Genomic DNA, 56,937 nt, shown 5'->3' with positions numbered 1-56,937 from the left:
GGTCGAGGTCAGGCGGCACGGGCGACTTCTTCCACGAGATCAGCGACTCTCTGCGCAGCATCAGGGCGCGCGAGCGATCGCGCGGCCGACGACATCGCAGCGAGCTGTCCCTGGTCGACGAGCAGCTCGTCGACCGCTGCCGCGAGGCGAACACCGTCGAGCTCGCCGTCGGGCACCAGCACCGCGGCCCCTGCCGCGACCAGGGTCTCGGCATTTCGCGTCTGATGGTCGTGGGGCGCGCCGGGCAACGGCACCAGCAGCGCCGGCGTGCCGGTGGCTGCCAGCTCCGCGACCGTGACCGCACCGGCCCGACTCACGACCAATGCCGAGCGTGCGTACACGCCCTCCATGTGCTCTTCGTACGCCACGACCTGGAAGGGCAGGCGGTCCTCCGGGCCACGGACCGCGCGGAGCCGCGCCGAGGACCGCTCATGATCGCGCCGCCCTGTGACGAGCAGCACCTCGATGTCATCGCGGTCACGCCAGAGGGCAGCGAGGGCCACGGCCGAGTCGTTGAGCCGCTGCGCGCCGAGGCTGCCGCCGAACACCGCGACCAGCGGTGGCGCAGCCAGCGCTCGGGTGACGGCGGAGATCTCCGGTCGAATCGGATTGCCGGTGACGACCGCTCCCCGCAAGCGCGTCCCCGGAATCGAAACCGCAGGGCGCGCGCCGAGACGAACGCCGATCCTGTTCGCGAGGCCGGGTGCTGCGTTCTGCTCGTGCACCACCGCCGGGACCCGTCGCAATCGCGCCGCGACCACACAGGGCAGGGATGCGAAGCCGCCGACGCCGAAGACGACCCGCGGTCGTACCCGACCCACGAGCCGGAACGCCTTCGTGAACGCCCGGCACGCGCCGAAGAGGGCACTCACGTTGTCCCGCAGCGCAGCAGGACGCAGGCTGCGTCGGATGCCGCGACCGGGGAGAAGATCGATCGTGAAGCCGGCGGCAGGCACCGCGGTGGCCTCCAGGCCCCGTTGCGCGCCGACGAAGTAGACGCTCTCTTTCGGGTGGCCGCGCCGAACAAGCTCCTGCGCCACCGCGATCGCCGGGTACACGTGACCACCGGTGCCACCGCCGGTCACGAGCGCGAACACGGGTGCATCCTTCGTGGTCATCGCGATTGCCGAGCCACGTTGGCCAGGATCCCCGCGCCCACCATCGTCACGACGAGCGCCGAACCACCGAAGGACACGAAGGGCAGCGGCACGCTCGATGCGGGCATCAAGCCGACGACCCCGCCCATGTTCACCGCGGCTTGCGCGCCGATCCACACCGTGATCCCTGCGGCAAGGAGCGTCCCGAACCGATCGGGCGCCCGCATCGCAGTGATTGTTCCGAGCATGACGAAGGCGATGAACAGCACGAGCACGATGAAGGTGCCAATCAACCCCAGCTCTTCACCGATGACGGCAAAGATGAAGTCGGTGTGCGCGTTGGGAAGGAAGAGCCACTTGGCGCGCCCGGCCCCGAGCCCCACCCCGCTGATTCCCCCGCTGCCCAGTGCGATGAAGCTCTGGGTGGCCTGGTACCCGGTGTTGGCCGCGTCGGCCGCGGGGTTCAGGAAGGTGAGGAGGCGGTCGCGTCGGTAACCGGTCGACAGCGTGAAGACCGCCGCGGCAGCGGCGCCGGTGCCGCCCACCGCAGCCAGGTGCGCGATTCGGACGCCACCCACCATCAGAACGGTCCCCACGATGAGGGCGATGAGGAGCGCCGAGTCCAGGTCGGGCTCCATGCATACCAGCACGGCGAAGCCGCCGAGCACGAACAGCACCGGTCGGAGCACTCGCCGCCACTCGAGCACCTCGTGCTCGCGACGCGTGAGGATTTCGGCCGCGAACAGCACGAGGGCGAGCTTGGCGAGCTCGCTGGGCTGCACGCTCCACCCCGCGACACCCAACCAGCGGCGCGCGCCGGCCACCTCGAGACCGAACGGCGGCACGAGGACCAGTACGAGCATTACGCCCGTGACGACGAGCAGCGGCTCGACCACCCGACGCCAGCGCCGGTAGTCGATCCGCAGAGTGACGGCGAAGCCGATCACGCCCAGCAACGTCCACGCGACCTGGCGCGTGAACGTGTACCAGGCCGAGCCATGGCTCTCGAGCGAGAACACGGAGGACGCGGACAGCACCATGACGACGCCGACGACGTTCAGGACGGCGATCGTCGCCACGAGCATCACGTACGTGCCCGGACGGGCGGCGGTGCGGGGAGCCGTCATCCGTCCACCTCCACGAGGCCTCGCACCTCACGGGCGAAGTCGTCGCCGCGAGCCGAGTACGAGGAATACCAGTCGAACGACGCGCACGCAGGAGAGAGCAACACCGTGTCCCCCGACTCGGCCAGGTCACGCGCGGCCCGCACGGCATCGCGCATCGAGTCCGCCACGACCACCTGCACGGCATCCGCAAACGCTTCTGCCACCTCCGGTGCCGCTTCCCCGATCGCGACCACTGCGCGAAGCCGCGGCGCGAGCGCGCGCAGCTCACCGAGGTCGAGGCCCTTGTTGCGCCCGCCCGCGAGGAGGATGACCCGGTCGAGGTCACGGACGGCGGCGAGCGTCGCGTGAACGTTCGTCGCCTTCGAGTCATCGATGTATCGGACACCCGCATGCTCGGTCACCGGCTGCATGCGGTGTGCGAGGCCGTTGAACGTCGTGAGCGTGCCTCGGACGGCTTCGATCGAGACACCGAGATCGAGCGCGAGCGCGGCGGCGGCGAGTGCGTTGGCCACGTCGGGCAACGAACGCCGAGGAAGCGCTTCGAGCGCGATCAGCTCATCATCTCGATCGGTCACGAGCATCGAGCCGTCCGCGGTGTCAATGACCCGGTAACCGGTCGCGGCTCCGGACGCGACGGAGAACGGCACCCGTCGGCCTCGCGCGCCCGAGGCGAGCCCGGCTACCACCGGGTCATCGGCGTTGAAGACAAGGAGGTCGTCGTCGCCTTGATGCACGAACACGTTGAGCTTGGCGTGCGCATAGGCATCGAACGTGCGGTGCCAGTCGAGGTGATCCGCACCCAGGTTCAGCAAGGTCGCGGCGCGCGGCCGAAAGACCGGCGTGGTGAACGCGAGCTGGAAGGACGACACCTCGGCCACGACCACGTCGACGTCGTCCATGACCGCCTCCAGCAGAGGTCGGCCGATGTTGCCTGCCGCGGCCGCACGCACGCCGGCCGCCGCGAGCATCGATGCCGTCAGCGTCGTGACGGTCGTCTTGCCGTTCGTTCCCGTGACGGCCACGAGATCCGGGCCGCCGCGCCCCGCCGCGACCTCAGCCGCGAGATCGATCTCCGAGCGAACCGCCACGCCGCCACGCCGCGCGCCGACCACCGCGGGATGGCGATCCGGTACCCCAGGGCTCGGCACCACGAGATCGACCGAGGCCGCGAGGGCGCTGGTCCGCGCCGCGCCGGGACGCTCCACGACGTCGGCACCCATGGACCGCGCCTGCTGTACCCGTGCTGCGTACTCCGGTCCCGACCCGGGCGAGTCCTCGATCACGGTGACTTCGTCGCCACGCCCGGTCAGGAAGCGCACGAGCGCATCCCCCGTCACCGCAAGCCCGACAACCACTACCTCGGCCATCCCCTCGGGTCGATTCCGCTCCGGCGTCCCGGCTCGGCCTTGTGGGTCGCTCCACTGCGCCGTCCCGCTCGTCCGAGCACGACTTCGCTCCGTTCCTCGGCTACGCCTGCGCTGCATCTCCATCAGTCGATCGCTCCCGGAATGTTGATGAAGTCGGCGTAGAACAGGCCGAGGGCGAGCGCCACGCACACGCCGGCGAACAACCAAAAGCGCACGATCACGGTGAACTCGGGCCAACCAACGACTTCGAAGTGATGGTGGATCGGTGCCATCCGCAGCACGCGCTTGTGGAAACCGCGGAACGAGATCACCTGGGCGATCACGCTCAGGGTCTCGATCACGTAGAGGCCACCCAGGATCGGCAAGAGCAAGACGACGTTCGACAGCAGAGCGAGACCAGCTATCCCACCGCCGATCGCGAGCGAGCCGGTGTCGCCCATGAAGATGCGCGCCGGCGCGGCGTTCCACCACAGAAAGCCGCCGCACGCACCCGTAAGCGCGGCCGCGACCACCGCGATGTCGATCGTGGACGCGCGCTCGACGTTGTAGATGCCGACGTGGCGGAACTGCCAGAAGCAGATGATCATGAACGCGCCGAACGTGAGCGTCGCGGCGCCGGCTGCCAGTCCGTCGAGTCCGTCGGTCAGGTTCACGGCATTGCACGTGCTGACGATGACGAACACCGCGAAGAAGAACCAAGCGGTCGAGCCCAGGTTGAGATCGATCGGGCGCGTGAACGAGAGGTTCGTGGACGCCATCACCCAGTTGAGAGCGAGCAGCGAGAAGCCGCTGGCGACGAGCAGCTCGCCAGCCGTCTTGCCGCTCTTTCGCAAGCCGAGGTTCCGGCCCCTACGCACGGCGAGGTAGTCGTCGACGAACCCGACGAGCGCGATGCCAACGACCAGACCCATCAGCGTCAGGCCGGTGCGCGCGAACTTCAGCTCCTCGCCACGGATGTGGGCGGCCGCGTAGCCGAACAACGCCCCGACGACGATCGCGATGCCGCCCATCGTGGGGGTGCCGGCCTTGCCCGCGTGCGGATGCGTGAACGGGCCATCGTCACGGATGAGCTGACCGATCCCGCGACTGCGCAGCACTCGGATGAGCATTGGCGTTCCGAACACCGCGGTACCGAACGAGACACCGACTGCGATGAGGAGGGCGATCATCGGACGCGCTCGCCGTGCACGAGGTCGTCGGCGACGCGCTCGAGCCCGATCGCCCGGCTCGCCTTGACGAGCACTGCGTCACCTGCGTGCACCTCGCCTGCCACGAATGCAGACGCTTCGACGGGATCGGCGACGGTCGTCACGATGACCCGACCACCCCGCGCTCCGGCAGCAATCTGCGGGGCCGGGCGGCCGACGGCGACGACCGCATCGATCCCCATCTCGGCGGCAAGCGCGCCGAGGGCCATGTGCTCGTGGTCGGATTCGGTGCCGAGCTCGAGCATCTCGCCGAGCACCGCCACGCGCCGACCGGGCACGTCGAGAGCTGCGAGCGAGCGCACCGCGGCCGCGGCCGACGTCGGACTCGAGTTGTACGCGTCGTTGATGACGAGCACGCCCTGACTCGTGCGCACCAGCTCCATGCGCTGGTTCACCGTCTGCGCTCCGGCGAGCCCCGACACGACGGCTTCCAGGGGCGCTCCGAGCTCGAGCGCGACCGTGGCGGCTTGCGCCGCGTTCTCGACCTGGTGCTCGCCGCGCAGCGCGAGCATCACGTCAGCGGTGCCCCAGCCCGTTTCGAGGGAGAATCGGGGGCGGAGCTCGTCGTCGAGCTGAACCGACGTGATGCGCACATCGCTCGCTGGTGCGCGCCCAACGCGCACGACGCGGGCCTGCGTGCGCCGGGCCAACGCGACGCTGGCATCGCAGTCGGCGTTCAGGACGGCGAAGCCATCGACCGGCAAGGCATCCAACAGCTCGCCTTTGACTTCGGCGATGCCGGCTCTCCCGTCGAGATGCTCGGCGTGTGCCAGTCCGATGTGCGTGATCACGCCGACTTGCGGCTGCGCCATCGCGGCCAGGTGCTCGATGTTGCCGGGGAACCGAGCTCCCATCTCTGTGACCACAACTTCGACGTCCGGCGGTGCACCAAGCAGTGTCAGCGGCACGCCGGCCTCGTTGTTGAACGACGCCGGACTCGCATGGACGCGATGAGAACTAGCGAGCGCTGCGGCGGTGAGATCTTTCGTGGCCGTCTTGCCCGCCGAACCCGTGATTCCGACCACGACCGCGTCGGGGATCCGAGCGCGGGCCGCACCGGCAAGGGCGGTCAAACCGACCATCGTGTCGTCGACCTTGACGACGGTCGCGCCCGCGGACACCCGGACGTCACGATCGACCAGCGCGACGGTCGCACCGCCCGCGAAGGCGGCGTCGAGGAACTCATGGCCGTCGCGCGCGTCTTTGAGTGCGACGAAGAGGGCTCCTGGACTCAATCGGCGCGAGTCGATCGTCACCGACGTCACCGTGGCGTCGGCCGAGCCGGCCACGATCTCGCCGCCGGTTGCCGCCGCGAGCTCGTGCGCGGTCAGGTCCACGACATTGCCTCGAGCTCGTGACGGACCACAGCGCGATCGTCGAACGGCGTCGCCACACCCGCGGCCGTCTGCTCGGCCTCGTGGCCTTTGCCTGCGACCACCACGACGTCGCCGGCCTCGGCGGAGTGAAGCGCGAGGTTGATCGCAACCCCGCGGTCGAGCTCGACACGCACGTCGGCGGGGCCGACTCGGAGACCTTCGAGCACATCGTCAGCGATCGCGGCCGGGTCTTCCCCGCGCGGATTGTCCGACGTGAGCACGGCGAGGTCCGCGCCGGCAGCTGCGACGTGTCCCATGAGCGGCCGCTTGTCGCGGTCCCGGTCGCCGCCGCACCCGAAGACCACAATCACTCGATTGGAGCCGGCAAGCGACCGGCCTGCCGCGAGCGCGGTCGTGAGCGCGTCGGGCGTGTGGGCATAGTCGACCAGCACGCGGAAGGGCTGGCCGACATCCACCTGCTCGAACCGCCCGGGTACGACGATGTCGGTCGAGAGACCCTGGGCAACGCTTGCGAGCTCGAACCCCCCGGCGCGCGCCACTGCCGCGGCCGCGAGGGCGTTGGCGATGTTGAAGCGCGCGAGTAGCGGGAGATCGATCGGCACGGCCTCGTCGGATCGCCGGTCGCGCAGCAGGAATCGAACGCGCGCGCCATCGGGCTCGATTGCCTCGGCAGTGAGGTCGGCATCCGTCGCATCGAGCGCGAACGTGACGACGGGTAGTTCTTCAGCGCGTACGCGCTCCAAGAGATCACGACCGTGCGGGTCGTCCAGGCCGACGGCCGCGGCCGCGGCGTGATCGCGCCGGAACAGGCTGGCCTTGGCTTCGAAGTACGCCTCGAGTGTGCCGTGGTAGTCGAGGTGCTCGTGCGTCAGGTTCGTGAAGCCAACCGCGGCGAACCAAGTGCCGTCGATGCGGTGCTGATCGAGCGCATGCGACGACACCTCCATCGCCACGGTGGTCACGCCCGCATCACGCATCTGACCGAGCAGCTCTTGGAGCTCCGTCGCCTCCGGAGTGGTGTGCGCGAGCGGCACGGACGTGCCATCCACTCGGGCGCCGGTCGTACCGACCAGGCCGACCCGTTCACCGGAGGCACGGGCGATCGCCTCCAGCAGATACGTCGTCGTCGTCTTGCCGTTCGTGCCGGTGACACCCAAGCAGCGCATCGCCTGCGACGGGAACCCGTGCAAGCGCGCCGCGGCAGGACCGAGCGCTCGCCGCACGTTGGGAACCTCGGCCTCAGCGACGCCCAGGTCGAGCTCGCGCTCGACCAGCAAGGCCACCGCGCCGGCTGCGACCGCCGCCGGGGCATGCGCGTGGCCGTCCGTCGTCGCTCCGATCACGCACGCGAAGCATGCGCCGGGGCGAACCTGGCGACTGTCGTGCGTGAGCGAGTGGACGTCCACGCCCGGATCACCTCGCAGCGCGAGCACCTCGACGCCGTCCAGGAGCTCCTTCAGGTGCACGCGCGCGGTCCTTTCCCCCTTGCGTCCGCAACCGAGGTCAGGGTACCGGCCCACCTCTCACGCCCCCCCACGGTCATCAGGCCGACGCCGGCACATGCTCGACCGCGAGCGCGTGCTGCATGATTCGTGCGAACACCGGCGCCGCGACCTGACCACCGCTGTAGTTGTTGCTCGGCTCGTCGAGGACGACGATGGCCGCGAGGTGCGGTGAGTCGGCGGGCGCGAATCCGGCGAACGAAGCGACGTACTTGTACGGCGGTGTGTCATAGGGCGGCTTGCGCGCCGTCCCCGTCTTGCCCGCCACCTTGTATCCGACGATCTGGGCCTTGGTGCCGGTCCCCCCAGCGACGACCGCTTCGAGCAGCACCTGCATGGCCCGTGCGGTCTCCACCGAGACCACGCGGCGGGTGTCACCGAGCTTCGCCTCGTGCCGCTCGCCGTCCGCGTCGATGGCGGCCGCGATCAGGCGCGGGGTGCGCGCCACACCGTCGTTGGCGATCGTCAGGTACACATCGAGCATCTGCATCGCGGTCACGGCGATGCCGCTGCCGATCGGCATCGACGCCAGACTCGTCGCGTTGTATTCGTCGAGCGGCAGCAAGATCCCCGACGCTTCGCCAGGGAACCCGAGACCAGTCGACGAGCCGAAGCCGAAGGACCGCAGCGCGGCGTCGAAGCGCTCCTCGCCGAGGGTGCGTGCGATGAGGATCGTCCCCACGTTCGACGACTCGCGCACGATGTCGGCGACGGTCATCGCGGTCGGATGGCTCTTCACGTCGGCGTACTCCTCGCCATCGACCTCGATCCGAGAAGGCACCTCGAGCACGGTGCTCGGGCTGATCAGCCCGGCTTCGAGCGCCGCGGCGATCGTGACGACCTTGGCCGTCGACCCCGGCTCGAACACGTCGGTGAGCGGACGGTTGTTCGAACCCGCGTACGCGGGATGTGCCGGCACGTCGGTGATCGCACCGTCGACCGATGCCATCGCAAGGATGTCGCCGGTGCGCACGTCTGCGATGACGACCGTGCCACCCTTGGCCCGCGCGAGATCGACCTCTTCGGTGAGCACGCGCTCGGCTTCGAATTGCAACGACTCGTCGATGGTGAGCACGAGGTCGGACCCACGCTCAGCCGGACGTACTCGGCGCTCGCCATCAGGCAGGTTGCGCCCGCGAGCGTCCTGCTCGACCCTCATGTGCCCGGCCTTCCCGGCCAGCACCGACTCGGCTCCGACCTCGAGCCCGCCGAGGCCGTTGTTGTCGATCCCCACCCATCCGAGCAGCGGCGCCGCCAGCGGCGAAGCCGGGTAGTAGCGCTTGGATTCGGGCACGAAGCCGACCCCGGGCAGGTCGAGCGCACGCACCTGACGCTCCACCTCCGGCTCCACTTGACGGGCGATGTACACGAACCCGAGGTTCTTCTGCACAAAGCGCCCCTCGAGGGTCGCGGCGTCCACGCCGACCAACGGGGCGAGCCGCGCCGCGTAGCCCGGCGCGTCGTCGATCATGCGAGGGTCGGCCCAGATGCTCGAGCGAGAGACCGACAGCGCGAGGTCGTTCCCGTTGCGGTCGAAGATGCTGCCTCGCTCCGCCGCCAGCGTCACACTGTGAACACGCTGGTCGAGACCGAGCTGCTGATAGTGCTGGCCGTCGTGCGCCTGGAGGTCCACCAGGCGCACACCGATGAGCGAGAAGATCATCAGCATCGCGACGAACAACCATTGGAGTCGCCGACGCGGCGAAGGCGGTCGCCGCGCGCGTCCGGCACGGTGTCGGGCCCGGCTCTCGCGCGCCGAGTGCGCGCGCGGAGCGGCCGCCGGCGCCGCCGGCGTCCGCCTCGTGGGCACGGGGGGTCGTGCCGGAGGGAGAGTGCGACGATCGGGCAGGAGCGTCGTCAAGGTCCTGGGCTCACCCGTTGGCGCCGAGCGTCGGCTTCACGTCGGTCCAGCCGTTCAGCGTCGTCGTGGGCGCGTCCGGTGCCTCGGGGACCTCTCCCGCGATCAGGACCGGGGTCGGCGGGCCTCCAGGCGACAACATCCCGAGCTCGCGAGCGCGGGCGGTGATCTGTGCCGGAGACGCGGCCTGGGCGTACTTCCATCGTGCGTTCTCGTATCGACGCTCGGCCGCCGCAGTGCGCTCTTCCAAGCGGGCGAGGGCGATCTGGCTCTGCGCGAGCAACGCGTGGAATCCGACGACCGTGAGCAGCGTGAGCACCACCGCCCACGCGCCGACGATCGTGCGCCGACGCCGGCGCGCATGTGTCCGTGCCGGGACGACGTGCAGCTGCGGTCGCGGCGCAGGCGCGCGCCACGGCCCCCACGTCGAAGGGAACGCGACCGCCGTGGCCGCGCGCTGCGATCGGTCGCCGCTGCGGGCGCGGGTGGTCGCCGGACGTGTGAGGACTGCGGTTGCCGTCATGACTCGACCGTCGCGGCGACCTTCTCCGCCGCGCGCAGCCGTGCGCTCTCCGAGCGCGGGTTGGCAGCCACCTCGTCAGGGCCGGGCCGAAGCGGTCGGCGCGTCAACAGCCGCACGAGCGCGTTGCGGGTCGGCTCGACCGGGAACCCGCGAGGCTGCTCGCTCGCACCTGTCCAACGCGCGAAGCGCTCCTTGACCATGCGGTCCTCGAGCGAGTGATACGCCAGCACGAGGATGCGGCCGCCAGGCGCGAGGAGGTGCACCGACTCGTCGAGGCCGGACGCGAGGTTCGGCAGCTCCTGGTTCACCTCCATGCGCAACGCCTGAAATGTGCGACGTGCGGGGTGAGGACCGCGTCGACGCGCCCGCGCCGGGATCCCGTCCTTCACCGCCGCAACGAGGTCGGCAGTGGTCTCGAGCGGCCGCCGCGCCACGATCTGCGCGGCGATTCGGCGGGCGAACTTCTCCTCACCGTACCGCTCGAGCACCGCGACAAGATCCGCCTCGGCGTACTCGTTGACCACCATCGCCGCGGTCAGCTCTTGTGCGGCGTCCATCCTCATGTCCAGGGGCGCCTCGCCCCAGTACGAGAAGCCGCGTTCGGGCCAATCGAGCTGCGGGCTGCTGACACCCAGATCAAACAGGATTCCCATGACCATCCCCTCGCTCGCCTCGCTTGCGATCGTTGCCAGGTTCTCGAAGCCGCCGTGCACCACCCGGGCCCGCTCCCCGAACTCCGCCAGCGCCGCGGTTGCGGCAGTGACGGCATCGAGGTCACGGTCGAGGCCGAGGAGGCGGAGGTCGGGTCGTGCTGTCAGGAGGGCTCGTGCATGTCCGCCGCCCCCGACGGTCGCGTCCACGACCAACCCTGCGGGCACCGGCTCGAGGAGCTCGATCACCTCTCGGGTCATCACCGATGTGTGTGCGAAATGACCCATGACGTGTCCTCTGCCACCGACCGACGCTGCGGGGCTGTCGCCTCGGAACCCGCCAGGTCTGCTACCAGCCCCCCGGACGGACGAGTGCCGTTCGGATTTCTCCCCGAATCGACTTCGGTGGAAGCGGGCGGAGTAGGGGCTTCACCGCGCCGACCAGGGGGCTGGTAGCAGACCCGTACGGGTCGTTGTTGGCTGCGCTCGCTCGCGAGTGCTCCTTTCGGTTGGCTGTCGTTGCTCGTCAGACCAGGATCCCGGGCAGCGTGCTGTCGCTTGCAAGCAGCGCGGATCCCTCTGCGCACTGCTCGCGCCACAGCTCGGCGTCCCAGATCTCGATGTGTGTCGCGTTGCCGATCACGTAGACGTCGCGCTCGAGGCCCGCGTACTCACGAAGCGGGGGCGGAATCAACACGCGCCCCTGCGTGTCGGGGGTGACGCTGCTAGCTCGGGAGAAGATGAATCGGGCGACCTTCATCTTCTCGCCGCCCTCGCGCGCCAGCTCCTTGGTCCGGGTGGCGACGCCTTCCCACTCGCCGTGGGTGTAGACGGCGAGACACTTCGCCTGCCCGGCAGCCAGCATCGCCCCACCCTCCAGGGCAGGACGGAACTTGGCCGGGAGGATCAGCCGTCCCTTGTCGTCGAGAGAGTGTGAGAACTCTCCGAAGAATGCGTCCACGGTCCCCTCGTGGAAGTGGGGCCCCCGCGAGAGGCCTTCCTCCACTTTCCACCATTTCAGGGCACATTAGGACCACTTTCCCCCACGGTCAACCCCCCATCCACCACACGTCCCCCATCCGTTCCCACGAGCCACCCCAGTCCCCCGCGTTCCCCGGGTCTCCCGGCTGCGGGGGTGCGGGAACCCGCGCTCCGCCTCGATGCAGCCGCACGAGCGACGCGGGTTCAGCTGGCGCGCCCGAGCGGTGGCTTTGCCGCCGCTCGACTCCATCCGCACGGAACACTTCGCGTGGGAGGGGCTGACGGGGAGGGCCTGCCCTCCACGTCCCGTTTACGCCGGGACGGCCTGGCGGGGTTCGGGGAGGTAGGCGTGCCAGGCGGGGTCGAGGGAGCCGACGGTGGCGATCAGCCAGAGGGCGGCGTGTGGGGCCTGGGGGGCGCGGCGGAGGCGGAGGCCGGCTTCGTGCACGAAGCGGTCTTCCTTGCGCGCGTTGCAGCCGCGACATGACGCGACGACGTTCTCCCACGAGTGCGTGCCGCCGCGGGACCGAGGCACGACATGGTCGATGTTCTCGGCGCCGCGGTTGCAGTACTGGCAGCGGTGGCTGTCACGGGCGAACACGGCTCGGCGCGAGAGCGGCACCCGGGTGCGGAACGGGACTCGTACGAAGTGGACGAGGCGGATCACCGAAGGCGCCGGCACCACCGCCCGCTCGGAGCGGAACTCCGCGCCGTTGCGCTCGAGGATCTCGGCCTTCTCTTTCAGGACGAGCACGACCGCCCGGCGAGCCGAGACCACACAGAGCGGCTCGAAGCTGGCGTTGAGCAACAGCGCTCTCCCCAACTCGAGGAACCTCCTCTGGAACCCGACTGGCGAGGAGTCTACCGGTGTGCCGCGCGCGCCCTGGAGGTGTTCGCCCGTTCCTCCCCGCGGCACCACTCGAGATACGTCACGAGGTCGCCCGGCGCGGGCGCGCCGTCGCTGCCGTACTGGGTCTCGAACCGAAATCGCAGGTAGGCGCGGTCGGGCTGGGGCAGAAATGGAGGCCGGGTCCACCACCGCGGCCGACTCGCCCGCACCAGCTGCCGGAGGGCCGTCGGCCACAACGGTGGCCGGGCCACGACCGCCGCTACGGCGCGCGCCCACGATCGACGTGACCCCGTGCTGCGCACGTCCCAACGGTACGCCCCGGTACCCTGCGTGCAGCCCACAGCCGAACGCGGACCAGCGGCGAGCGCCCGCTGAGCCGGGGCCGAGCGGCCCGGCGCCGTGGCGCCAAGAGCGGGAACGAGGAGAGTGGACGTGGCGCAACCTGCAACCGCCCGCGGCGTCGACGTCGCGGCGCTGTTCGATGCGCTGCTGCGCAACGTCGAGCAGGTCATCCAGGGCAAGCGAGACCAGATTCGGCTGGCGCTCGTGTGCCTGTTCGCCGAGGGCCACCTCCTCATCGAGGATGTGCCTGGCGTTGGCAAGACGTCCTTGGCCAAGGCACTGGCCCGTTCGATCGCCGCGACTGCCAACCGCATCCAGTTCACGCCCGACCTCCTTCCCTCCGATGTCGTGGGCGTGTCGGTGTGGAACCGCTCGACCAACGAGTTCGAGTTCCGGCCGGGCGCGGTGTTCGCGCACGTGGTGCTCGCCGACGAGATCAACCGGGCGTCGCCGAAGACGCAGTCGGCCCTACTCGAGTCCATGCAGGAGCACCAGGTGACGGTCGACTCCCGCACGTACGCGCTGCCTCGGCCGTTCTTGGTCATCGCCACGCAGAACCCGGTGGAGCTCGAAGGCACCTACCCGCTGCCCGAGGCACAGCTCGACCGCTTCCTCATGCGCTTGCCGATGGGATACCCGAGTCGAGACGCCGAGGTCGCGATCCTCGAGACCCAGGGCGCGGCACGCACGCGGGTTGACCAGCTCGAGCCGGTTGCGTCAGCGGCCGAAGTCGCCGCGGCGGCTGACGCCATCGTCGCCGTGCACGTCGCGACGGCACTCCAGGCGTACATCGTCGATCTCGCAGAGGCGACGCGTCGACACTCCGACCTCGTCCTCGGCGTCTCGCCACGCGGCGCGCTCGCGCTCCAACGCGCGGCGCGGGCGCTCGCTGCGAGCACAGGCCGCGAGTACGTCATCCCCGATGACATCAAGACGCTCGCGCCGGCCGTCCTCGAGCACCGCGTGCTCCTCGGACCCGAGGCCGAGCTGCGTGGCATCACGACCAACGAGGTCGTGCGCGCCGTCCTCGCGTCGGTACCGGTGCCCGGCGCGTCGGGCTGAACCCGATGGCGGCGAACAACCAACCCGCGGAGCCATCCATCAGCCTCACGCGCCGGGGTTGGACGTTCACCGGCACCGCCGGCGGCCTGGTGCTCGGGAGCCGCGTGCTAGGTGCCGGCCCGCTGGCCGGACTCGGGATCGGCGCCGCTCTCCTCATCGGAGTCGCGCTCGTCTGGGTCCGCGTGCGGCGACCGTCGCTGCGCATCGGGCGCTCGGTACGGCCCGCTCGTCTTCACGTCGGCACCGAGGGCCGGGTCGTCCTCGAAGGCTTCACCACGACCAAGACCCCACTGCTCACGCTCACCGACCGCGTCGACGACGGTCGCCGCGCCGCGCGGTTCCTCCTCCCGCCGAGCGAGCCGGACGCGCCGGTGCGGGCCGTCTACCGAATCCCCACCCAACGGCGAGGTCGGCACGTCGTGGGACCGCTCGTGGGCTCGCTCACCGATCCCTTCGGCATCGTGCGACGCACGTTCGTCATCGCCGAGGCCACCGACGTCGTGATCTGCCCGCGCATCCACGCCGCGGTCGCGCCGCGTCGGGGTGGTGGCGGAGAGCCGGCGGCCCACGCCGAGGGTGCACGTGCGCCCGCGCTCGAGCCCCTCGGCGAGTTTCTCGCCATGCGCGACTACGAGCCAGGTGACGATCCTCGGCGAGTGCACTGGCGGTTGAGTGCCCGCCGCGGCGAACTGCTCGTGCGCCAGGACGAGGCCGCATCGCCGGGACGGGTGGTGCTCGTGCTCGACACGCGCCCCGAGGTGCACGACGACGTAACGTTCGAGGCTGCGGTCGAAGCGATCGCATCGCTGGCAGTGAGTCTCCGACGCGCGCATGCGCCCTTCGAAGCGCTCACGACTCGAGGTGACGTGCTCGGTCGCCCCGGCCCCGGCTCGGTGGAGATCCTTCTCGAGCGGCTTGCGGTGGTCGAGGTGAGCGAACCCGACTACTTGGTGCAGGTCGTCGCCGGCCTGCGCGACCGACTCGGGATCGGTGCGGTCGTCACCGCGACGGGATACCTCGACGCTGCTCTTGCCGATGCGCTGGCGTTGCTGCGGCCGCGGTGCCTCGTCACCACGATCGCGACGGGCAAGAGCTCTGACCCGATCGCGTCGGTGCTGCCGGTGATCGATGCGTCGACCGACTTCGCTGCGGCTTGGAACGCGTTCAGCTCCCGCAATTCGAGGCGATGGAACCGCGCCAGCTCCCTCTCGTCGTAGCGCTCGGCGCCCTCAGCGCCACGCTCGTGCTTGCCTTCGGGCGGGTCTTCGAGTCGGGCGCCTACGTGTTCGCGCTGGTCGGCGCGGCGCTGCTCCCCCACGCGATCGGCGCGGTCGCCCGGTGGAGACGAGCGAGCGACCTGATCACCTGGGGTGGCTCGACCGCGGGCCTCGTGCTCTATGCGCTCCTCGCAGCTCCCGGGATCGGGGTCTCGAACCTCGGTGCCCGTCTCTCCGGCGGGTGGCACGTCATCACGAACGATGCCGTCCCGATTCCGAGCACGCCGGGGGCGGTGCTGTTCGCGGTGATCATCGTGTGGGTGGCGGCGACCGTCGCCGACGACCTCGCGTTCCGCCGCCAGGTCTCCCTTGGTGCGCTCGCGCCGGGCTTGATGGTGCTGATCTGGGTTGCTGCCCTCGGCGTCGATGACGGGCAATGGCTCGTGGTCGGGGTGTTCGGCGCGTGCGGCAGCCTCTTCCTCGCGCTCCAGCACCAAGCGCTGCTCGAACATCGGCGCACACGGCTTGGACCCCAAGGATTGGTCGATGCGCCGCGGTTGCTGATCGCCGGCGCGCTCGTCGGCGTGATCGCGGTGACGGTCGGCGTCGCCGCCGCGCCCGCCCTCCCAGGGGGCGACGAGCCGCTGTTCGAGACCTCTGGCCTCGGCCGCGACCAGTCGAACGACAGCTACCGCACGAGCATCCCGCCGCTGCTCGACGTCGGCGACAAGCTCAAGCAGGGCGAACGGCAAATCCTGTTCACGGTGAAGGCACCGCGCGCCGACTATTGGCGGATCGTCGCACTCGATGACTACCGATCGATCGGCGGAGGCCAGTGGACGCTGACCGCCGAAGGCGACGCGGCCGTGGCCGAGGGGCTCGACGAGTCCGACGCGCAGGCGCCGTTGCCCCAGGAGTATCGAATCAGGGATCTCGGCGAGCGCTGGATGCCGGCCGCGTACGAACCGGTCAGCGTGAGCCAGAAGGACGTCCTCGTGGTTCGGTCCTCGACGACACTCGTGACCCTGGATCGGACCGTCACGGGCCTCCGGTACACGGTTGTGTCCGACGCGCCCGATCCGCAGATCGCGCCCGGCGACGCCGACGCGACGACTGACCCCGTACCGGCCGAGCTCGAGCGCTTCACCGAGCTGCCCGACGACTTCCCCCTCACGGTGATCGCCGAGGCGCAACGCCTGACCGATGGGCTGGTGACGCCGTACGAGAAGGCGTCCGCGTTGCGCGACTTCTTCCGTGCCGAGGGTGCGTTCGTCTACAACCCGAACACGGATCTCGGCGACAGCGAAGACGTCATCGCACGATTCCTCGAGGAGCGCAAGGGGTTCTGCGTCCAGTTCGCGAGCGCGTACGCAACGATGGCGCGTGCCGCGGGGATCCCCGCTCGAGTCGCGGTGGGATTCACGCCCGGTGAGCTCGTCGACGGCGTGTACCGCGTGACGAACCTCGACGCGCACGCGTGGCCCGAGGTGTGGCTCGGCGAGTCGATCGGATGGACCCACGCGTTCGACCCCACGCCGCCGAGCACCGATCCTGGCGGTAGCGACCTCCCCGGCGAGGAGGACGCCGTCACGCCGCCGACGACACCGGCGACATCGGAAACGCCCGATCAGACCGGGGTGACCACGCCGACGGTCGCTCCCCCGACCACGCCGGTGACCGGACCCGGGAGCGGCGTCACCGTCGACCCCGACCCAACCGCCGCGGACGACACCGGGAACAGCACATCGTGGCTACTCGCGCTCGTGCTCGCGGTCGTCCTGCTCGTTGTGGCACCCCTCGTGATCATCGTCGGGTTGAAGGCGGGTCGACGCTCCCGCCGCCGATCACGGCCCGACCCGGCCGCCGCGATCAGCGGCGCGTGGTCCGAAGCGGTCGACGACCTCGCGGACCGGCGCCTCACGTGGCCCGCGTCGGCCACACCCCTCGAAGTCGCGCGCCGCGTGCCCACGGTTGCCGGAGCAGCCACCGAGGAACCGCTCCGCGCCCTGGCCCACGCGTACGGCGCCGTGCAGTACGGAGCCCATCGTCCGGAACCCGAGGCCGCGCGCGACGCATGGCGTCACGTCGACGCCCTGCGCGGCGCGCTCGACGCTTCGAGCGGGGTAGTGCGCCGCCTCCGTGCCCGTCTCGACCCCACCACGTTGCGCCAGCGCGCGGCAGCTGCCGCTCAGCACTTCCCGCTCTCGGCGCCAGAGGCGCCGGGCCGCTCCTCTCCACTTCGGCGACCGCCTCCGACGCCGCGAGGAGAAGCGCGGCGCGATTCCTCGGCTCAGCCGGAGCCCGCCGGATGGTCGAAACCGCGGAGCCCTTCCACGAACGACTGACGGTCCCGGGAGAACTCCCGGACGTCGGCTTCCACGTCGGCCGCGATGCGATCGACGGCCACGAAGAGAGCCAACTGCCCGTGCCGGAGCGCATCCAGGATCTGCCCGTCGTCACGGCACGCCCACACTCGATCGCCGTCGGTGACCATCCTGAGGCCGGCAATGTCCTCACCCGCGCTCAGCAGCTCGTTCACGGCCCGCCGGATGCGTGCGAGAGGCAAGCCGGCCTCGAGGAGCGACCGCACCATCCGCAACGCCACGAGATCGCGGAACGAGTACGGGCCGGGCGAAGCCGCGCCGGGAACGACCAGACCGCAGCGCTCCCAGTACTCGAGCTGCGCCGGCGTGCACCCGGCGAGCCGTGCCGCCTGCAACGCCGTATAGGTCACAAGCGCGCGAGCGTTAGCCGGCGTCGTCGTCGCGCTGCCAGCGATCGCGCCAGCGCTTGCCCGCGTTCCCGAACATCCCCTTGAACGCACCGCCACGCGCAGCCGTCAGGCTCTCCAGTCCGGCGCGCCCCATCTTGCGGACGTGGTGCTCGATCACGAGCAGGCAGAACAACATGATGAGGAAGCCGCCGACCGCGAGCGGCAGCACGCTCGTGAACGTCATCACGAGCAGCGCCAGCCCAGCCACGAGCCCGAGCGCCGCCCACTTGATCATCCGGGCCGAGTGTCGGTACAGCGTCGTGTCCGAGACTTGCTGCACCAGCTTCGGGTCGGTGACCGAGAGATTGGCCTCGATCTCCCGAAGGATGCGCTGCTCGTCCTCGGAAAGTGGCATGCGTGTGTGCTCGTTCGCCTCGCGAGATCGGGTCAGGTGACCCGGCGGGACATTGTCGCGCAGCCGCGACGCCCCCTCAACGCGAGCAACCGCCGCTCGGAGACCGGCGGTCAGCCACCGATGCGATTCACCGCTCCCCCCGCCGCGGCCGAGCGGTATGCCGCGTCGACGATGCGGTGCGCGGCCAGCGCCGTGGATGCGTCGGGCCACCCGGTCGCTGTGGAACCACCGGTCGCCACCGCGTCGAGAAACGCCTTCGTGGGCTGCGCGTACTGCGCGATCGGGGCCAGGAACTCCACGGGCACGTCGAGGCGCGAGGCCCAGTCCGGGAGCTCACCCTGGATCACCGACGTGCCCGCGCTCGTCTCCACGTGCAGCGGCCCCAAGTAGTCGTCATCGGCCCAGAGGAAACCGTCTTCGCAGAACACCTCGAGTCGCCGGTTCGAGGTCCGGCTCAGCACCTGGTGCCAGACGCTGAGCAACGTCGCGTGCGACCCGTCGTCGTAGCCGAGCGTGAGCGCGGCAACGTCGTCAATGCCGGCATGTCCAAACCGTGAGGCCACCTCCGCCCGGACCCACACGGGTGCACCCAGGATCCACGCGAGCACATCCACGTCGTGGATGGAATGCTCGAGCAGCGTGCCGCCACCGGCCTTGGCGACGTCCGACCGCCACTCCGACGAGTAGTGACCCTGGATCGGGAAGAACTGATCGTCCCGCATGAGCACGGCCAACGGCCGACCGTGGCGCCCGGAGGAGATGTCGGCAGCAGCCGCGGCGAACACCGGCGCATGGCGCAGCACGAGCCCGACCTGATGGGGCACCCGCTCGAGCAGCACCGCCACCTCCTCGCACTCGGCCATCGTCGGAGCAAGCGGCTTCTCGCAGAACACCGCGAGACCGCGCTCAACTGCCGCGGCGACGACCGCTCGATGGTCCACGGTCCAGGTGCACACCCAGACCGCATCGACCGCGTCGATCAGCTTGGTGACCTCGGTACAGCGACGCGCACCGTGCGGCTCGGCCAAGCGGGCCGCACGCTCGGCATCGACATCGCAGGTTGCGGTCACGACGGCATCGACGAGGCCGGCCTTGACCAGCGCCGCGAGTGCGAACGAGTGCACGGTCCCGATAAAGCCACAACCAACGATGCCGACGCGTACGGTCATGATCCGCGCTTCTCTCGGTCGGGCATGAGGCGAGCCGGCGCGACCGCATCGTCGCCGTATCGAGCCCGCACGCGGTCGACGCTGCGTTCGAAGTCACTGCGTTGCCGATGCGCGGCTGCACTCTCGGTCGGGCTCGCATCGTCATCCAGCAGGAGCGCCTCCTGGATCGCGCCAGCGGTGTCGAGCTGTTGCACCGACAGACCCAACAACCGGACGCCGCTCCCCAGGTCAACGGCGGTGAGCAACGCGGCACCCGTACGCGCCAGGTCACCAGCAAGGTCGGTGGGCTCGGCGAGGGTTCGCGAGCGCGTGATGGTCTGGAAGTCGGAGTAGCGGATCTTGAGCTGCACGGTCCGGCCAACGAGTCCCGCGCCCCGCAGTCGAGACGCAACGCGATCCGCGAAACGCAGGACCTCGCGCTCGAGCATCGCTCGATCGAGGACATCCTTGGGGAACGTCTCTTCGTGACCGATCGACTTGGTCCGTTGCTCGGGCTCCACGTCGCGCTCGTCGTGGTTCCACGCGAGCGCGTGCAAGTGATGGCCACGGGCTACACCGACGGCTCCCGTGATCGTCTCTTCGGGAAGCGCGGCCAGATCACCGATCGTCCGCACGCCGAATCGAGCCAGCTTCTTGCTCGTCGCCGGTCCCACCCCCCACAGCCGCTCGACCGGCAACGGGTGCAGGAACTCGAGCTCCGTCCCTGGCTCGACTACCAGCAAGCCGTCCGGCTTCGACACATCGCTCGCAATCTTGGCCAGGAACTTCGTGGTCGCGACCCCGACCGATGCCGTGAGCCCGGTATTCGTGTGCACGCTGGCGCGGATCGACTCGGCAATCGCGGGCGCAGGGCCGTGGAGCCGGCGCGCACCCGCGACATCGAGAAACGCCTCGTCGAGCGAGAGCGGCTCCACCAGCGGGGTGAACGACCGCAGGATCGCGATGACCTCACGGCTCGCCGACTCGTACCGCTCGAAGCGTGGGGCCAGGAACACTCCGTCCGGACACGCCCGTCGAGCGCGACCCATGGGCATCGCCGACTGCACACCGAACTGCCGAGCCTCATAGCTGGCCGCAGCGACCACGCCGCGCGGTCCGAGCCCTCCGACGATCACCGGCCGATCGGTCAGACCCGGGTCGTCGACCTGCTCCACCGATGCATAGAACGCGTCGAGGTCGACATGCAGGATCGTCGGCTGCGCATCGTCGGTCACGTCGTGGCGCGGCGCACCGAGAGGGCCTCGTGGCTCGTGCCGTGAACCGCGTAGCGATAGCCGCGCGCGGCCGTTGGTCCCCATCGCTCCGACAACCACTCGCAGAGGGGCTCGTGGACCCAGCGCGCACCTGGTGCCAGTCGTTCGACACACTCGTGGACCGGTAGGAACTCAGCCTCGACGACGATGCCGTCCGGGTCCTCGACCCGAAGCTCTCCTTCGTACTCGAGCGCGCGATGGATCTCCGCGCGCAGTGTCCACCCGAGATCGACCGCTTCGCAGACCACCTCGTACAGAGGACCTTCCCACTGGGTCACGTGCAGGCCGGTCTCCTCTTCCACCTCGCGCGTGAGCCCTTCCAGCAGCGAGCCGTCCTCCGCGTCGATGACGCCGCCCGGCGTGCTCCAGTCGGAGCGCCCGCCGCGGCGCACGTTGCGCACGAGCAGCACACCCGTCGGTGCCTCGACGAGCGCGCCGGCAACGAGCCACTCCCGCATCACCGCTCAGGATAGGAGCAGCCGAGCGGCCCGCAGGGCGGTACCGGGTACCCCGGTGCCGAGCGAGCGCGACCACCAGGGCGACCCGATCCGTGGCCGTACGATCAGCGGCAACGCTCAATTCAGTGAGCGAACGCCCGCGGGTGGAGCCTGCGGAGTCGACCATCAAAGTGGGCCCCGCCCCGCAGAGAGCGAAGCAAGATGCAGGAGCCGATCGGGCGCGATGCCCCGCCGACGATGCCGTCGCGAAGCGCGTTCCTCCTCGCCTTCGTGAGCGTGGTCGTGGCCGGGTTCTTCGGTGGCGTGATCGGCTACGGCATCGCCGACATCGATTGCACGCGCAGCTGCGCGGGGTCGCGCCTGCTGGCAACCGTCATCGGGGCCGTCATCGGCGCAGCCGGTGTAGGAATCGTCGCGGTCCTCGTACTGCGCGCGATGGCTGAGTGGCGCCGCGGCAAGAAGGCTCCGTAATACTCGGCGAGTGCCTCCGGCACCGCATCTACCCCAATCGAATTCTTCGAAAGCCCTCCGCGTAGGCGACGCCGGCAGCGAGACCAGCCTCCTCGGCGCTGTTGCGTAGGAACTCCCGGAACCACTCGCCGGTCTCGGTCAGCTGGCTCGCGTGGCAGAAGAGGGCATCGATCTTGCGCTCGAGCGTGTCGGTGATGTCGACCCAGCAGTTCGGCTCGAGGGTTCCGGTGAGGTACACGGCACCAACATGGTGGACTTCGAGCCCTTCGGCCCGATGCTCGGGGAAGTAGTGCGGGTTTCCGGCCGCAGGGGCAACGGCATCAAGCGTGGCCCAACCGGTGACGCGGTGATCACGGTGGTTGAAGTACCCGTCGCCGAAGAACACGGCGGTCGGATCCGGGCAGACAACGATCTCAGGTCGCACCTCACGCACGCAGCGCACGATCGATCCGACGAGGTCGCGATTGTCGGCGATCTCTCCGTCGCCGTAGTCGAGATGGAGGTGTCCGGCGAAGCCGAGCTTCGCCGACGCCGCCGCCGTCTCCTCGACGCGGACGCGCGCGAGCGCATCCAGATCGGCGTCGGGATCGATCGTCCCCTTCTCGCCACGAGTCGTGATGAGCACCCAGACCTCGGCGCCGGCATCCGCCCATCGAGCGAGGGTGCCTCCCGCAGAGATCTCCGGGTCGTCGGGGTGCGCGTACACCGCGAGGGCGCGTCCCGGCGGGTCGGCAATCAGGGTCATCGCGTGAGCGCGTCGAACGCGGTGATCGCTCGGTCGATACCGTCGTCGTCGACATCCTTGTGCGTGACGAAGCGGGCAGTCTTGGCATCGATCGTGCCGCAGCGGACGCCGTGCTCCTCGAGCCGGCCGACGATCTTGTCGGGCAGGCGATCGAGGGGGGCACACACGATGTTGGTCTTGACCGTTTCGGGATCGATGCTGCCCGGATAGCGGTCGGCCAGCGCGTCCGCGAGACGCCGCGCACGCGCATGGTCTTCCGGGAGGCGCTCGACCATCTCGTCGAGCGCGACCAGACCAGCCGCGGCGATGACGCCCGCTTGACGCATCCCACCGCCGAGGCGAGCGCGCTCCTCGCGCGCCGATGTCATGACGGTGAGCGAACCGCAGAGCAGCGAGCCAACCGGCGCGCCGAGCCCCTTCGACAAGCAGAACATCACCGTGTCGCAATGGGTCGCGAGCTGCGCCGGCGTCGCGCCGACAGCGGCCGCGGCGTTCCAGATCCGTGCGCCGTCGCAGTGGATACCCACCTGGTGACGGCGGGCGACCTTGGCCAACGCGTCGAGCTCGTCGACTCGCCAGGGCCGCCCGCTGGCCGGCATGTGGGTGTTCTCGATCGCAACCGCCGAGATCGGGGGAAGGTGATGGTCCTGGTTCGCAGCGACGTCGTCGAGCTGGGCGGGATCGAGCACGCCGTCAGGGTCAGCAAGCGGCCGCAGCTGGACACCCGCGTTGCGAGCCGCAGCTGCGCCCTCGTAGCGGTACACGTGAGCACGCTCGGCACATACGACCTCGGAGCCGGGTCGCGCTAGCAGCCGCAGCGCGAGCTGGTTGCCCATCGTGCCCGATGGCACGAAGAGCGCCAGGTCCTTGCCGAGGAGCTCAGCGGCTCTCGCTTCGAGTCGGTTCACCGTCGGATCCTCGCCGTACGCGTCGTCGCCAACCTCGGCATCGGCCATCGCGCGCCGCATCGCGGGCGTCGGCGTGGTCACGGTGTCCGAGCGCAGATCGACCCACCCGCGATCCGATCCGCTGCTCAAGGCCCCCCTCCCGTACCGTGCATCGGTCGCAGAAGTCCCTCCTGCATGACGGTGATGGCAACGTGCCCATCGGAGCGGAACACGTGCCCGAGCGCGAGGCCGCGCGCGTTCGAGGCTGACGGGCTGAGCTGGTGGTACAGCATCCATTCATCGGCGCGGAACGGCCGGTGGAACCACATGGCGTGATCGAGGCTGGCCATCATGAACCGCCCGTCGTACCCGATCGCGTGCGGAAGGGTCGCGGTGTCGAGGAGCGTGAGATCAGACGCGTAGGCAACGACACACGCGTGCAGCAGCGGATCGTCAGGGAGCTCGCCGTTTGTCTTGATCCAGACGTCCTGCGTCGGTTGACGCGGCGCGGGTTCGAGCCAGTGTGGGTCCTGCACGGGGCGCGAGTCGATGGGCCGCTCACGAACGAGCCACTCGACCATGCTCTCGCCGAGTCGATCCAAGTACGGCTCGAGCCGCTCACGGAACGTGGGCAGCTGATCGGGCGCCGGTACGACCGGCATCTCCATCGAGTGGTCGGGACCTTCCTCCATGACCTGGAACGAGGCGGCGAGGTTGAAGATGGCCTTCCCATGTTGGATCGCGACGACACGCCGTGTCGTGAACGACTTTCCGTCGCGGATGCGGTCGACTTCGTAGATCACCGGGATGTTCGGATCACCGGGTCGGAGGAAGTACGAGTGCAACGAGTGCACCGGTCGGTCGTCGCTGACCGTCCGCCCCGCCGCCACGAGCGCCTGGGCGGCCACCTGGCCACCGAAGATGCGCTGACGATCCTCGTCGGGACTGACGCCGCGGAAGAGGTTCTCCTCGAGCGTCTCGAGCTGGAGGAGATCCAGCAGATCGTCGAGCGGCGATCCCATCAGCGGTGCTTCCTCTTGCTCATCCGAGGAAGACCTCCGCGTGCTCGAGCAATGAGCGAGGCACGGTCTTCAGCTGCTCGATCGCATCGGCAATCGGGACGCGCACGATGTCGGTCCCGCGCAACGCCACCATCTTCCCGAAGTCGTGCTGGTGAGCGGCGTCAGCCGCTTCGAGCCCGAATCGCGTCGCCAGGATGCGGTCGAACGCAGTCGGCGTGCCACCGCGCAGGATGTGACCCAGGATCGTGACGCGCGTCTCGAATCCGGTGCGCTGCTCGATCTCCGGCGCGAGCAGGTTCCCGATACCGCCGAGACGGACGTGTCCGAACTCGTCGACGCCGGCCTCCTGGATGGCCATCGTGCCTTCCTTGGGCACCGCGCCCTCGGCGACGACGACGATCGAGAAGCCCGCGCCGCGTGAGTGGCGCTCACGAAGCCGCTCGCAGACCTGCACCACGTCGAACGGCTCCTCGGGCACCAGCACGACGTCGGCTCCGCCCGCGAGCGCCGCGTGGAACGCGATCCACCCGGCATGGCGTCCCATCACCTCCACGACCATGACGCGGTCATGACTCTCAGCCGTCGTGTGCAGACGGTCGATAGCGTCGGTAGCGATTTGTACCGCGGTGTCGAACCCGAACGTGACGTCGGTGCCAGACAGGTCGTTGTCGATGGTCTTGGGCACGCCAACCACGTTGAGACCATGGTCGCCGAGGCGACACGCAACCCCCAACGTGTCCTCTCCCCCGATTGCCACCAAGGCGTCGACGCGCTCGCGTTCGATCGTGCTCAGCACAGCAGCCACGTGCGCGGGGTCTTTGAACGGGTTCGTGCGCGACGTACCCAGGATCGTTCCCCCACGGTGGAGCAACCCCCGGGTGCGATCTGTGGTGAGCTCCATCGTCTCGTCCTCGACCACGCCGCGCCATCCGTGCCGGAACCCGACGAGCTCATCGCCGTAGACGCTCTCACCCTTGCGCACAACGGCGCGGATCACCGCGTTGAGGCCAGGGCAGTCCCCTCCACCAGTAAGCAGGCCGATGCGCATCGGATCCCTTCGTATCGCGCGCCTCGTCCATCCTGCCTCAACCGACCTGCCAGAGCCGACGAGTGGAGGATCATGTGGTCGTTGAGTGGCACCGGTAGTCTCGCCGCGTGGCTCGCGCTCCCAAACAGCGGGTGGAAGACGCCGCTCGCGCCGTCCTCACCGAGGGTGAGCGGGTCTCGTCGACAGGCCGATGCTGGGCCGTGCAAGCACGCCCCCGAGTTCCCTTGCTCCTGCTCGCCCGACGCCAGTACGTGATGGCACTCACGGATCGGCGCGTCCTCGTGTTCGCCCGCCGACGGGGCGGGCCCGACGCACCCGACCTCGTCATCGGGAAGCGGTACGAGACGTTCACGCTCGAGCGCGTGAAGCGACGCCGCCCGCTGGTCCAGGTCTCGCTGCAAGCGTCGAGTGGGAACCGGCTGGTCTTCGAGTTCCGCCGCGGCGAGCGCGAGCTCGCCGGTGAGCTCATCGCTCGCTTGACTCCCCCGCCTCGCGCCACCCCAGCCGAGCCTGACTCGACGCAGGACTCCGTGCCATCCCCACAGGAGCCCGAGTCCGACGACTCGGGCTTCTGGGGTTCACAGTGACGGCGCGCCGGACGCGCTGATCGTGCGCTCGGCGCACACATGACGGTCGTCCTCTCGATCGACGCGGGGACGACCGGCGTTCGCACGTTCGCCGTCGACGAGCACGGGCGGCCCGGAGCGTGGGCGTATCGCGAGTTCCCGCAACACTTCCCGCAACCGGGGTGGGTCGAGCACGATCCCGAGGACATCTGGGCCGCCACCCTGGCAACGCTGGCCGAGGTCGCCGCAACACTCGAACGGAAACAGCAGTCGGTCGCGGCGATCGGAATCACGAACCAACGAGAGACGACCGTCGTGTGGGACCGCGCCACCGGCGCGCCGCGTCACCGCGCGATCGTCTGGCAAGACCGCCGCACTGCGGGTCGCTGCGACGAGCTGCGCATCGGCGGCCACGAAGCACTCGTGCGAGCGCGCACCGGGCTCGTGCTCGACCCGTACTTCTCGGCCACGAAGCTCGAGTGGCTGCTCTCCGAAGGCGGAGTGGAAGCCGACGCGAACCTCGCCTTCGGCACCGTCGACTCGTGGTTGCTCTACCGGCTGACCGGCGGCAACGACCGCGGGGTACACGCGACCGACGCCACGAACGCCAGCCGCACGCTCTTGTTCGACCTCGACACGCTGGATTGGTCCGATGACCTGCTCGCGCTCTTTGCCATCCCCCGCGCGTGCTTGCCCGAGGTCCGGCCGAGTCGTGGTCGATTCGGAGTCACCGACGCGTCGTGTGCTGCAGGCTTGCGCGTGCCAGTGAGCGGCATCGCCGGTGACCAGCAATCTGCACTGTTCGGTCAAGCGTGCTTTGAGCCCGGCATGACGAAGAACACGTACGGCACCGGCTCGTTCGTGCTCATGAACGTCGGCGCGACGCGCCCCGATCCTGTCGACGGTCTGCTCACCACGGTCGCGTGGACCGGGCCCGACGAGGTTGCCTACGCCCTGGAAGGTGCGATCTTCGTGACCGGAGCGGCCATCCAATGGCTCCGCGACGGGCTCGGCCTCATCCATGACGCCGCGGAGGCCGGCCCGCTCGCGGCGAGCGTCCCCGATGCCCGCGGCGTGGTCATGGTGCCCGCGCTCACCGGGCTCGGCTCACCGTGGTGGGATCCCTATGCGCGCGGCGCGGTGTTGGGGATCACACGTGGCACCAACCGCGCACACTTCGCGCGCGCCGTGGTCGAAGCCATGGCCTGGCAGACGCGAGATGTCATCGATGCGATGACCGCGGCATCCGGTCGTGCCCTCACGGAGCTCCGCGTGGACGGTGGAGCAAGCGTCATGGACGTGCTCTGCCAGTTCCAAGCCGATGTGCTCGACGTGACCGTGCGTCGCCCGGTCGTCAAGGAGACCACCGCCCTCGGCGCCGCGTACCTAGCGGGCATCGCGGAAGGCGTGTGGTCGAGCGCGGCGGACGCCGCGGCATCGTGGCAAGAAGAGATGTCGTACGCCCCCGCGATGGCGGCCCAGGAAGTCACCCGGCGCCACGACGAGTGGCGTAGAGGACTCGACCGCGCCCGAGGGTGGGCCAGGGAAGCGGCGAATGATTGACGTAATCCACCCAGCATCGGCTGGCGCGCCCGATGGCCGGCTTGGCTCGCCATCAACTACCTCGCCGCGAAAGCGGTCGCGTCTGGAGGGGCTGACGGGGAGGGCCTGCCCTCCCCGTCCTCGTCAAGCCGCGTGCGTGACGGGAGTGAGCGGAGCGATGCGTGCGAGGTCGGTCGGCACGTCTTCGGCTCGCTTCGTGGCGTACGTGTCGCGGTACTCGTAGCGATCACAGAGCTCGACGATCTCGAACATCAGCTCGTCGGTCAGCTGACGAAGCGCGAGTCCTTCGGTATCTTCGGCGTATCGGTCGGCGTGGATCGGTGCGCCGAATCGGATCTCCACTCTTCGGAACAGGCGCGGGAGCTTGCGGTTGATCGGTTGGCACTCCTCGGTACCGACGAGGCCGACCGGGACGATCGGCGCGCCGGTGCCCAGCGCCAACCGGGCGACACCGGTGTGCCCGCGGTGTGTGAAGCCGTCGCGCGTGCGGGTGCCTTCGGGGTAGATCCCGAACACACCCCCGCGCTCGAGCACGTCGGTGGCCGCAGCCAGAGCGCCCTCGCTGGCGCTGCCGCCTTCACGTCGGATCGGGATCTGCCCCACTCCACGAAAGAACCATGCGGTCTTCTTCGAGTCGAAGTACTCGGCCTTGGCCACGAACGTGACCCGACGACCGACGACCAGGGGCAGGAACAGCGAGTCCAGGAACGAGCGGTGGTTCGCGGCCAGGATCACAGGACCATCGGAGGGCACGTTGGACCGACCCACGACCCGGACCCGATACAGCCCGCGCAGCAGCGGCGTGAGCACGCCTTTCATGATCCAGTAGAGCATCCGAGTTCAGACTACGGGCGAACGGTCCGGGTGACGAAGGGAGACCGGGGACCAGCAGGTACGCGCCGGTAACTTCAGCCCAGCTTCTCGAGCGCACGCCTCATGCCGCGGACGCCCTGGCCGATGCGTTGCTCGTTCTCCACGAGGGCGAAGCGGACGAAGCCCTCTCCACCCGGACCGAACCCCATTCCCGGCGCAACCGCGACCTTCGCGTCGCGTACGAGGAGCTTGGCGAAATCGAGGCTCCCGAGCTCTTCGTACGGTTCAGGGATCTTCGCCCATACGAACATCGTGCCCTTGGGCTTCTCGATCTCCCACCCGATGCGCGACAACCCGTCGATCAGAGCGTCGCGACGGCTGCGGTACACCTCGTTCACCTGCTTCGGGAAGTCGGGCTCCTCGTTCATCGCCACCGTCGCCGCGATCTGGATGGGCTGGAACGTCCCGTAGTCGAGGTAGCTCTTGATCTTCGCCAGTGCCGCGACGACCGCGGCGTTCCCGAGCAGGAACCCCATGCGCCATCCGGCCATCGAGAACGACTTCGTGAGCGTGTACAGCTCGACCGCCACCTCGTCCGCGCCTGGCACCTGAAGGATGGACGGCGGGTCATGCCCGTCGAAGCCGAGGTCGGCGTACGCGTTGTCATGCACCAGCAACACATCACGCTCACGGGCGAAGTCGACCATCTGCTGCATGAAGGAGAGGTCGACACACGTCGTGGTCGGGTTGTGCGGGAACGAGAGCACGATCACGCGCGGCCGGGGCCACGAGTCTTCCCAGGCCTCGATCAGGTTGGCGAAGAAGTCCTCATCGGGGCCGAGCCGCACGTGGCGCACGTCGGCACCAGCGAAGAGCGGTCCCCAGATGTGGATCGGGTACGACGGGCTGGGAACCAGCGCGGCATCACCCGGGCCGAGGAGCACCCACATCAGGTGCGAAAAACCCTCTTTGGCCCCGATCGTCGTGCACGCTTGCGTTTCGGGATCGAGCTCGACGCCAAACCGGCGCCGATAGAGGTCGGTGATCGCGAGTCGAAGCTTCGGAATTCCGCGACTCGCGGAGTATCGATGGTTGCGCGGGTTGCGCACCGCCTCGCAGAGCTTGTCGACGGCAACCGTTGGAGAAGGCAGGTCGGGATTGCCGAAGCCGAGGTCCACGATGTCCTCGCCGGCGCGCCGACCCTCCATCTTCAACGCGTCGATGGTGGCGAACACGTACGGGGGCAACGCATCGATGCGGCGGAACTCCACGGCACGACGGTACCAGGAGCAAGCAATAGCACCACCAGTGTTGATGCTCGCCGTAGGATCGCCGCCCCATTCGATTGCGTTCAGAGGCGCGTGTTCGCGGCGCAGAACTGCGGGTGGCTTTGCCGCGCGCAGCTCGGTGGACACGGAGCCTGCGTAGTCGACCAGACGTGCAGGTACCCTGCGACGCAACGAGCCGACCCATGAAGTGGAGTGAGTGATGCCCGAGACCCTCTCCATCTCGACCGAGCACTGCACGGTCGAGCGCTCCGGGCCCGTCGTGATCATCACGATGAACCGACCCGAGAAGAAGAACGCGTTGAGCCCGGCGATGCTCGTCGGGTTGGCCGATGCGTACACGTACGTCGACGACACCGTCGATGTGCGCGCGGCCGTGCTCACCGGCGCGGGTGGTGCGTTCTCGTCAGGGATGGATCTCACATCGATGAACCAGCCCCGTAGCGAGTACGTCGAGAAGCGCATGACCGACGAACCCAACCTGCACTGGAAAGGCTTGCTGCGCGACTACCGCTGTTCCAAGCCCATGATCGCCGCCGTCGAGGGCCACGCGGTGGCGGGTGGCACCGAGATGCTCCAGGGCACCGACATCCGAATCGCCGGCGAAGGCGCGATCTTCGGTGTCTGGGAAGCCCGGCGCGCGCTGTTCCCACTGGGTGGTTCGGCCTGCCGGCTCCCCCGCCAGATCCCGTACACCGTCGCGATGGACATCCTCTTGTCCGCGCGAGCAGTGAGCGCGCACGAAGCCCAGGCCATCGGGCTCATTGGGCGGGTCGTACCCGACGGACAGGCTCTCCCGGTCGCGCTCGCTGTCGCCAACCAGGTTGCCGAGTGCGGGCCGCTGTCCACCAAGGCCATCCTCCGCGCTTGGCGCGAGACCGAGCACCTGTCGGACCGCGAGGCGATGCAGCACCAGGACAAGATCGGCTGGGAGGTGTTCGCGAGCGAAGACGCGAAGGAGGGCCCGCTCGCGTTCGCCGAGAAGCGCAAGCCGGTCTTCAAGGGCAAGTAGTGGCCGGACGCACCGGCTGGTATCCCGATGCCACGGCGTTCACCACGCCCGCGCGCCTTCATCTTGCGTCCGTGACGAGGCGCTTCGTCGACACGATCCTCACCGTGCCGGCCGAAGAGTCCGAGCTCACTGCGGCCGCGACCGAGCTCGAGCGGATGGTCGCCACGCTCGAAGGTTCGATGCCGGAACCTGAGGCGCACGGCCGACCACCTGAGCGCCGCCACGACGACTACCTGCCGCGCAGCCCGCTCGTCGGCGAGCTCAACGTCGTCTCACCGCCGTTCCACTGGGAGATGATCGAAGGCCGACTGCGCGCTCACGGGATCTTCGGTCCGGCCCACGAAGGGCCCCCCGGGTATGTGCACGGCGGCTGGGTGGCACTCGCGTTCGACGAGGCGCTCGGCATCGCCAACGTCGCGTCAGGACACGCAGGCATGACGGCGCGGCTGACGATTCGCTACCGGCGCCCCACTCCGCTCCATGTCGACCTCGTGCTCGAAGCCGGGGTGCACAAGATCGAAGGACGTCGCGTGCACACTGCCGGGCGGTTGCTCGACGGTGACACCGTCACCGCCGAGGCCGAGGGGATCTTCGTGAACATCGGTGCGGCACGCGCGCTCGAGTACTTCGGTGACCGACCCGCGAGTCCCGAGCCCACCGATCCTCTTCCCTGACTCGCTCTAAGCCAGCGCCTCGCGCACGCGTTCTCCGAGCAGACGCGCAGTGCGCGGGTCGGCTGCATCGACCGCGCCGAAGATCACCCAGGCTGCGCCTGCCGCCGCCAGCCCGTCGACCGCAGCAGCGACGTTGACCGGCCCGCCGACCAGCGTGGCGGCCGCGACACCGAGCGACGCTGCGCGATCTCGTGCCGCGGCATCCGATTCATCGAGCACGACGAGCCCGCTCCAGCTGCATTCGAAGGGTTCGCGAACAGCTGTGGCACTCACCTCATTGGCGTGTCGTGCGAAACGCTCCGGATCGAGCCCCCAGACATTCCAACCATCGGCCTCCTGTGCGGCGACGCTTCGCACGGCTCGGGCAACCCCGCCCACCCACACGGGTGCTCCGCGATCGCGAACCTCGCGCACCGTGTGTTCCAGGGTCGTCACTCGCGCGCCCATCGAATCGAAGCCGAGCCCAAACGCCTCGTTCTCCTCCTTGCTCTCGGAATCACCTGCACCCACACCGATGACCACACGACCCGGAGCCAAGCGCGCCGCGGTGGAGACGATCGCCGCCGTGCTCGCAGGCGGGCGGAGCGAGGCACGCAGCACCAGCGTCCCGATGGTCACTCGCGTCGTCTCAGACGCGACCGCTCCGAGCAGCGCTCCCGCTTCGAGTGCCGGACGCCGCTTGCCGTCGCGTGCGAGTCGGAACAGGTGGTCGTAGACGAACACACCGTCGACGCCGGTTGCGTCGGCCGCGCGCGCGACCGCAAGTGCGATCTCCGGGTCTTCGACGAAGGACGGGAGCGTGATCCCGATGCGGACCCGGGAGCTCACTCGGTCAGCTCGCGTGCGAGAGCGGCGGCGCCGACGACCCCTGCCTGCGCCCCGAGCTCGGCGGGCACCACCGGCACGCTCGGGCGGAACTCGGCCCCTTCGAGGTGGTGGTCGAACGCGGTGCGTAACGGCGCGAGCAACAGGTCACCAAGCTCGACGAGGCCACCCGACACCACGATGATCTCAGGATCGAGGATGTTCGCGAGACCGACGAAGCCGAGCGCGACCCGTCGTGCGTAGTCAGCGAGGAGCGCCACACCGTCGGGTTCGCCCGCGCTCGCCGAGTCGCCGACCTCGTGACCGTCGACGTTCGCCGGGTCACCCCCCGCGCGGGCGAGCACATTCGGCGCGCGGCCGTCGGCCGCGTGTGCGCGCGCAAGCTGCCCAAGCGCGGTCCCCGAGGCCGCGGCCTCCCAATGCCCCGGCTCGCCGCATGCGCAGCGCTCCCCCGCGGGGTCGAGCTGCCAATGACCGACCTCGCCAGCAAACCCGTGGCCGCCGCGGTACACCCGGCCGTCCAAGATGATCCCACCGCCGATCCCGGTGCCGAGCGTGATCACGAGCGCGTGGCGACACCCTTGCGCCGCGCCGTGGCACACCTCCCCCCAGGCCGCGACGTTGGCGTCATTGTCGACCACGACGGGGAGGTCGAGCGCTTCGCTGAGTGCGGCGCCGAGTGGCGCGTGTCGCAGCATCGGCAGGTTCGGCGCGTAGTGAACGGTTCCTTCAAAGTCGACGAGGCCTGCTGCCCCGACACCGACGGCCCGGGCTCCCCCGCGGCTCGCGAGTGCCCGGGCGTGGCCGGCGATCAGGGAGACGAGGCTGTCGAAGTCACCGCCCGTCGGCTCGTGCTCGTCAGCCAGCACCTCACCATCGCCCGAGACGAGTGCGACGCGCAGGTTGGTGCCGCCGAGATCGACGCCGATCGTCGGCGGAACCGACGAGTCGACGCCGCTGGTCACTCGGCGAGGTCGAGATGCCGGGGCGCGTCCCCTCCGGCCTGCTCGTCGTCGGCCTCCGCGTCATCGTCGTCTGCGTCGTCGCGGCGAGCGTCCTGTTGCTCATGGACCGCCTTGCCCGCGGCATCGACCACGCATTGCGCGGCGAGCAAGAGCTCCTGCGCGGCCCGGACGACGTGCTCGGCGACTTCGGGCGCCGCCTCGAGCAGGGCGCTCACGAGCGACTCGATCGCGCTCGGCGGCGGCAGTCCGGGTTCGGACTCGTTCCCGACCTCGCCCGACGCCTCGGCAGCCGGGGAGGTGTTGTCGCTGACGTCACGCAAGGGCTCGGTCATCGGCTCACTCTCCGATTCGGTGTTGTCGTGCAGGTCATGAAGAGGTTCGCTCATCGATTCGGCCTCTTTCTTCAGCTCCCGCAGCGCGGTACCCACGATCATGCCCGCAGCCCGGCGTTTGATAAGCCCGGGAAGCGGGATCGCGACATCGACCACGAGGTCATAGCTGACCCGCGTACCGGGACCCTCAGCCTCGAAGCCATACCGCCCGTCGAGCCGGCGCAGCACGTCGCCTTCCACGAGCGCCCAGGAGAACGCAGCGGGTTCCTCGTCGTAGTCGTATGCGAGCACGTAGCGAATGCTCCGCCCGAGTCCGGCGACGCGGTACTCGACGAGCTTGCCACGTCCTTGCGAGTCACGCTCAAGGACCGCGGCGTACTTCACGTCCTTGGCCCACTCGGGGTACCGCTCGTAGTCCGTCGCGACGGCCCAGGAGCGATCGGGCGGTGCCGCAACCGAGATCTGCTCGTGTGCCTCGTCAGCCATCGAGGTCCATCGAAGCAAGGCAGATGGGCGGGCGCAACCTGAAGGTCATCGGCCCCGAGGCGCATCCGATCGCGGTGGGAACGCGCCGTGCCGAACGGCCCAGAGACCAACGAGACCCAGTGGCAGCATCGGCACCAGCACGCCGAAGGGGTTCGCCACCGCGGTAGCGGCGCAGAGGGCGACGGACACACCCAGCGCAGTGAAGAGCTGACGCCGGACCTCGGTCGGCGCGTCGCCGACCGTGAGGAAGATGCTCGCCACGACGAGATCGTCTCCCTGCGAACTGCGCACGAACGCCACGGCGAACACCCACGGCCACACCACGAGCGACACGCCGAACAGCGTGAACGCCATTCCGATCGAGGGACCCTCGAAGCCGTCCACTCCGAGCGCGTGCGGAACCGCCGTCAGCGCGAAGAGCGCATCTGAGATCCATGACGCGACGATGATCCGCCGTCCCTGCATTGCATCACGCTAACCAGGGAGCTCGAGCACGCTGAGATCGCCGGCGGCCAGCGGGGCAAGGCGACGGGCGATCACATCGTGTGAGTGCTGCCTCACGGCGCGTTGGCGCGCGGCGGCGCCGATCGCATTCCGCAGCTCGGCATCGCCGAGCAGTCGCGCGAGCGCATCGCGAACCGCCCTCACGTCGCGCGGTTCTACGACGTATCCCGTCTCGCCATCGGACACGGCCTCGGGTGATCCACCACTCCGACCGGCGACGACGGGTAAGCCACACGCGGCTGCCTCGAGGAACACGATTCCGAAGCCCTCCGCCTCGAGGCCACCCCACCGTTCGCGACAGACCATCGCGAACACGTCAGCGCTCGCGTAGAGCGCGGGAAGGTCGGCGTCATCCACGCGCCCGAGGAAATGGCACCGCTCGCCGAGACGCCGGGCCCGCCGCTCGAGTCGACTTCGGTCGCGGCCGGTTCCACCGATCGCGACGTGCACACCGTCGAGTCCCGTGACGGCCTCGATCACCACATCGAAGCCCTTGCGAGGCACCAACCGACTGACGCCCACCACGAGCGGCACATCTGGTGGGATACCGAATCGTGCGCGCGCCAACGCGCGTTCGTCAGCGTCGAGCGGACGAAAGCGCGCTGGGTCGACACCTGGTGACACGACGAGTGTCGGCACCGCCCTGCCGGCCACACGGTTGACGACCGACGAGGTGTAGGCGCCGGCCACGATCACCCCGGCGGCCCCGCGGAGGACGCGACGACCGATCGTCCCGGTCACCGGTAACTGCCCGTACACCGTCACCTCGGCACCGTGTGCGACCACCACGTATGGCGCTGCGGACAAGCGAGGCCCGATCGCCCCGAGAGGAACCATCGGATCGACGAAGACCACCGAAGCCTCGACCTCGCGAGCGAGCGCATCGACGCGACGCCGGACGCCCCGTGTCGGGAGCAGGAAACCGGCGTCCGCGCGTTCGATCCGGAAGGTCTGCCGCGCGTCCCAGGTGGCGGCGTCTGGATGACGGGTGGTGAAGACCGTGGTCTCCGCCGCCGGCAGGCGACTCCAGAGCTCGTACAGGTACGACTGGATCCCACCGACCTTCGGCGGGAAGTCGTTGGTCGCGAGGACCGAGGTCATGGCCCTGGGTGCTCGGCCGCGAGCGCGCCCGCCTCGCCCAGCGCCACCGCGCGGGCCCGTTGCATGGCACGCATGCGCAACGCGACCACCCCGATCGCCGCCGACACCGCGCCGGCAGCGAAGGCGCCGCGGTAGCCCGCGAAGGACGCGACACCACCCACGATCAGCGATCCGAGCCCTTGTGACAGGTCGAAGAAACTGCTGAACGTTCCGACCACCGACGCCCGCTCCGTGTCGGGCGCCCCGCCGAGCGCCAAGAGCAACAACGCGGGATAGAGCAGCGATGCACCACCCGCGAACATCACGGTGCCGGCGATGAGCCCGGCCGTGGTCCCCCAGGCCGCCATGATCGCCATGCCGATCGTGGAAAATGTCAGTGCGAGCATCCCCGCGGTGCGAGCACCGAGCGCGTCGGGGAGGCGCGCACCGACGACACGGACGACGAGCACGAGCCCGCCATAGACGAGGAAGACCGTCTCCGCGCTGCCAAGACCGACGTCGTCCACGTAGAGCGGGACGAACGCGGTGAACGCAGCCAGCGCGATGAGCCCTGAGAAGAGGACGGCCCCTGGCCCAACCGCGGCGCGATTGATGATCCGCGAGTCGATCGGCACACCCTCGGGCCGAGGGACCTCGCGCGTGAAGGTTCCGAGGCCGGCGGCCAGGAGACCGAGGCCGCAGCTGACCATCCACACCGTCTTGGTGCCGCCGCGGTCGAGCAACGCCTCACCGAGCGCCGGCCCGAAGGCGAGGCCGCCGTAGACCGCCACCGACCAGTAGCTGAAGGCCTCACCGCGGCGTGCCGGCGGCGCGAGGTCGGCGATCATCGTCGCCGCGCCCACGAAGAACGCTGCCTCACCGAGACCGGTGAGGACGCGGGCGCCCACGAGGAACGCAAGGGAGTCGACCGCGCCGTACGCCAGCACCGAGAGGGCCACAACGAGCGCGCCGCTGACGATGAGGATCCGACGCCCGAAGCGGTCGCCGAGCCGTCCGGCGTAGGGACGCAGCAGCACCGCGCCGACAAACAGCGAGCCGACGGCGATGCCCACCGACACGCTGCCACCACCAAGGTGGTGCTTGACGTACTGCGGCACGACCGGCAGCACCACGCCGAGGGCCATGAAGTAGGCCAGGCCCGAAGCCACGACGAGCACGAAGCGCGCCGTGATGAGCCGCGTGGGCGGCGCCGTGCTCAAAGATCCAGCGTCGCGCCAGGCTCGATCCCGGCACGCCGGAGGATCTTCGCCTTCATCTGCGCGAGCACATCCCGGGGGGCGGCAGCGATCTCCGTTGCCACCGCGACTGCTGTTTCAACCACCTGATCCTTCTGCACCACCCGACTCACCAAACCGAGCGAGTGCGCCTCCGCCGCGTCGATGCGTCGACCGGTGAGCGTGAGGTCACGCGCGACGGCACCACCAACCAGGTCGTGCAGCGGCCCGTACACAACCTGTGTGAACGAGTGCTCGGGATGCCCGAACTGCGCGCCGTCGGCCGCGATGCGCACGTCGCACATGACGGCGAGGTCGAAGCCGCCGCCGTAGGCGGATCCGTTGACTGCGGCCACCGTCGGCAATGGGAACTCGATGATCGTGCGGTGCCAGCGATCGCTGGACGCCCAGAGCTTGTCGACGAGATCGGCATCGGCGAACTCGCCGAGATCGAAGCCTGCACTGAACACGTCACCCGCGCCGGTCACGACGACCACACGGCATCTCTCGTCTGCCGCGAACGCGTCGAGTGCGTCGCTCATCTCGTCGCGCACTGCGATCGAGAGCGCGTTTCGCTTGTCCGGGCGGTTCAGCGTCAGGCTCGCGATGCCGGCGTCATCGGGTCCCTCAACAGTGACGAGCGACATGGTCACCCCTCCTGCTGCGCCGCGGACACGGCGTCGTCGAAGCTGGCTCGCTCCGACACCAGACGGCGGTACTTCATCAACACCCGTGGGCGGCTGAACCCCACCGCACCGACCAGTCGACCGGCCCGGCCGACCGCGGCGACGAATCGGAACTCGTCGAGCGCTCCGTCGACCACCTCGATCATGTCGTCCCCGCGCACATGACCAGCCACTTGGATCTTCAGGTCGTACTGGTCGGACCACACGAATGGCACCGGCGCGAAGGGCTGCGCCGTCTCGGGAGTCGTGAGCAGTCGCTGCGCGGCCGCCACACCCTGCTCGGCCGCGTTCGTCCAGTGCTCGAGTCGCATCAGCTCGCCATCGAAGAGCGGGTTCGGCCACCGGCACACATCGCCTGCGCTCACCACCCCCGGTGCGGCGGCGAGCGTCGCGTCGCACACCACGCCGTTGTCGAGCTTGAGGCCGGAACTTTCCAGCCACCCGGTCGCGGGCTCGACGCCGACACCTACCACGACGACGTCGGCGTCGATCGACGTTCCGTCGTCCAGCCGCACCCGCTCCACGCGGTCGGTGCCATCGAACCCGGCCACCCCGACGCCGGTGCGCAGGTCCACACCATGACTGCGGTGCAGGCGTGCCAAGACATCGCCGAGCGCCGGGCCGAGGCCACGGACCATCGGCGTCGGCAGCGCCTCGAGCACGGTCACGTCGAGACGTCGATGGCGGCACGTTGCCGCGACCTCCGCGCCGATGAAGCCCGCTCCTACCACCACGACGCGCGGCGCATGTTCGAGCTCGGCTCGAATGGCCAGGCAGTCGTCGAGCGTGCGCAGCACGTGGATGCCGGCGAGCGGTGGCGTGCCGGGAAGCTCACGCGGCTGTGCACCGGTCGCGATCACACATCCGCTGAAGTGGATGTGCTCCCCGCCATCGAGCGTCACGACGTGGCCGGCGACGTCGAGAGCCTCGGCGCGCCGACCGAGACGCCAGTCGATGTCGAGATCGTCGTACGGCTGACGGCGCAGGGCGATGTCGTCGACCTGGGCCTCCCCCGCGAGCAGGTCCTTCGACAGCGGCGGTCGGTCGTAGGGAAGGTGCGTCTCGGCGCCGACCAGGACGATGCGTCCATCGAAGCCGAGCCTGCGCAGCTCTTCGACCGCGCGCAACCCGGCAAGGGACGCGCCGACCACCACGAACGTCGTTGCCGGCATGACCCGGCGACCCTACCCGTGCCATCCTTCCGCCCGAGCCGCTGATTCCGAATGAGGTGGAACGAAGTGACTGTGGACGAAGAGCTCCTGGCGTCGGTCGAGGAGCAGGTGCTCTGGCTGACGATCAACCGGCCCGACGCAGGGAACGCGATCACGCCCGATGTCCGGAACCGGGTCATCGAACATCTTGCCGAGGCGAACGACTCCTTCGATGTGCGCGCGGTGGTCATCACCGCCAGCGGCGAGAAGCACTTCTGCACCGGTGCCGACCTGCGGGCGGGGCGGGCCGAGCCGCCGCCGCGCCCCGAGGGCTCACCCGATCGGATCCCAGGTGACGCGGCCCGCATGATCCGCGGTGGCATCCAGCGCCTCATCGCCGGGATCCTCGACTGCGAGAAGCCCGTGATCGCCGCGGTAAACGGCACCGCGGCGGGTGGTGGCGCGCAGATCGTCATGGCCTGCGACCTTGCCGTGGCTGCCGACAACGCGCGACTGATCCAGGTGTTCGTCCGCCGCGGGCTCATCCCCGACGGTGGTGGCGCATACCTGCTCCCCCGCGTCGTCGGCATGAAGAAGGCCAAAGAGCTCGTGTTCTTCGGCGACGACGTAAATGCCGAGGAGGCCGAGCGGCTCGGGCTGTACAACAAGGTCGTGTCCCAGAGCGAGCTCCGCGCGACCGCGAAGGAGTGGGCGGAGCGGCTCGCCTCCGGACCGACGAGGACGCTCGGATTCGCCAAGCGCCTGCTGAACCGGTCGCTCGACGCCGACCGCGCCACGCTGTTCGAAGAGGAGGCGCTCTTGGTCGAGCTGGTGACGGCAACGGAGGATTGCACCGAGGGGAGGGACAGCTTCATCGAGCGCCGCCCTGCCGAGTTCAAGGGCTGGTGAGCGGTTGAGCGGGATCCAGAGGCGAGGATCAGCGGCGCAGGTACCCTGCGCCGCCCGAGCCGTGGCCCGAGCGGCCCCGCGGAAGCGGCGGCTTTGCCGACCGCTGGAGCAGGAGCCGTCGCTCGCGACGGCGACCAGGCAAGGCCGCGTAGCGCCATGAGCGGGATCAAGGACCAGGTCGCGATCGTCGGCATCGGTCAGACGGCGTTCGGCAAGGGGCTCGAGGATTCCGAGCTCTCCCTCGGGTGCCAAGCGATCTCGATGGCGCTCGACGACTGCGGGATCGCGCCGTCCGAGGTGGACGGCACGGCGTCGTTCACGATGGAGCTCAACCGCGAAGTAGACGTCGCTCGCAACGTCGGCTTCGGCGACCTGACCTACTTCTCCCAGGTCGGCTACGGCGGCGGCGCGGGTTGCGGCACGATCCTGCACGCGGCGATGGCTGTGGCCACCGGGCAATGTCGGGTGGCGGTCGCCTGGCGGGCGCGCAAGCGCGCGGCCAAGTCGAGTCGGCCGTGGGCGCAAGTGCCCCAGCGACTCGAGGACCACTGGCAGTGGAGCCGACCGTGGGGACTGCTCCGACCGGTCGACGAAGTCGCGATGCTCACGCGGCGGTACATGCACGAGCACGGCGGCACGCGCGAGCACCTCGCCAACGTGGCCATCGCATTCCGCAAGCATGCGAACCGAAACCCCGCGGCCACGATGCACGACCGCCCGCTCACTCGCGAGCAGTACATGGAGGCGCGCTGGATCTCCGAGCCGCTGTGCCTCTTCGACAACTGCCTCGAGACCGACGGCGCGCTCGCGGTCGTACTGGTCTCTTCCGAACGCGCGAAGGACCTCCCGCAGAAGCCGGCGTACGTGCACTCCGCCGCGCAGGGGCTGCCGCCCCAGCACCAGACGATGATCAACTACTTCAACGACGACCCTCTCTTGGGGCCATCCTGGGCCGCGGCCGGGCAACTGTGGCGCGAGTCCGACTTCAAGCCCGCGGACGTGAAGTGCGCGCAGATCTACGACGCGTTCAGCCCGCTCGTGCCGCTCTCGCTCGAGGGGTACGGCTTCTGCAAGCGCGGTGAGGGCGGCGAGTTCACCAATGATGGTGCCCTCGAATGGCCGGACGGACGGTTGCCGACGAACACCGCCGGCGGCGGGATGTCGGAGGCGTACGTACACGGCTTCAACCTCGTGCTCGAAGGCGTGCGACAGATGCGCGGCACGTCGACAAGTCAGGTGGACGGGGCCGACAGCTGCTTGGTCACCAGCGGTGAGGGCGTCCCGACGAGCGCGTTGCTCTTGAGGAGCTGACATGACTGCAACTGGATTCCTCCTTCCTGATGTCGAGAACGAAGACGGCGCGCCGTTCTGGGCCGGCACCGCGCGCGGCGAGCTGCTCGTACAAGCCTGCGGCGAGTGCGGAAAATGGCGATTCCCGCCGCGACCCATGTGCCCGCACTGCCGCTCCACCGCCACGAGGTGGGAGCCCGCCGCCGGCACCGCGACCATCTGGGGATTCGTGGTCCCGCATCCACCGTTGCTCCCCGCGTACGGGGAGCTCGCGCCCTACAACGTGATCGTGGTCGCGCTCGACGAGGACCCGACGATCCGCATGGTCGGCAACCTCCTCGCGTCACCCGACGGCGCGATCAACGAGATCGACCCCGAGACGATTCAGATCGGCGAGCCGGTGCGCGTGGTCTACCAAGCGGTCGACGACGTCACGCTCCCCCGCTGGGTACGCGCCTGACGAGCGGGAGATATGACGAAGCCCGGTCCGTACGGACCGGGCTCCATCGGTACACCGATGACGGCGGGACGGGGGGAGACCCGCCGCGCCACCGGCGTAGTTCTGTTGGCTCAGGCGGCCTTGCGCTCGGCCTCCGGCTCGGACTCCGTGCGGAGGTCGGCAAGGGTGCGCTCCCAGCGCAGCTGCCGGGCGATCCACGCCAGCGCCTTGTCGCGCTCTTGAGTCTTGGTCGCCATGGTTCCTCCTTCGTCTGTTGGCGGTGCATGACCGGTGTATTGACACTGAGAGTATCTACTCATAGTGTAGATGCTGTCAAGTTTAGTGACGGACGTCACACCCGGCCCCGCCCGGCGTTGCACCGGAGACCATGACCGACACCACGGAGACCTCCCCGGCCCCGCCCTCCCCGGCCCCGCCGGCCCCGGACGGCATGCGCATCGACGACCTGGCCCACCAGGCCGGGCTCACGGTCGACACGATCCGGTACTACCAGCGTGAGGGGCTCCTGCCGCCCGGCGAGCGTTGTGGCCGCACGAACGTCTACGGCGCGGAGCACCTCGATCGCCTCGCTCGCATCAAGGAGCTGCAGGCGCGCCGGTTTTCGCTCGCCGCGATCAAGGCGCTGCTGGCCGAGCGGCGTGAGGGCCTCGTGGAGGGCATCTTCGCCGACCGCGGTGGCGCCACGTACACGCTCCAGGAGCTCATCGAGCGCGCCGGCATCGACCCCGACCTCGCGGCGGCGCTCCGGACGTCCGGGCTGCTGCGGGACCCCGCCGAATACGGCCGCGACGCCTACGACGGCGACGACCTGGACCTTCTGCGCACGATGGCCGAGCTCCATCAGCTCGGGCTGCCCGCGCATGCGCTCGTCGAGCTCGGCCGGATCTACGCCGACGGCATCGAAGCCACCCAGCGCGAGGTCGTCGACCTCTTCACCACCGGCGGCTCGTTGCCCTGGCCGGACGACGACCTCGTCCGCTTCCAGGACGACGCTGCCAACGCCGCCACCGAGATCCTCCCCCGAGCCCGCCGCCTGGTGGACTACCTCCACCACCGCACGATCCAACGCCTCACCCTTGGCGCCATCGAGCACGATGCACTCCCCGATCCCGCGGACGAGTCGCCGGTCACCGACACCTGAACGCGAAACGGCCCCGAGCCAAGCCCGGGACCGTTCCTCCGCGCCGCGTGGTTACGCGGCTGCCAGCCCCTGCGTTGCAGCCTTACGTCGACGGCGCGTGATCAGCAGGAGCAACCCGCCGATAACGAGCAGCCAGGCACCCGACTTCCAGAGCAGCTCCGAGCTCGATCCCGTGAAGGGCAGTGCTCGGGTCACGCTGATTCCCGCGACCTGCGGGTCGAAGAGGTTGGTCACCACGATGTCGTGGGCCGGGCTGTTCACGGTGAGCGTGAACTTGCCGTCGTTCTGCGGCGAGAACGACACCGAGGTCGCTCCGCCCGTCTCGGGCTCGCTCACCGTGCAGTTCGTGCCGGTGTTGAGGTCGATGTCGATGCCGGTGACTTGCTTGACGCCACCGGTGGCGTCGAAGGTCAGGTCGACGTTGGTGCCGTCGGTGCAGCTCACGTTGACCGTGTACGTCACGTTCGAGCCGACGCCGGGCTTCCCCGTGCCGTCGACCGCCTTCTGCACCTGCACGGAGCCGACCGCCTCACCACTGGGGTAGATGTTGCTGACCGCGATCTCGCGGGTCTGCTCGGACACGATCGTGACGCCTGCATCCGGGTCGATCACCGTCGTCGCACCCTTGCTGTCGGGCTCGGTCGCGGTGCACAGCGCGTCGGCAGGGATGTCGGTGATCGTCCAAGGCCCGGGGTTGGCCGTCGTGAAGTCGTGCGTCTTCGGGAAGCCGGGCACCGTCTGACCGTTGAGCGTGCACGTCACGTCGACCGTGAACGGGTAGCCCTGGCCGATGGCTGGCTCGCCGTGCACCGTCTTCGTCACCTCGAGCGCACCCACGCCGAACACGTTCTCGACGCCGATGCTCTTCGTCTGGTCGGCGACGATGGCCGCCGGACTCCCGGTGATGTTCACCGAGTCCGCGCCACCGTCGTCCGTCTCGTCCGCGGTGCACGACGCCCCCGACGGGATGCCGTTCACGGTCCACGGGTTGGTCCCACTCGGCGCCGCCGCGTCGAACTGGTGGTTCTGCGGAAAGCCCGGCACCGTCTCGCCGTTCTGCGTGCAGGTCAGCGAGACCGTGAACGGGTAGCCCTCACCCGGCCCGGGCGTGCCCGTGACCAGCTTCGTCAGCTCCGCGCTCCCAACCGTGAACACGTTCTCGACACCGATGCTCTTCGTCTGGTCGGCGACGATGACCGCCGGACTCCCGGTGATGTTCACCGAATCCGCGCCACCGTCGTCCGTCTCGCCCGCGGTGCACGACGCCCCCGACGGGATGTTCGAGATGTTCCACGGGTTCGACGCGCTCGGCGCCGCGGCCGTGAAGTCGTGAGACTTGGGGAAGCTGGCCACGATCTGACCGTTGAGCGTGCACGTCACGTCGACCGTGAAGGGATAGCCCTCGTTCGGGCCGGGCGTGCCCGTTACCGACTTGGTCACCTGCAAGCTGCCGACGATGAAGACGTTCTCCACGGCGATCAGTGCCTGCTGGCCAGCGACGATCGTCGTCGGGCTGCCGGTGATGTTCACCTGATCGGCGTCACCGGTGTCGGTCTCGGTCGCGGTGCACGACGATCCCGCCGGGATGGCCGTGATCACCCATGGCCCGGGGTCGCCGGTCGTGAAGTTGTGGTTCTTCGGGAAGTCCGAGACCGTCTGACCGTTCAGGGTGCAGGTCACGGACACGGTGAAGGGGAAACCCTCATCCGGCCCGGGTACACCGGTGACCGACTTCGTCACCTGGAGACTGCCCGGCGTGTAGGTGTTCGTGACGGTGATCGACGACGTCTGGCTCGACGTGATCGTCACCGGGCCGGTGATGCTCTTGACCGCGCCCTTGCTGTTCGTCTCCGTCGCGCTGCACGACGAGCCCGACGGGATGTTGTTGACCGTCCACGGGTTCGACGCGCTCGGCGCGGCTGCGGTGAAGTCGTGCGACTGCGGGAAGGCCGGCACCGTCTGGCCGTTGAGCGTGCACGTGACATCGACGGTGAAGGGGTAGCCCTCCCCCGGGCCCGGCGTGCCCACGATGACCTTGGTCACCTGGAGGCTGCCCGGCGTGTACGTGTTCGTGACGGTGATCTCCTTCGTCACGTTCGTCACGATCGTGACGCCACCGGTGATCGAGACGATCGCGCCCTTGCTGTTGGGCTCGCTGGCGCTACAGACCGCGCCTTCGGCGATCTTCTCGATCGTCCACGGGTTCGACGCGCTGCTCGCTGCCGCGAGGAACTCGTGCGACTGGGGGAAGCCCGGCAGCGTCTGGCCGTTCTTCGTGCAGGTCACGTCGACCGTGAACGGGTATCCCTGACCAGGGCCGGGGTTGCCGACCTGGACCTTCGTGATCTTGACCTTGCCGCCGTCTGCGTACTTGTTCTTGACCTGGATCGACTTCGTCTGGCTCGACGCGATCGTGACGGAGGTCGGGCTGATCGTCTTCGTCGCCCCCTTGCTGTCGGCCTCACTCGCCGAGCAGGAGGAGCCGTTCGGGATGCCGCTGATCGTCCAGGGGTTCGACGCGCTGGTCGCGGGCGCGAGGAAGTCGTGCGACTGGGGGAAGCCCGGAACGTTCTGGCCGTTGAGCGTGCAGGTCACCGAGACGGTGAACGGGTAGCCCTGGCCCGGGCCGGGCGCGCCTTCCTGCACCTTCGTGACCTGGAGGCTGCCCGGCGTGTACGTGTTCGTGACGGTGATCGCCTTCGTCTCGTTGGTGACGATTGTCACGGAGCCGCTGATCGATTTCACCGCGCCCTTGCTGTCGGCCTCGGTCGCGCTGCACACCGCGCCTGCAGGGACGTTGGTGAGCGTCCACGGGTTCGAGGCGCTGTTTGCCGCCGCGAGGAACTGGTGCGACTGCGGGAAACCGGCCACGTTCGAGCCGCTCTTCACGCAGTTGACCGACACCGTGAACGGGTAGCCCTGGCCCGGGCCCGGGTCACCGACCTGGACCTTCGTGACCTGGAGACTGCCGGGCGGCGCGTTGCAATTGCTCGGACGCTGGACGGTGAAGCTGGTCGACGACGGACCGGACTGTCCGGCGCTGTGACCCTGACCTGCGGGCCACTTCCAGAAGCCGCTCACCGTGAGCTGCACCGACGAGAGGCTGTTCGGGATGTTCGCGGTCTGTGCCGGGACCGAGCCCTGACCCGCGGGCGGGACGTTCGGCGACGACTCGGGCACGTTTGTGCTCGTGTCGTTGTTGATCGTGAGCCCGGTGACGGTCTGGCCGTTGTTCACCGACGCGGCAGTGAGCCGCATCCACTTGTAGCTCGCGCTCTCGGAGTTCGAGACGATCCAGCTCACGTTCCACGAGCCATCCGTGTTGCACGTGGTCGTGCCGCTGAGCACGGGATGGTGCGCGAACGCGATGCCGATGTTGAGCGCGAGGTACGCGCCAATGACGGCGACGACGGTCAAGACGGCCGTCAGGCGGACGCGCCCCTCGGATGCAGCACAGCGTGCACGGAACGACGACAATGAGCCCAGCACTCCGGTCCCCTTTTCCTTGTTCCGAGCACGCACTCGCGCGCCCGGTCATAAGGAAATGGGCCGGTCTCACCGCTGCTCCACCCAACCCAAGGTGACCGCTTACGGGTCGGGCCTCAACGCTCCCATTTCTTCCTGCCGAACTTGACTCCCACTACCACTACAGGTGGTGGGAACATCACTTTAAGTGGTCGGACCAGGGCTGTCAAGCCACTCGGCGAAGAGTGCCGTCACGAGGAGTGGGGGCATGGGTGCACGCCGTGAGCTGGCCCCAAGGGCTCGACGAGGTCCGGTGCCCCGCCTGTCCGCTCCGGGTGCGTCAGTCGTCGAGGTGCCAGATGCGCGCGGCATTGCCGCCCGTGATCTGCGCCTTCTCCTCGTTCGGGATGTGCCCCATCGTGTCTTCGATCACCTTGCGCGAGTACGGCCAGTCGTTGCCGTGGTGCGGGTAATCGCTCGACCACATGATGTTGTCGAGACCCGCAGCGTGCCGGAGCGCGATGCCAGACCGGTCGGTGATGAACGTCGCCGCGTTGTTGCGGTACCAGTAGAACGACGGCGGGTGCTTGATCGGGAGATCGCCCCACACGCGGTTGCGCCAGTACCGGTCGTCCACTGCCTCGATGAAATGCGGGATCCAGCCCACACCGCTCTCGATCCAGCAGACCTGAAGCTCGGGGTACCGCTCGAACACGCCGGTGAAGATCATCTGGGTGATCGCGCCTGCAGTCGCCGAGAACACGTTGCTCATCCCGCCGATCGCCTTGGCCCGCGTGGCCTCGCTCGACATGTCGTAGAGCCCGGCCCCGGATCCCGCCTTCGCCGCCGCCTTGCGCTGCGCGGCGCGCTGCTTCCGGCTGATGATGTTGATGTGGATCGACACCGGCATGCCCTCGTCGCACGCCGCCGCCCAGAACGGGTCATCGTCGCGTGACACGCTCTCATCGCCCGACGGCCAGCACGAGATGATCACACCCTTCGCGCCGCGGGCCTTGGCCTTGCGGAGCGCGTCGACGGCGGTGTCGATGCCGATGGACGGCATTTGCGCGAGGCCGATGAGGCGCGAGGGGTCGGGGGCGCAGAACTCTTCGAACACGAAGTTGTTGTAGGCCTCGATGCCAGCGAGGACGAAGTCGTCGTCGTCGTCACCGAGGAAGTGGCCGACTGTTCGCTGCGGAGGGAAGAGCAGCTCGGCCCACACACCGTCGATGTCCATGTCCTTGAGACGCTCGGCACCGTTGTAGCAACCGGCACGCGCCTCGTCGTAGGTGACGCCGTACCACTTGAAGTCGTCGAACGGCTTGCCCGGCGTCGACACGAGACCGATCGGGTCGGGGGTGCCGCCGGCGTGCAGCCACGCGTCGCCACCCTCGTGGTCCTTCACGAGCTTGGGCGCCTTCTCCTGGTACTTCTCCGGCAGCCAGTTCTTCCAGATGTCGGGTGGCTCGAGGATGTGGCAATCGGCGTCGACGACGCGAAGGTCGCGCATATTCTCCCCTTGGTCGGCTGCGGCGGCCCCAGGGTGGCCGCGCGGCTCAAGAGTACGCTGACACGAGCGTCAGGCAACAACTTCGGGAGCGCCCCGCGAGCGCACGAGCAGGAGAGTCCATGGCAACACTGCTGGAGGGCCTCCGCGTCCTGGACCTGGCCGGCGAGGCGGCCGCGATCGCGGGGCGGGTCCTCGGTGACCTCGGCGCCGACGTGGTGGTGGTCGAGCCCCCGGGCGGCGCCCCGCTGCGGGGCCAACCGAACCGGTTCCGGGCCTGGGCTGCGGGCAAGGGGAGCGTGGAGGTCACGGGTCCCGACGACCCCGCCCTCGACGAGCTGCTCGCCACCGCCGAAGTGGTCATCGACACTCCCGGCGCGCCCGACGCGCTGACGATCGATCCCGGCCGCGCCCCACACGCCGTGTGGGTGAGCGTCACGCCCTTCGGCACGACCGGCCCCCGAGAAGGCTGGCGCGCGTCCGACCTCGGCGTGCTCGCCGCGAGCGGGAACATGTACGCGACGGGGAACCCCGACCGACCGCCGGTCCGCTGCACCGAGCCTTCCGGCTACAACCACAGCGGCGGCGAGGCGGCGTTCGCCGTGCTCACCGCGCTCTGGACCGGTGCACCGCAGCGCGTCGACCTCTCGATGGTCGAGTGCACCGACATCGCCAACATGGCGCAGCCGGCGCGCTACGCACGGTCGGGCTACCGGGGCACTCGACTCGGAGCGAACATCGGTCGCTCCCGTGAGATCTGGCCCGTGAAGGATGGCTGGGTGTCGTTCGGCCTCCGCGGGGGGAAGGCGCGCATCCCGAGTCTCCAGATCATCACCAAGGTCGTGAGCGAGGAGGACGGCGTCGACGCGTCGGTGCTGCTCGCGCAGGACTGGTCGACCTGGGCCATCGAGGAGGTGCCCGAGGAGACGTTGCGCGCGGTCGAGCGGGCGGTCGGCGAGTACTTCTCGCGCCACACAATGCAGGAGCTGTACGAACTCGCGTGCGAGACCAACCTCATGCTGGCGCCGGCGAACTCACCGAAGCAGATCCTCGCGAGCAAGCAGCTCGACGCGCGCGGGTTCTTCGCACCGCTCGGTGACGCCAAGCAGTTCCCGGTCTCGTTCGTGCAGGTGCGCGCGGCCGACGGCGAGGTTGACCGGGTCACGCCGCGCTCCCCCGCCCCCGAGCTCGGCGGCGGCCCCCAGGTCTCGTGGGGCCCGGCACACGCGTTGCCCGCAAACGCTGCATGGAAGCCTGGTACGTCCGCGTGGCACGGCGTGAAGATCCTCGAGTTCGGGTCGGGCGCGGCGGGTCCGATCGCGACCCGCTACTTCGTCGAGCACGGCGCGACCGTGATCCGGGTGGAGTCGCGTGCACGCCCCGACTTCCTGCGGATGATGGCCATCGGCCCACGGAATCCCCACGGGGTCGAGGGATCCGAGATGTACGACGGCCTGAACGTGGGCAAGAAGAACGTGACACTCAACCTCAAGCACCCCGAATCGGTCGCGCTCGTGAAACGACTCGTCGTGGAGTGGGCCGACGCGATCGCGGAGAACTACGCGCCGCGCGCGATGCGGAACTTCGGTCTCGACTACGACACGTTGTCGGCGATCAAGCCCGACCTCGTGATGATCAGCGCGTGCCTCAACGGCCAGACCGGCCCGCACAAGGACTACCCCGGGTTCGGCGGTCAGGGTTCCGCGCTCTCGGGGTACAACTGGCTCACGGGCTGGCCAGACCGTGAGCCGGTCGGCCCGATGGGCACGATCACCGACTCCCTCGCGCCGCGGTACGTGTCCACCGCGCTCGCTGCGGGTTTGCACTATCGGCGCCGCACCGGGAAGGGCTGCTACCTCGACCTCGCCCAGGTGGAGAGCGGGATCTGGACCCTCACACCCTGGTTGCTCGAGTACCAGCTCGACGGCGTGGTCGGCGCACGCGACGGCAATCGCTCGCGCCGAGCCGTGCCCCATGCCGCGTTTCCGTGTGTCGACGAGGGCGACGTGTCCGATCGGTGGGTCGCGATCGCCTGCTGGTCCGACGAGGAGTGGGCCGCGCTGGCGAAGATCATCGGCGTGGACGATGCGTCGCTCTCGACGCTCGAGGCCCGCCAAGAGCGGATCGACGAGGTCGAGGCGGCCGTGAGCGCGTGGACGAGCTCACGCAGCCGCGAGACGATAGCGAACGAGCTCCAGGCGCGCGGCATCGAGGCCGTGCCGGTCCAGGACTTCGGTGACGTGCACGACGACCCGCAGCTCGCATCGCGCAACCATTTCGTCGCGCTTGAGCACCCGTTCATGGGTCCCGGTCTCTACGAGCGCAACGGCTTCCGCATCGCCGACGCGCCGAGCGGCTACGACCGCGCCGGCCCGACCATGGGCCAGGACAACGACTGGGTGCTCGGCGAGCTCCTCGGCCTCTCCCGCGAGGAGCAAGAGCGGCTCCTGTCCGAGGGCGCCGTCGAGTAGCGCGCATTTGCGTCGCTGCTCCGGAACTATCCCGGTGCAGCGACGCAAGAGTGCTCGCTTTAGGCGGGCATGGCGAGGCCGCCGTCGACAACGAGGGTTTGGCCGGTGCAGAACTTGGCGTCGTCGCTGGCGAAGAACACCGCGGCACCGGCGAGATCCTCGGGCTCGAGCCGCTGCTTCATCGCAGTCATGCCGGTCATCCCCTCGAGGAACATCTCGGGCACCACCTTCTTGGTGGCCTCGGTCATCGTGATGCCGGGAGCGATGCAGTTGACGGTGATCCCGTACTGACCGAGCTGCGCCGCCATGAACTTCGTCAGCCCGATGACGCCCCACTTCGTGATGCTGTAACTGAAGTTGCCGAGCCCACTGAACTCGTCCATCGGCGGGAACATGTACGAGTAGGCCGCACCTGAAGACTGGTTGACGATCCGGCCCCACTTCTGCTTGACCATGTACGGAGCGACCGCGCGACTCATGAGCCACGCGCCGTGCTGGTTCACGCTCGTGACCTTCTGCAGGTACTCATAGCTCACGTCGGTGTTGTCGATGTCGTGGTAGAGCGCGGCGTTGTTGATCAGGATGTCGACGGTGCCGAACGCGTCGGCGGCCGCCCTGGCGCAGGCCTCCCCCGACTCGGGGTCGGCGATGTCGGTGCGCACGTAGATGGCCTCGCCCTTGCCCTTGATCGCGTCCATGCCCGCCTTGCCGCGCTCCTCGTCGAGCTCGGCGACGACCACCTTGGCGTCCTCGTCGAGGAACCGCTGGGCGTAGCCGAGACCGATGCCCTGGCCCGCGCCCGTGATGATCGCGACCTTGCCTTCGAGTCGGCCTCCCCCGCGCGCCATCAGGCTCGGTGGATCAGATTGAAGGTCTCGGTGACGACCCGATCGCCCGACGTCTCGTCGCGCCACGTCGTCTCCATGACGATGAAGGTCATCGTCTTGCCCTTCGCCTCCTTCTCGTAGACGTCGGCGATCTTGCCTTCGCTCACGAGCACGTCGCCCACCACGATCGGCCGGTGGAACACGAAGTCCTGCTCACCGTGCAGCACGATCCCGCCGCCGGCCATGAGCTTGCCCATGAACTCGTTCATGGGATGGCTCCCCTTCGTCGGGTCCGGCGGCTGGGTTTCGCCCGCCTTGCCCATGTGCTGCATCGCGAAGCTGAAGGTCGGAGGTGCGGGAAGATCGGCGAAGCCGGCCGCCTTCGCCGCGGCAGGGTCGGAATAAACCGTGTTGGGGTCCTTGAGGGCGCTCGCGAAGAACGACACGGGTCCGCGCTCGATGCGCACGCGGCTCGCACTGGTGGGCCGTCCGATCAAGCTCTTGTCAACCGCCATCGAAAGTTCTCCCTTCCGACGCGCCAGGGCGCGGCGTTTGACGACCGCTGCGGGCGCCGCGGTACCGTGACGCCGGCGTCAGTTTTCAACGGAGTCGGAGGAACACGCAAATGTCAGGGATGTTGGACCGCAAGGTGGCGATCGTCACGGGAGCCGGACGCGGCGTCGGGCGCGGCGAAGCGGTCATGCTCGCCGACCACGGCGCCAAGGTCATCGTGAACGATCTCGGCGGCTCCGTCACCGGCGAAGGCGCCGACCAGCGTGCCGCCGACGAGGTCGTCGACGTCATCAAGGCACGGGGCGGCGAGGCTGCGTCGAACTACGACGACATCTCGGATTACCAGGGCGCCGCGAACCTCGTAAAGTCGGCCGTCGACGCGTTCGGTCGGCTGGACGTGCTCGTGAACAACGCAGGCATCCTGCGCGACAAGATGATCTTCACGATGCCGGAGGAAGACTTCGACTCCGTCGTGCGCGTGCACATGAAGGGCACGTGGAACACGATGAGCCACGCGTCGAAGTACTGGCGTGAGCAGTCCAAGGCCGGGAACCAGCCTCGCGCGTCGATCGTGAACACCGTTTCGAGTGCCGGCCTCCAGGGCCAGGCAAGCCAGTCGAACTACGGCGCGGCCAAGGCCGGCATTGCGGCGATGACGATCATCGCCAGCCTCGAGCTGTCGCGCTACGGCGTGCGCGCCAACTGCATCGGCCCGGGCGGGTTCACCCGCATGGTCGGCCAGGCGATGGAGGGGATCGAGGTCAAGAACCCGGAGGAGTACACCGAGTTCGACGGCATGAACCCCGGTAACTCGGCGCCCGGCGTCGTGTTCCTGGCCTCGGACGATTCGATCCCGATCACGGGCCAGGTACTGCGCGTTGTCGGCAACAACCTCGCGCTGTACAAGCCATGGGAGCTCGGTGAGCAGTTCTTCAGCACCGACAAGGAAGGGAACCCCACGCAGTGGGACCCCACCGAGATCGGGCCGACGCTCAACAAGTACGTGTTCAACACCGTCAATCCCGGCATCGCGCGAATTCAGCGGTAGGCCATGTTTCCCGACTACGAGACGCTGCTGTACGAGGAGAAGGACGGCGTCGCGTGGGTCACGATGAACCGGCCCGAGCGGCTGAACGCGTTCAACTCGCTCATGCAGCGCGAGCTGCACGATTGTTGGCGCAAGCTCCGGCGTCACGACGACGTGCGATGCGTCGTGCTCACGGGCGCCGGCGAGAAGGCCTTCTGCACCGGCATCGACCGCATGGAGCAGATGGGCGGCGAACACGACGAGTCGACCGATCCCAACGTCGTGGGTTCGGGTTCGACGCCGTTCATGTTCAACGACCCCGGCGACAACATCGGGCCCAAGAGCAGCGACATGTGGAAGCCGGTCATCGCCGCGGTGAACGGCATGGCTTGCGGTGGCGCGTTCTACATGCTCGGTGAGGTGGAGTTCATCATCGCCGCCGAGCACGCCACGTTCTTTGACCCGCACGTCACCTACGGCATGACCGCCGCATTCGAGCCGATCCACATGCACGATCGCATGCCCTTCGGCGAGATCATGCGCTTGTCGCTGCTCGGCAACTACGAGCGCCTCTCCGCGCAGCGCGCCTTCGAGACCGGCCTCGTCTCCGAGGTCGTGCCCAAGGAGGAGCTGCACGACGCCACCGCGTGGGCCGCCGATGCGATCGCCGCCCAACCTCAGCTCGCGATCCAGGGCACGGTGCGCGCCATCTGGGCCGCCCGCGAGTTCTCGAACCGACAGGCGGTGGCGTTGGCCTACGCCTACGTGGCGCTCGGCACTGACTGGGAGTCGATCGCCGCCGGCCAGGAGATGTTCACGAGCGGCAAGAGGATCGACTGGAAGCTGCGCTGAGCGGCACAGGCGTCGCCATCGTCGGCGCAGCGCTCTCGGACTGCGGGCGCGTCGACGTCAAGACCCCGTTCGAGCTCCACTACCAAGCGGCGAGTCGGGCGCTCGCTGATGCCGGCTTGACCAAGGCCGATGTCGACGGCTTCGGTTCGAGCGGCACCGGACTGCTCGCTCCCATCGAGGTGGCGGAGTACTGCGGGTTGCGGCCGACCTGGGTGGACGGAACCGGCGTGGGTGGCAGTACGTGGGAGTTCATGGTCGAGCACGCGTGCGAGGCGATCCAGGCCGAGCATGTCAACGTGGTCGTACTCGTGTACGGATCGACCACGCGCGCCGACCTCAAGGCCCATCGGCGAGCAACCGCCAACCTGTCGTTCGGCGTGCGCGGCCCGATCCAGTTCGAGGTCCCGTACGGACACACGCTGATCTCGAAGTACGCGATGACGGCGCGACGTCACATGCACGAGTTCGGGACCACCATCGAGCAGCTCGCCGAGATCTCCGTATCGAGCCGGTACAACGCGTCGCTCAACCCTGACGCGTATTACCGGGAGCCCATCACGATCGACGACGTGCAGAAGTCGCGCATGATGGCGGATCCGCTCACCAAGCTTCATTGCTGCATCCGGAGCGACGGCGGGGGCGCGGTCGTGCTCACCTCCGCGGATCGTGCTCGTGACCTCAGGAGGGCACCGGTGCGGGTGCTCGGAACCGGTGAGACGGTCTCACACACCACGATGAGCGAATGGCGCGACTTCACCGAGTCCCCGGCGGCACGATCCGGGCGCCTCGCGTTCGACCGCGCCGGCCTCACGCCAGCCGACGTGGACGTCTGCCAGTTCTACGACGCGTTTACCCCGATGGTGCTGCTCACCTTCGAGGCGCTCGACTTCTGCGCCAAGGGAGAAGGTGGCGCCTTCCTCGAGGGCGGCACGATGCGCGTCGGCAGCGCGATGCCGACCAACACCGATGGCGGCGGGCTGTCGGCCTGTCACCCCGGGATGCGCGGCATGTTCCTGCTCGTCGAAGCGGTGAAGCAGCTCCGGTGTGAGGCCGGCGCCCGGCAGGTGGACGGCGCCGAGATTGCGTGCGTCAACGGCACCGGCGGCTGGTTCTCGTCTGCGAGCACCGTGCTCCTCGGCGCCGGGTAGGCATCCAACACAGGCCCCCACTCCGGAGTCCCAGGTGTCTCTCCCAGCCGATTCTCGCGAACCCCCTCGGTGGATCGAGCTGATCCCACCGGCCGCGCTGCTCGCGTCCTTCGGGGTGATGGCGGCGATCCGCCCGAACGCCGTGCGCGACCTGTTCTCGGGGACACAGGCGATCGCGGTGACCATGGGCATCGTGGCGGGTTGGCTCGTCCTCTCTCGACTGGTCCTCCCCCGCGTCATCAGGAACGGTTGGATTCGAGTCGGGGCGCTCAGCGCGCTCGCGGTCGCGCTCGTCATCGCGCTGATCCTTCCCAGCATCGTCGACAAGAAGGTGGTCGAGGCGATCCCGGCGGCGATTGCGAAGCCGAATACCGCCCCTGGCGCGGGTCGAGACCCGGTAACGACAACAGTCGCCGCGCCCGTCCGCCTCCAGGCCGGCACGCTCAGCGGTATCGACCATGACGCATCGGGGGCAGCGGTCGTCTACCGCCAACCCGACGGTTCCTACCTCGTCGGCCTCGAGGGGATCGACGTGGAGCCCGGACCTGACTACCGCGTGTACGTGGTGCCCGGCGCGGGGCGTGAGAGTCCAGGTGACGAGGGCGTGTTCCTCGACGGCCTGCGCGGGAACCAGGGCACGCAGTACTACTCAGTCCCCCCCGGCACCGATCTCGAGTCCGGCGAATGGACCGTGCTCATCTGGTGCCGAGCGTTCGCAGTTCCCGTTGCGAACGCGACGCCTTCCTAGGCGCGCTCGCCAGCGCGCACCTAGCCGTTGAAGAAACCGCGGTGCACGATGGTGCTCAGCGTTCCGAGCACGACGCCGTCTTCCATGGCGACGCGCCGCGAGGCGAGGGCGTAGCTGAATCGCTCCAGCATCGCCATCAGCGCGCCCACCGCCGCCTCGTCCGACACCTCACCATCCACACCGGCCTCGCGCATCCGCTGACCGAGGTTGTCGCCGATCGCGGTGAACGCCTTCACGCCGAGGCGGTCGACCTCGCGATCACCAACCTGGTCCTCCATCCACGCGCGGATGACCGGTCCGTACCGGCGATACGTGTCGAGGAAGCGACCGAGGAACGCGCGCAGCTCGGCGCGACCAGCTTCGTCGGGCGTCACAGGCCCGATCGTCTCGGCCAGCCTCGTGAGCTCCTGCGCGCAGTCCACCGCCAACGCACGAAGGAGGTCTTCCTTGTTCGTGAAGTACAGGTAGAAGGTGCCGTGCGACGCCTTCGCGGCGCGTACGACATCGTCGACCCGGCTCGCGTGGTAGCCGCGCTCTGCGAACACACGAAGCCCCGCGTCGAGGAGCCGGTTCATGGTCTGCCGGCCCTGCGCGCGGAGCTCGCGTTGACGCGCCGGCGTGCCGGTTGTTCCGCCCGGCTCGTCGGCCGACGACTTGTACGATGCGGCCACCCCGCATCCTCCCTATGGGAACGAGCCGAGGCCCGACATGCTCGCCGCCACCCTACGCGAGGCCGCCCGACGCTTCGGCGACTCGCCCGCGTACATCACCGCCCATGGCTGGGAGCTCTCGTACGTCGATCTCGACCGGGTGTCCGACGCAGTCGCATCGGGGTTCGCCCACCGCGGACTGGAGCCTGGCGATGTCGTCAGCCTGATCCTTCCGCCCGGCCCCGAGTACCTGGTGTCGTATCTCGCGGCGGCCAAGGTGGGTGCGATTACAGCCGGCGTGAACGACCGCCTCACCGCGGCCGAGCGCGACGCCGTGCTCGAGCGAGCCGGACCCCGCCTGGTCCTGGCCGCGCCCGGATTCCTCCCGTCTGACCACGACGCGCTCGAAGTTCCGCCTGCCTCGTCGTTCGACGCGCTCCTCGCGCCCCTCCGACACGAGGGCAGTCCCCCGTCGTTGCCCGATGATCCGAATCGCCCCGTCGCCATCATCTTCACGTCGGGCACAACCGGCACGCCGAAGGGCGCGCTGTATTGCAACCGTCAGCTGGCGTTCATCACGCAGACCGACCTCGGCGAAGCATGGGGAGGTGGCGGACGAAGCTTCAACGGCACGTCGTTCGCGCATCTGGGCTTCATGACGAAGCTCCCCGGCAACCTCCGGCGGGGCGGGCTCACCTTCCTCATGACTCGCTGGAGCGCGCGCGGTGCCCTCGAGCTCGTCGAGCGCGAGCACATGACCAGCGTCGGCGGTGTGCCCACGCAGCTCGCACTCATGCTGCGTCAACCCGACTTCGACGACTACGACCTCGAGAGCGTGACGACGATCACGACCGGCGGCGGGCCGCTGACCCCCGGGCTCGCGCAGGAAGCCCGCGCCAGGTTCGGTGCCCGGCTGGCAACGCGCTACTCGTGTACCGAGGCCGGCATCGGACTCGGCACTGCGTTTGACGACCCCGATGAGGACGCGGTCGTCAGCGTCGGTCGACCGCACTCAGCGGTTGACCTCGGCGTCTTCGACGAAGACGACCGGCCCGTCGCGGAGGGGGAGGTGGGCGCGGTCTGCTTGCGGTCCGCGGCCACGATGACGGGGTACTGGGGTGACCCCGAGGCGACGAGCGCCGCATTCACTGCCGATGGCTACGTGCGCACCGGCGATCTCGGTTGGGTGGATGATTGCGGGCGTCTGCGTCTCGTCGGGCGGAGCAAGGAGATGTACGTACGCGGTGGTTACAACGTGTACCCGGTCGAGGTGGAAGGCGTGCTTTCGACACACCCCGGAGTCGCCGCGGCGGCGGTCGTCCCGCGACCCGACAGTGTCATGGGCGAGGTCGGCGTCGTGTTCGTCGTCCCGCGCGACCCAACCGTGCTCCCCACACTCGAGGCATTGCGCGACTTCGGACGCGACCGCCTGGCTGCCTACAAGCTCCC

Annotated in this window: 56 protein-coding genes and 1 riboswitch (1 of these 57 running past the window's edge); of the genes, 18 read left to right on the top strand and 38 right to left on the bottom strand. The window is 68.9% G+C overall.

The window, feature by feature from the left end:
• The 13 genes from murC to WEE69_09230 all read right to left on the bottom strand — a co-directional run.
• A protein-coding gene (gene murC, locus WEE69_09290) for a UDP-N-acetylmuramate--L-alanine ligase (protein ID MEX1145486.1) crosses the window boundary here: on the bottom strand, positions 1-19 show its 5' end (the start). Its footprint begins 1,367 nt before the window's first position; the window shows 19 of its 1,386 coding nt (coding positions 1-19); its start codon is at positions 17-19; its stop codon lies off the left edge, out of view.
• Positions 9-1,118 carry an undecaprenyldiphospho-muramoylpentapeptide beta-N-acetylglucosaminyltransferase gene (gene murG / locus WEE69_09285; GenBank protein ID MEX1145485.1) on the bottom strand — a complete coding sequence of 370 codons (1,110 nt, stop codon included), beginning with the start codon at positions 1,116-1,118 and terminating at the stop codon, positions 9-11. Before murG ends, murC begins: the two co-directional genes overlap by 11 nt.
• A complete protein-coding gene (gene ftsW / locus WEE69_09280) occupies positions 1,115-2,224 on the bottom strand; it encodes a putative lipid II flippase FtsW (protein ID MEX1145484.1) in 1,110 nt (369 codons plus the stop codon). Before ftsW ends, murG begins: the two co-directional genes overlap by 4 nt.
• Positions 2,221-3,591: a UDP-N-acetylmuramoyl-L-alanine--D-glutamate ligase gene (gene murD, locus WEE69_09275; protein ID MEX1145483.1), complete on the bottom strand. Its 1,371-nt coding sequence runs from the start codon at positions 3,589-3,591 to the stop codon at positions 2,221-2,223. Before murD ends, ftsW begins: the two co-directional genes overlap by 4 nt.
• Positions 3,592-3,713: 122 nt before the next feature.
• Positions 3,714-4,760, bottom strand: coding sequence for a phospho-N-acetylmuramoyl-pentapeptide-transferase (gene mraY / locus WEE69_09270; protein MEX1145482.1), 1,047 nt, complete (start codon positions 4,758-4,760; stop codon positions 3,714-3,716).
• On the bottom strand, positions 4,757-6,136 hold the full coding sequence (gene murF, locus WEE69_09265; GenBank protein MEX1145481.1) for a UDP-N-acetylmuramoyl-tripeptide--D-alanyl-D-alanine ligase: 1,380 nt from the start codon (positions 6,134-6,136) through the stop codon (positions 4,757-4,759). The genes mraY and murF overlap by 4 nt, the downstream gene beginning before the upstream one ends.
• On the bottom strand, positions 6,127-7,602 hold the full coding sequence (locus WEE69_09260) for a UDP-N-acetylmuramoyl-L-alanyl-D-glutamate--2,6-diaminopimelate ligase (GenBank protein ID MEX1145480.1): 1,476 nt from the start codon (positions 7,600-7,602) through the stop codon (positions 6,127-6,129). The genes murF and WEE69_09260 overlap by 10 nt, the downstream gene beginning before the upstream one ends.
• A 76-nt stretch (positions 7,603-7,678) precedes the next feature.
• On the bottom strand, positions 7,679-9,307 hold the full coding sequence (locus tag WEE69_09255; protein ID MEX1145479.1) for a penicillin-binding protein 2: 1,629 nt from the start codon (positions 9,305-9,307) through the stop codon (positions 7,679-7,681).
• A gap of 202 nt (positions 9,308-9,509) precedes the next feature.
• Positions 9,510-10,019 (bottom strand): hypothetical protein, encoded by a 510-nt coding sequence (locus WEE69_09250; protein MEX1145478.1) that lies wholly within the window; start codon positions 10,017-10,019, stop codon positions 9,510-9,512.
• Positions 10,016-10,957: a 16S rRNA (cytosine(1402)-N(4))-methyltransferase RsmH gene (rsmH, locus tag WEE69_09245; GenBank protein MEX1145477.1), complete on the bottom strand. Its 942-nt coding sequence runs from the start codon at positions 10,955-10,957 to the stop codon at positions 10,016-10,018. The genes WEE69_09250 and rsmH overlap by 4 nt, the downstream gene beginning before the upstream one ends.
• A gap of 238 nt (positions 10,958-11,195) precedes the next feature.
• Complete coding sequence (gene mraZ, locus WEE69_09240) at positions 11,196-11,630, bottom strand: division/cell wall cluster transcriptional repressor MraZ (GenBank protein MEX1145476.1); 435 nt, start codon at positions 11,628-11,630, stop codon at positions 11,196-11,198.
• Between the two features lie 330 nt (positions 11,631-11,960).
• Entirely contained in the window at positions 11,961-12,473 is a 513-nt protein-coding gene (locus WEE69_09235; protein MEX1145475.1) for an HNH endonuclease, read from the bottom strand.
• A gap of 38 nt (positions 12,474-12,511) precedes the next feature.
• Positions 12,512-12,802, bottom strand: coding sequence for a hypothetical protein (locus WEE69_09230; GenBank protein ID MEX1145474.1), 291 nt, complete (start codon positions 12,800-12,802; stop codon positions 12,512-12,514).
• Positions 12,803-12,932: 130 nt separating this feature from the next.
• Here WEE69_09230 and WEE69_09225 point away from each other — a divergent pair, with 130 nt between their 5' ends.
• Genes WEE69_09225 through WEE69_09215 form a run of 3 tightly spaced genes read left to right on the top strand, consistent with a single transcriptional unit; the run spans position 12,933 to position 17,466 of the window.
• Positions 12,933-13,904 carry an AAA family ATPase gene (locus tag WEE69_09225; protein ID MEX1145473.1) on the top strand — a complete coding sequence of 324 codons (972 nt, stop codon included), beginning with the start codon at positions 12,933-12,935 and terminating at the stop codon, positions 13,902-13,904.
• A gap of 5 nt (positions 13,905-13,909) precedes the next feature.
• Positions 13,910-15,121: a DUF58 domain-containing protein gene (locus WEE69_09220; protein ID MEX1145472.1), complete on the top strand. Its 1,212-nt coding sequence runs from the start codon at positions 13,910-13,912 to the stop codon at positions 15,119-15,121.
• On the top strand, positions 15,091-17,466 hold the full coding sequence (locus WEE69_09215) for a DUF3488 and transglutaminase-like domain-containing protein (protein MEX1145471.1): 2,376 nt from the start codon (positions 15,091-15,093) through the stop codon (positions 17,464-17,466). The genes WEE69_09220 and WEE69_09215 overlap by 31 nt, the downstream gene beginning before the upstream one ends.
• Here the strand turns inward: WEE69_09215 and WEE69_09210 are convergent.
• The 5 genes from WEE69_09210 to WEE69_09190 form a co-directional block, all read right to left on the bottom strand.
• Positions 17,412-17,855 carry a helix-turn-helix domain-containing protein gene (locus WEE69_09210; GenBank protein MEX1145470.1) on the bottom strand — a complete coding sequence of 148 codons (444 nt, stop codon included), beginning with the start codon at positions 17,853-17,855 and terminating at the stop codon, positions 17,412-17,414. The two genes, WEE69_09215 and WEE69_09210, sit on opposite strands and share 55 nt — an antisense overlap.
• Before the next feature lie 13 nt (positions 17,856-17,868).
• Positions 17,869-18,249 carry a DUF3040 domain-containing protein gene (locus WEE69_09205; protein MEX1145469.1) on the bottom strand — a complete coding sequence of 127 codons (381 nt, stop codon included), beginning with the start codon at positions 18,247-18,249 and terminating at the stop codon, positions 17,869-17,871.
• Between the two features lie 110 nt (positions 18,250-18,359).
• Positions 18,360-19,418: a Gfo/Idh/MocA family oxidoreductase gene (locus WEE69_09200; protein ID MEX1145468.1), complete on the bottom strand. Its 1,059-nt coding sequence runs from the start codon at positions 19,416-19,418 to the stop codon at positions 18,360-18,362.
• Positions 19,415-20,716, bottom strand: a complete 1,302-nt coding sequence (locus WEE69_09195) for a DNA polymerase IV (protein ID MEX1145467.1) — start codon at positions 20,714-20,716, stop codon at positions 19,415-19,417. The genes WEE69_09200 and WEE69_09195 overlap by 4 nt, the downstream gene beginning before the upstream one ends.
• On the bottom strand, positions 20,629-21,129 hold the full coding sequence (locus WEE69_09190; GenBank protein MEX1145466.1) for an NUDIX domain-containing protein: 501 nt from the start codon (positions 21,127-21,129) through the stop codon (positions 20,629-20,631). Before WEE69_09190 ends, WEE69_09195 begins: the two co-directional genes overlap by 88 nt.
• Before the next feature lie 201 nt (positions 21,130-21,330).
• On the opposite strand from WEE69_09190, the gene WEE69_09185 reads away from it, so the two are divergent.
• Positions 21,331-21,600 carry a hypothetical protein gene (locus tag WEE69_09185; GenBank protein MEX1145465.1) on the top strand — a complete coding sequence of 90 codons (270 nt, stop codon included), beginning with the start codon at positions 21,331-21,333 and terminating at the stop codon, positions 21,598-21,600.
• A gap of 28 nt (positions 21,601-21,628) precedes the next feature.
• Here WEE69_09185 and WEE69_09180 read toward each other — a convergent pair whose 3' ends face one another.
• Genes WEE69_09180 through WEE69_09165 form a run of 4 tightly spaced genes read right to left on the bottom strand, consistent with a single transcriptional unit; the run spans position 21,629 to position 25,302 of the window.
• On the bottom strand, positions 21,629-22,345 hold the full coding sequence (locus WEE69_09180; protein ID MEX1145464.1) for a PIG-L deacetylase family protein: 717 nt from the start codon (positions 22,343-22,345) through the stop codon (positions 21,629-21,631).
• Entirely contained in the window at positions 22,342-23,334 is a 993-nt protein-coding gene (locus WEE69_09175) for a GntG family PLP-dependent aldolase (protein MEX1145463.1), read from the bottom strand. The genes WEE69_09180 and WEE69_09175 overlap by 4 nt, the downstream gene beginning before the upstream one ends.
• 44 nt (positions 23,335-23,378) lie before the next feature.
• On the bottom strand, positions 23,379-24,254 hold the full coding sequence (gene tesB / locus WEE69_09170) for an acyl-CoA thioesterase II (GenBank protein MEX1145462.1): 876 nt from the start codon (positions 24,252-24,254) through the stop codon (positions 23,379-23,381).
• Between the two features lie 19 nt (positions 24,255-24,273).
• On the bottom strand, positions 24,274-25,302 hold the full coding sequence (locus WEE69_09165; GenBank protein ID MEX1145461.1) for a 6-phosphofructokinase: 1,029 nt from the start codon (positions 25,300-25,302) through the stop codon (positions 24,274-24,276).
• 107 nt (positions 25,303-25,409) lie between these two features.
• On the opposite strand from WEE69_09165, the gene WEE69_09160 reads away from it, so the two are divergent.
• Together WEE69_09160 and glpK are read left to right on the top strand one after the other, a co-directional pair.
• Positions 25,410-25,889, top strand: a complete 480-nt coding sequence (locus WEE69_09160) for a hypothetical protein (protein MEX1145460.1) — start codon at positions 25,410-25,412, stop codon at positions 25,887-25,889.
• A 39-nt stretch (positions 25,890-25,928) separates the two neighbouring features.
• Complete coding sequence (glpK, locus tag WEE69_09155) at positions 25,929-27,431, top strand: glycerol kinase GlpK (protein ID MEX1145459.1); 1,503 nt, start codon at positions 25,929-25,931, stop codon at positions 27,429-27,431.
• A 123-nt stretch (positions 27,432-27,554) separates the two neighbouring features.
• Here the strand turns inward: glpK and WEE69_09150 are convergent, their stop codons facing one another.
• A complete protein-coding gene (locus WEE69_09150; GenBank protein ID MEX1145458.1) occupies positions 27,555-28,265 on the bottom strand; it encodes a lysophospholipid acyltransferase family protein in 711 nt (236 codons plus the stop codon).
• 74 nt (positions 28,266-28,339) lie between these two features.
• Positions 28,340-29,515: an aminotransferase class I/II-fold pyridoxal phosphate-dependent enzyme gene (locus tag WEE69_09145; GenBank protein MEX1145457.1), complete on the bottom strand. Its 1,176-nt coding sequence runs from the start codon at positions 29,513-29,515 to the stop codon at positions 28,340-28,342.
• A gap of 217 nt (positions 29,516-29,732) precedes the next feature.
• Here WEE69_09145 and WEE69_09140 point away from each other — a divergent pair, with 217 nt between their 5' ends.
• Both WEE69_09140 and WEE69_09135 read left to right on the top strand, forming a co-directional pair.
• A complete protein-coding gene (locus WEE69_09140; GenBank protein MEX1145456.1) occupies positions 29,733-30,542 on the top strand; it encodes a crotonase/enoyl-CoA hydratase family protein in 810 nt (269 codons plus the stop codon).
• Positions 30,542-31,216, top strand: coding sequence for a PaaI family thioesterase (locus WEE69_09135; protein ID MEX1145455.1), 675 nt, complete (start codon positions 30,542-30,544; stop codon positions 31,214-31,216). Before WEE69_09140 ends, WEE69_09135 begins: the two co-directional genes overlap by 1 nt.
• A gap of 6 nt (positions 31,217-31,222) precedes the next feature.
• Here the strand turns inward: WEE69_09135 and WEE69_09130 are convergent, their stop codons facing one another.
• From WEE69_09130 to WEE69_09095, 8 genes are read right to left on the bottom strand one after another with little or no spacing between them, the layout of a single operon-like run.
• Positions 31,223-32,044: an LLM class flavin-dependent oxidoreductase gene (locus WEE69_09130; protein MEX1145454.1), complete on the bottom strand. Its 822-nt coding sequence runs from the start codon at positions 32,042-32,044 to the stop codon at positions 31,223-31,225.
• On the bottom strand, positions 32,041-33,006 hold the full coding sequence (locus tag WEE69_09125; protein ID MEX1145453.1) for an ROK family protein: 966 nt from the start codon (positions 33,004-33,006) through the stop codon (positions 32,041-32,043). The genes WEE69_09130 and WEE69_09125 overlap by 4 nt, the downstream gene beginning before the upstream one ends.
• Complete coding sequence (locus WEE69_09120) at positions 33,003-33,824, bottom strand: SRPBCC family protein (protein ID MEX1145452.1); 822 nt, start codon at positions 33,822-33,824, stop codon at positions 33,003-33,005. The genes WEE69_09125 and WEE69_09120 overlap by 4 nt, the downstream gene beginning before the upstream one ends.
• Before the next feature lie 45 nt (positions 33,825-33,869).
• Complete coding sequence (locus WEE69_09115; protein MEX1145451.1) at positions 33,870-34,289, bottom strand: hypothetical protein; 420 nt, start codon at positions 34,287-34,289, stop codon at positions 33,870-33,872.
• A gap of 9 nt (positions 34,290-34,298) precedes the next feature.
• A complete protein-coding gene (locus tag WEE69_09110) occupies positions 34,299-35,429 on the bottom strand; it encodes a glycosyltransferase family 4 protein (GenBank protein ID MEX1145450.1) in 1,131 nt (376 codons plus the stop codon).
• Entirely contained in the window at positions 35,426-36,628 is a 1,203-nt protein-coding gene (locus WEE69_09105) for an MFS transporter (GenBank protein MEX1145449.1), read from the bottom strand. The genes WEE69_09110 and WEE69_09105 overlap by 4 nt, the downstream gene beginning before the upstream one ends.
• Positions 36,625-37,290 (bottom strand): enoyl-CoA hydratase/isomerase family protein, encoded by a 666-nt coding sequence (locus WEE69_09100; GenBank protein MEX1145448.1) that lies wholly within the window; start codon positions 37,288-37,290, stop codon positions 36,625-36,627. The genes WEE69_09105 and WEE69_09100 overlap by 4 nt, the downstream gene beginning before the upstream one ends.
• A gap of 2 nt (positions 37,291-37,292) precedes the next feature.
• A complete protein-coding gene (locus WEE69_09095; GenBank protein MEX1145447.1) occupies positions 37,293-38,501 on the bottom strand; it encodes an FAD-dependent oxidoreductase in 1,209 nt (402 codons plus the stop codon).
• Positions 38,502-38,567: 66 nt separating this feature from the next.
• Here WEE69_09095 and WEE69_09090 point away from each other — a divergent pair, with 66 nt between their 5' ends.
• The 3 genes from WEE69_09090 (at position 38,568) to WEE69_09080 (ending at position 41,139) form a co-directional block, all read left to right on the top strand.
• Entirely contained in the window at positions 38,568-39,389 is an 822-nt protein-coding gene (locus WEE69_09090) for an enoyl-CoA hydratase/isomerase family protein (GenBank protein ID MEX1145446.1), read from the top strand.
• Between the two features lie 156 nt (positions 39,390-39,545).
• Entirely contained in the window at positions 39,546-40,700 is a 1,155-nt protein-coding gene (locus WEE69_09085; GenBank protein ID MEX1145445.1) for a lipid-transfer protein, read from the top strand.
• A gap of 1 nt (position 40,701) precedes the next feature.
• The gene (locus WEE69_09080) at positions 40,702-41,139 is read left to right on the top strand and encodes a zinc ribbon domain-containing protein (GenBank protein MEX1145444.1); all 438 of its coding nucleotides are present in this window, start codon (positions 40,702-40,704) and stop codon (positions 41,137-41,139) included.
• 110 nt (positions 41,140-41,249) lie between these two features.
• On the opposite strand, the gene WEE69_09075 is transcribed toward WEE69_09080, so the two are convergent.
• Entirely contained in the window at positions 41,250-41,375 is a 126-nt protein-coding gene (locus WEE69_09075) for a hypothetical protein (protein ID MEX1145443.1), read from the bottom strand.
• Between the two features lie 194 nt (positions 41,376-41,569).
• Between WEE69_09075 and WEE69_09070 the strand changes: the two genes are divergently transcribed.
• A complete protein-coding gene (locus tag WEE69_09070) occupies positions 41,570-42,280 on the top strand; it encodes a MerR family transcriptional regulator (protein MEX1145442.1) in 711 nt (236 codons plus the stop codon).
• A 51-nt stretch (positions 42,281-42,331) separates the two neighbouring features.
• Here the strand turns inward: WEE69_09070 and WEE69_09065 are convergent, their stop codons facing one another.
• Both WEE69_09065 and WEE69_09060 read right to left on the bottom strand, forming a co-directional pair.
• Positions 42,332-45,769, bottom strand: a complete 3,438-nt coding sequence (locus tag WEE69_09065) for a DUF5979 domain-containing protein (GenBank protein ID MEX1145441.1) — start codon at positions 45,767-45,769, stop codon at positions 42,332-42,334.
• Positions 45,770-45,818: 49 nt separating this feature from the next.
• Positions 45,819-45,901: riboswitch (cyclic di-GMP riboswitch) on the bottom strand.
• A 184-nt stretch (positions 45,902-46,085) separates the two neighbouring features.
• Positions 46,086-47,255, bottom strand: coding sequence for an amidohydrolase family protein (locus WEE69_09060; GenBank protein ID MEX1145440.1), 1,170 nt, complete (start codon positions 47,253-47,255; stop codon positions 46,086-46,088).
• A 119-nt stretch (positions 47,256-47,374) separates the two neighbouring features.
• On the opposite strand from WEE69_09060, the gene WEE69_09055 reads away from it, so the two are divergent.
• On the top strand, positions 47,375-49,723 hold the full coding sequence (locus WEE69_09055; protein MEX1145439.1) for a CoA transferase: 2,349 nt from the start codon (positions 47,375-47,377) through the stop codon (positions 49,721-49,723).
• Between the two features lie 59 nt (positions 49,724-49,782).
• Here WEE69_09055 and WEE69_09050 read toward each other — a convergent pair whose 3' ends face one another.
• Together WEE69_09050 and WEE69_09045 are read right to left on the bottom strand one after the other, a co-directional pair.
• Positions 49,783-50,571: an SDR family oxidoreductase gene (locus WEE69_09050; protein MEX1145438.1), complete on the bottom strand. Its 789-nt coding sequence runs from the start codon at positions 50,569-50,571 to the stop codon at positions 49,783-49,785.
• Positions 50,571-51,065 (bottom strand): MaoC family dehydratase N-terminal domain-containing protein, encoded by a 495-nt coding sequence (locus WEE69_09045; GenBank protein ID MEX1145437.1) that lies wholly within the window; start codon positions 51,063-51,065, stop codon positions 50,571-50,573. Before WEE69_09045 ends, WEE69_09050 begins: the two co-directional genes overlap by 1 nt.
• Before the next feature lie 110 nt (positions 51,066-51,175).
• On the opposite strand from WEE69_09045, the gene WEE69_09040 reads away from it, so the two are divergent.
• The 4 genes from WEE69_09040 (at position 51,176) to WEE69_09025 (ending at position 54,838) form a co-directional block, all read left to right on the top strand.
• Complete coding sequence (locus WEE69_09040; protein ID MEX1145436.1) at positions 51,176-52,111, top strand: SDR family NAD(P)-dependent oxidoreductase; 936 nt, start codon at positions 51,176-51,178, stop codon at positions 52,109-52,111.
• Positions 52,112-52,114: 3 nt separating this feature from the next.
• A complete protein-coding gene (locus tag WEE69_09035; protein ID MEX1145435.1) occupies positions 52,115-52,942 on the top strand; it encodes an enoyl-CoA hydratase/isomerase family protein in 828 nt (275 codons plus the stop codon).
• Positions 52,939-54,090 (top strand): acetyl-CoA acetyltransferase, encoded by a 1,152-nt coding sequence (locus WEE69_09030; GenBank protein ID MEX1145434.1) that lies wholly within the window; start codon positions 52,939-52,941, stop codon positions 54,088-54,090. Before WEE69_09035 ends, WEE69_09030 begins: the two co-directional genes overlap by 4 nt.
• A gap of 118 nt (positions 54,091-54,208) precedes the next feature.
• Positions 54,209-54,838 (top strand): DM13 domain-containing protein, encoded by a 630-nt coding sequence (locus WEE69_09025; protein MEX1145433.1) that lies wholly within the window; start codon positions 54,209-54,211, stop codon positions 54,836-54,838.
• Positions 54,839-54,858: 20 nt separating this feature from the next.
• On the opposite strand, the gene WEE69_09020 is transcribed toward WEE69_09025, so the two are convergent.
• Positions 54,859-55,509: a TetR/AcrR family transcriptional regulator gene (locus WEE69_09020; protein MEX1145432.1), complete on the bottom strand. Its 651-nt coding sequence runs from the start codon at positions 55,507-55,509 to the stop codon at positions 54,859-54,861.
• A gap of 37 nt (positions 55,510-55,546) precedes the next feature.
• Between WEE69_09020 and WEE69_09015 the strand changes: the two genes are divergently transcribed.
• The coding region (locus WEE69_09015) for a class I adenylate-forming enzyme family protein (protein MEX1145431.1) at positions 55,547-56,937 on the top strand (1,391 nt) is incomplete at its 3' end.

It is taken from the genome of Acidimicrobiia bacterium (genome assembly GCA_040881685.1).
Lineage (GTDB): Bacteria > Actinomycetota > Acidimicrobiia > IMCC26256 > PALSA-555 > SHVJ01.
Note: the sequence above shows the minus strand (reverse complement) of the source record. Positions and strands in the feature narration are given on the sequence as shown.

Bases quoted from the DNA above. Each gene is read 5' to 3' on its own strand.
- rsmH (MEX1145477.1), bottom strand. From the start codon at position 10,957: ATGGGTCATTTCGCACACACATCGGTGATGACCCGAGAGGTGATCGAG.
- WEE69_09110 (MEX1145450.1), bottom strand. From the start codon at position 35,429: ATGACCTCGGTCCTCGCGACCAACGACTTCCCGCCGAAGGTCGGTGGG.
- WEE69_09100 (MEX1145448.1), bottom strand. From the start codon at position 37,290: ATGTCGCTCGTCACTGTTGAGGGACCCGATGACGCCGGCATCGCGAGC.
- WEE69_09070 (MEX1145442.1), top strand. From the start codon at position 41,570: ATGCGCATCGACGACCTGGCCCACCAGGCCGGGCTCACGGTCGACACG.
- WEE69_09200 (MEX1145468.1), bottom strand. From the start codon at position 19,418: ATGACCGTACGCGTCGGCATCGTTGGTTGTGGCTTTATCGGGACCGTG.
- WEE69_09035 (MEX1145435.1), top strand. From the start codon at position 52,115: ATGTTTCCCGACTACGAGACGCTGCTGTACGAGGAGAAGGACGGCGTC.
- WEE69_09115 (MEX1145451.1), bottom strand. From the start codon at position 34,289: ATGCAGGGACGGCGGATCATCGTCGCGTCATGGATCTCAGATGCGCTC.
- WEE69_09080 (MEX1145444.1), top strand. From the start codon at position 40,702: ATGACTGCAACTGGATTCCTCCTTCCTGATGTCGAGAACGAAGACGGC.
- WEE69_09150 (MEX1145458.1), bottom strand. From the start codon at position 28,265: ATGCTCTACTGGATCATGAAAGGCGTGCTCACGCCGCTGCTGCGCGGG.
- WEE69_09120 (MEX1145452.1), bottom strand. From the start codon at position 33,824: ATGGCTGACGAGGCACACGAGCAGATCTCGGTTGCGGCACCGCCCGAT.
- WEE69_09220 (MEX1145472.1), top strand. From the start codon at position 13,910: ATGGCGGCGAACAACCAACCCGCGGAGCCATCCATCAGCCTCACGCGC.
- WEE69_09060 (MEX1145440.1), bottom strand. From the start codon at position 47,255: ATGCGCGACCTTCGCGTCGTCGACGCCGATTGCCACATCCTCGAGCCA.
- WEE69_09140 (MEX1145456.1), top strand. From the start codon at position 29,733: ATGCCCGAGACCCTCTCCATCTCGACCGAGCACTGCACGGTCGAGCGC.
- WEE69_09045 (MEX1145437.1), bottom strand. From the start codon at position 51,065: ATGGCGGTTGACAAGAGCTTGATCGGACGGCCCACCAGTGCGAGCCGC.
- WEE69_09190 (MEX1145466.1), bottom strand. From the start codon at position 21,129: ATGCGGGAGTGGCTCGTTGCCGGCGCGCTCGTCGAGGCACCGACGGGT.
- WEE69_09250 (MEX1145478.1), bottom strand. From the start codon at position 10,019: ATGACGGCAACCGCAGTCCTCACACGTCCGGCGACCACCCGCGCCCGC.
- WEE69_09050 (MEX1145438.1), bottom strand. From the start codon at position 50,571: ATGGCGCGCGGGGGAGGCCGACTCGAAGGCAAGGTCGCGATCATCACG.
- murD (MEX1145483.1), bottom strand. From the start codon at position 3,591: ATGGCCGAGGTAGTGGTTGTCGGGCTTGCGGTGACGGGGGATGCGCTC.
- WEE69_09205 (MEX1145469.1), bottom strand. From the start codon at position 18,249: ATGCCACTTTCCGAGGACGAGCAGCGCATCCTTCGGGAGATCGAGGCC.
- WEE69_09215 (MEX1145471.1), top strand. From the start codon at position 15,091: ATGGAACCGCGCCAGCTCCCTCTCGTCGTAGCGCTCGGCGCCCTCAGC.
- WEE69_09025 (MEX1145433.1), top strand. From the start codon at position 54,209: ATGGCGGCGATCCGCCCGAACGCCGTGCGCGACCTGTTCTCGGGGACA.
- WEE69_09180 (MEX1145464.1), bottom strand. From the start codon at position 22,345: ATGACCCTGATTGCCGACCCGCCGGGACGCGCCCTCGCGGTGTACGCG.
- glpK (MEX1145459.1), top strand. From the start codon at position 25,929: ATGACGGTCGTCCTCTCGATCGACGCGGGGACGACCGGCGTTCGCACG.
- murG (MEX1145485.1), bottom strand. From the start codon at position 1,118: ATGACCACGAAGGATGCACCCGTGTTCGCGCTCGTGACCGGCGGTGGC.
- mraY (MEX1145482.1), bottom strand. From the start codon at position 4,760: ATGATCGCCCTCCTCATCGCAGTCGGTGTCTCGTTCGGTACCGCGGTG.
- tesB (MEX1145462.1), bottom strand. From the start codon at position 24,254: ATGGGATCGCCGCTCGACGATCTGCTGGATCTCCTCCAGCTCGAGACG.
- WEE69_09255 (MEX1145479.1), bottom strand. From the start codon at position 9,307: ATGCTGATGATCTTCTCGCTCATCGGTGTGCGCCTGGTGGACCTCCAG.
- WEE69_09040 (MEX1145436.1), top strand. From the start codon at position 51,176: ATGTCAGGGATGTTGGACCGCAAGGTGGCGATCGTCACGGGAGCCGGA.
- WEE69_09055 (MEX1145439.1), top strand. From the start codon at position 47,375: ATGGCAACACTGCTGGAGGGCCTCCGCGTCCTGGACCTGGCCGGCGAG.
- WEE69_09165 (MEX1145461.1), bottom strand. From the start codon at position 25,302: ATGCGCATCGGCCTGCTTACTGGTGGAGGGGACTGCCCTGGCCTCAAC.
- WEE69_09075 (MEX1145443.1), bottom strand. From the start codon at position 41,375: ATGGCGACCAAGACTCAAGAGCGCGACAAGGCGCTGGCGTGGATCGCC.
- WEE69_09185 (MEX1145465.1), top strand. From the start codon at position 21,331: ATGCAGGAGCCGATCGGGCGCGATGCCCCGCCGACGATGCCGTCGCGA.
- WEE69_09095 (MEX1145447.1), bottom strand. From the start codon at position 38,501: ATGCCGGCAACGACGTTCGTGGTGGTCGGCGCGTCCCTTGCCGGGTTG.
- ftsW (MEX1145484.1), bottom strand. From the start codon at position 2,224: ATGACGGCTCCCCGCACCGCCGCCCGTCCGGGCACGTACGTGATGCTC.
- WEE69_09085 (MEX1145445.1), top strand. From the start codon at position 39,546: ATGAGCGGGATCAAGGACCAGGTCGCGATCGTCGGCATCGGTCAGACG.
- WEE69_09195 (MEX1145467.1), bottom strand. From the start codon at position 20,716: ATGGGGACCAACGGCCGCGCGCGGCTATCGCTACGCGGTTCACGGCAC.